This is a genomic window from Vibrio bivalvicida (genome assembly GCF_001399455.2).
GTDB classification, from domain to species: domain Bacteria; phylum Pseudomonadota; class Gammaproteobacteria; order Enterobacterales; family Vibrionaceae; genus Vibrio; species Vibrio bivalvicida.
Genome location: NZ_LLEI02000023.1, coordinates 1 through 57,671 on the forward strand (window position 1 = coordinate 1; position 57,671 = coordinate 57,671).

At 45.7% G+C, this 57,671-nt stretch carries 55 protein-coding genes (1 of these 55 running past the window's edge); 16 read left to right on the plus strand and 39 right to left on the minus strand.

What is annotated here, in order from left to right:
• Positions 1-340: 340 nt before the first annotated feature.
• Genes hemG through APB76_RS08680 form a run of 3 tightly spaced genes read right to left on the minus strand, consistent with a single transcriptional unit; the run spans position 341 to position 3,005 of the window.
• Positions 341-868, minus strand: coding sequence for a menaquinone-dependent protoporphyrinogen IX dehydrogenase (gene hemG, locus APB76_RS08670; protein WP_049844506.1), 528 nt, complete (start codon positions 866-868; stop codon positions 341-343).
• A gap of 9 nt (positions 869-877) precedes the next feature.
• Positions 878-2,335: a TrkH family potassium uptake protein gene (locus APB76_RS08675; RefSeq protein WP_049844507.1), complete on the minus strand. Its 1,458-nt coding sequence runs from the start codon at positions 2,333-2,335 to the stop codon at positions 878-880.
• Positions 2,336-2,375: 40 nt separating this feature from the next.
• Positions 2,376-3,005, minus strand: a complete 630-nt coding sequence (locus APB76_RS08680; protein ID WP_054963289.1) for a YigZ family protein — start codon at positions 3,003-3,005, stop codon at positions 2,376-2,378.
• A 249-nt stretch (positions 3,006-3,254) separates the two neighbouring features.
• Here APB76_RS08680 and fadB point away from each other — a divergent pair, with 249 nt between their 5' ends.
• Together fadB and fadA are read left to right on the plus strand one after the other, a co-directional pair.
• Positions 3,255-5,426, plus strand: coding sequence for a fatty acid oxidation complex subunit alpha FadB (fadB, locus tag APB76_RS08685; RefSeq protein ID WP_054963290.1), 2,172 nt, complete (start codon positions 3,255-3,257; stop codon positions 5,424-5,426).
• Positions 5,427-5,438: 12 nt separating this feature from the next.
• Complete coding sequence (fadA, locus tag APB76_RS08690; RefSeq protein WP_054963291.1) at positions 5,439-6,614, plus strand: acetyl-CoA C-acyltransferase FadA; 1,176 nt, start codon at positions 5,439-5,441, stop codon at positions 6,612-6,614.
• Between the two features lie 44 nt (positions 6,615-6,658).
• Here the strand turns inward: fadA and punR are convergent, their stop codons facing one another.
• Positions 6,659-7,561 (minus strand): DNA-binding transcriptional activator PunR, encoded by a 903-nt coding sequence (gene punR / locus APB76_RS08695; RefSeq protein ID WP_049844511.1) that lies wholly within the window; start codon positions 7,559-7,561, stop codon positions 6,659-6,661.
• A gap of 154 nt (positions 7,562-7,715) precedes the next feature.
• On the opposite strand from punR, the gene punC reads away from it, so the two are divergent.
• The gene (gene punC, locus APB76_RS08700) at positions 7,716-8,915 is read left to right on the plus strand and encodes a purine nucleoside transporter PunC (protein ID WP_054963292.1); all 1,200 of its coding nucleotides are present in this window, start codon (positions 7,716-7,718) and stop codon (positions 8,913-8,915) included.
• 57 nt (positions 8,916-8,972) lie between these two features.
• On the opposite strand, the gene APB76_RS08705 is transcribed toward punC, so the two are convergent.
• The gene (locus tag APB76_RS08705) at positions 8,973-9,749 is read right to left on the minus strand and encodes a transporter substrate-binding domain-containing protein (RefSeq protein WP_054963293.1); all 777 of its coding nucleotides are present in this window, start codon (positions 9,747-9,749) and stop codon (positions 8,973-8,975) included.
• 91 nt (positions 9,750-9,840) lie between these two features.
• Between APB76_RS08705 and APB76_RS08710 the strand changes: the two genes are divergently transcribed.
• Positions 9,841-10,581, plus strand: a complete 741-nt coding sequence (locus APB76_RS08710) for an amino acid ABC transporter permease (RefSeq protein WP_054963294.1) — start codon at positions 9,841-9,843, stop codon at positions 10,579-10,581.
• A gap of 74 nt (positions 10,582-10,655) precedes the next feature.
• Here APB76_RS08710 and glmU read toward each other — a convergent pair whose 3' ends face one another.
• The 23 genes from glmU to APB76_RS08825 form a co-directional block, all read right to left on the minus strand.
• Complete coding sequence (gene glmU / locus APB76_RS08715) at positions 10,656-12,017, minus strand: bifunctional UDP-N-acetylglucosamine diphosphorylase/glucosamine-1-phosphate N-acetyltransferase GlmU (RefSeq protein WP_054963295.1); 1,362 nt, start codon at positions 12,015-12,017, stop codon at positions 10,656-10,658.
• Between the two features lie 151 nt (positions 12,018-12,168).
• A complete protein-coding gene (locus tag APB76_RS08720; RefSeq protein WP_049844516.1) occupies positions 12,169-12,591 on the minus strand; it encodes a F0F1 ATP synthase subunit epsilon in 423 nt (140 codons plus the stop codon).
• Between the two features lie 18 nt (positions 12,592-12,609).
• Entirely contained in the window at positions 12,610-14,013 is a 1,404-nt protein-coding gene (gene atpD, locus APB76_RS08725; protein ID WP_049844517.1) for a F0F1 ATP synthase subunit beta, read from the minus strand.
• Between the two features lie 35 nt (positions 14,014-14,048).
• Complete coding sequence (gene atpG / locus APB76_RS08730) at positions 14,049-14,915, minus strand: F0F1 ATP synthase subunit gamma (protein ID WP_049844518.1); 867 nt, start codon at positions 14,913-14,915, stop codon at positions 14,049-14,051.
• Between the two features lie 42 nt (positions 14,916-14,957).
• Positions 14,958-16,499: a F0F1 ATP synthase subunit alpha gene (atpA, locus tag APB76_RS08735; protein WP_049844519.1), complete on the minus strand. Its 1,542-nt coding sequence runs from the start codon at positions 16,497-16,499 to the stop codon at positions 14,958-14,960.
• 13 nt (positions 16,500-16,512) lie between these two features.
• A complete protein-coding gene (gene atpH, locus APB76_RS08740) occupies positions 16,513-17,046 on the minus strand; it encodes a F0F1 ATP synthase subunit delta (protein WP_054963296.1) in 534 nt (177 codons plus the stop codon).
• A 14-nt stretch (positions 17,047-17,060) separates the two neighbouring features.
• A complete protein-coding gene (gene atpF, locus APB76_RS08745) occupies positions 17,061-17,531 on the minus strand; it encodes a F0F1 ATP synthase subunit B (protein WP_049844521.1) in 471 nt (156 codons plus the stop codon).
• Positions 17,532-17,603: 72 nt separating this feature from the next.
• Positions 17,604-17,858 (minus strand): F0F1 ATP synthase subunit C, encoded by a 255-nt coding sequence (atpE, locus tag APB76_RS08750; protein WP_002540812.1) that lies wholly within the window; start codon positions 17,856-17,858, stop codon positions 17,604-17,606.
• 60 nt (positions 17,859-17,918) lie between these two features.
• Positions 17,919-18,731, minus strand: coding sequence for a F0F1 ATP synthase subunit A (atpB, locus tag APB76_RS08755; protein WP_054963297.1), 813 nt, complete (start codon positions 18,729-18,731; stop codon positions 17,919-17,921).
• Positions 18,732-18,739: 8 nt separating this feature from the next.
• Entirely contained in the window at positions 18,740-19,129 is a 390-nt protein-coding gene (locus APB76_RS08760; protein ID WP_054963298.1) for a F0F1 ATP synthase subunit I, read from the minus strand.
• Positions 19,130-19,316: 187 nt separating this feature from the next.
• The gene (locus APB76_RS08765) at positions 19,317-20,198 is read right to left on the minus strand and encodes a ParB/RepB/Spo0J family partition protein (protein WP_054963299.1); all 882 of its coding nucleotides are present in this window, start codon (positions 20,196-20,198) and stop codon (positions 19,317-19,319) included.
• 24 nt (positions 20,199-20,222) lie between these two features.
• Positions 20,223-20,996: a ParA family protein gene (locus APB76_RS08770; RefSeq protein ID WP_049844525.1), complete on the minus strand. Its 774-nt coding sequence runs from the start codon at positions 20,994-20,996 to the stop codon at positions 20,223-20,225.
• 14 nt (positions 20,997-21,010) lie between these two features.
• Entirely contained in the window at positions 21,011-21,643 is a 633-nt protein-coding gene (gene rsmG / locus APB76_RS08775; protein ID WP_054963300.1) for a 16S rRNA (guanine(527)-N(7))-methyltransferase RsmG, read from the minus strand.
• Entirely contained in the window at positions 21,643-23,538 is a 1,896-nt protein-coding gene (gene mnmG, locus APB76_RS08780) for a tRNA uridine-5-carboxymethylaminomethyl(34) synthesis enzyme MnmG (protein ID WP_054963301.1), read from the minus strand. The genes rsmG and mnmG overlap by 1 nt, the downstream gene beginning before the upstream one ends.
• A gap of 476 nt (positions 23,539-24,014) precedes the next feature.
• A complete protein-coding gene (gene mioC / locus APB76_RS08790; RefSeq protein ID WP_049844529.1) occupies positions 24,015-24,449 on the minus strand; it encodes an FMN-binding protein MioC in 435 nt (144 codons plus the stop codon).
• 53 nt (positions 24,450-24,502) lie between these two features.
• Positions 24,503-25,864 (minus strand): tRNA uridine-5-carboxymethylaminomethyl(34) synthesis GTPase MnmE, encoded by a 1,362-nt coding sequence (mnmE, locus tag APB76_RS08795; RefSeq protein ID WP_054963303.1) that lies wholly within the window; start codon positions 25,862-25,864, stop codon positions 24,503-24,505.
• Between the two features lie 119 nt (positions 25,865-25,983).
• Positions 25,984-27,603, minus strand: coding sequence for a membrane protein insertase YidC (gene yidC / locus APB76_RS08800; protein WP_054963304.1), 1,620 nt, complete (start codon positions 27,601-27,603; stop codon positions 25,984-25,986).
• Between the two features lie 2 nt (positions 27,604-27,605).
• Complete coding sequence (gene yidD / locus APB76_RS22550; RefSeq protein WP_074181700.1) at positions 27,606-27,863, minus strand: membrane protein insertion efficiency factor YidD; 258 nt, start codon at positions 27,861-27,863, stop codon at positions 27,606-27,608.
• A complete protein-coding gene (gene rnpA, locus APB76_RS08805) occupies positions 27,830-28,153 on the minus strand; it encodes a ribonuclease P protein component (protein WP_230300094.1) in 324 nt (107 codons plus the stop codon). Before rnpA ends, yidD begins: the two co-directional genes overlap by 34 nt.
• A gap of 46 nt (positions 28,154-28,199) precedes the next feature.
• Positions 28,200-28,334 carry a 50S ribosomal protein L34 gene (gene rpmH / locus APB76_RS08810; protein WP_004411068.1) on the minus strand — a complete coding sequence of 45 codons (135 nt, stop codon included), beginning with the start codon at positions 28,332-28,334 and terminating at the stop codon, positions 28,200-28,202.
• A 229-nt stretch (positions 28,335-28,563) separates the two neighbouring features.
• Positions 28,564-29,301: an amino acid ABC transporter ATP-binding protein gene (locus tag APB76_RS08815; protein WP_054963305.1), complete on the minus strand. Its 738-nt coding sequence runs from the start codon at positions 29,299-29,301 to the stop codon at positions 28,564-28,566.
• Complete coding sequence (locus tag APB76_RS08820) at positions 29,298-29,969, minus strand: amino acid ABC transporter permease (protein WP_049844533.1); 672 nt, start codon at positions 29,967-29,969, stop codon at positions 29,298-29,300. Before APB76_RS08820 ends, APB76_RS08815 begins: the two co-directional genes overlap by 4 nt.
• 113 nt (positions 29,970-30,082) lie before the next feature.
• Entirely contained in the window at positions 30,083-30,829 is a 747-nt protein-coding gene (locus APB76_RS08825) for an amino acid ABC transporter substrate-binding protein (RefSeq protein WP_049844534.1), read from the minus strand.
• A gap of 403 nt (positions 30,830-31,232) precedes the next feature.
• Here APB76_RS08825 and dnaA point away from each other — a divergent pair, with 403 nt between their 5' ends.
• The 6 genes from dnaA to APB76_RS08855 all read left to right on the plus strand — a co-directional run bounded on the left by dnaA (position 31,233) and on the right by APB76_RS08855 (position 38,711).
• On the plus strand, positions 31,233-32,639 hold the full coding sequence (gene dnaA, locus APB76_RS08830; protein ID WP_049844535.1) for a chromosomal replication initiator protein DnaA: 1,407 nt from the start codon (positions 31,233-31,235) through the stop codon (positions 32,637-32,639).
• A 71-nt stretch (positions 32,640-32,710) separates the two neighbouring features.
• A complete protein-coding gene (gene dnaN / locus APB76_RS08835; RefSeq protein WP_049844536.1) occupies positions 32,711-33,811 on the plus strand; it encodes a DNA polymerase III subunit beta in 1,101 nt (366 codons plus the stop codon).
• Position 33,812: 1 nt separating this feature from the next.
• Complete coding sequence (gene recF, locus APB76_RS08840; RefSeq protein ID WP_054963306.1) at positions 33,813-34,895, plus strand: DNA replication/repair protein RecF; 1,083 nt, start codon at positions 33,813-33,815, stop codon at positions 34,893-34,895.
• A gap of 13 nt (positions 34,896-34,908) precedes the next feature.
• Entirely contained in the window at positions 34,909-37,326 is a 2,418-nt protein-coding gene (gyrB, locus tag APB76_RS08845; protein WP_049844538.1) for a DNA topoisomerase (ATP-hydrolyzing) subunit B, read from the plus strand.
• 439 nt (positions 37,327-37,765) lie between these two features.
• Complete coding sequence (locus APB76_RS08850; RefSeq protein ID WP_054963307.1) at positions 37,766-38,200, plus strand: Hsp20 family protein; 435 nt, start codon at positions 37,766-37,768, stop codon at positions 38,198-38,200.
• Between the two features lie 121 nt (positions 38,201-38,321).
• Complete coding sequence (locus tag APB76_RS08855) at positions 38,322-38,711, plus strand: hypothetical protein (protein WP_054963308.1); 390 nt, start codon at positions 38,322-38,324, stop codon at positions 38,709-38,711.
• 50 nt (positions 38,712-38,761) lie between these two features.
• Here the strand turns inward: APB76_RS08855 and APB76_RS08860 are convergent, their stop codons facing one another.
• The 3 genes from APB76_RS08860 to glyQ form a co-directional block, all read right to left on the minus strand.
• Positions 38,762-40,012, minus strand: a complete 1,251-nt coding sequence (locus tag APB76_RS08860; RefSeq protein ID WP_054963309.1) for a valine--pyruvate transaminase — start codon at positions 40,010-40,012, stop codon at positions 38,762-38,764.
• 210 nt (positions 40,013-40,222) lie between these two features.
• Positions 40,223-42,289, minus strand: a complete 2,067-nt coding sequence (glyS, locus tag APB76_RS08865; RefSeq protein WP_054963310.1) for a glycine--tRNA ligase subunit beta — start codon at positions 42,287-42,289, stop codon at positions 40,223-40,225.
• 2 nt (positions 42,290-42,291) lie between these two features.
• Positions 42,292-43,212 carry a glycine--tRNA ligase subunit alpha gene (glyQ, locus tag APB76_RS08870; RefSeq protein WP_049844543.1) on the minus strand — a complete coding sequence of 307 codons (921 nt, stop codon included), beginning with the start codon at positions 43,210-43,212 and terminating at the stop codon, positions 42,292-42,294.
• Between the two features lie 441 nt (positions 43,213-43,653).
• On the opposite strand from glyQ, the gene APB76_RS08875 reads away from it, so the two are divergent.
• On the plus strand, positions 43,654-44,211 hold the full coding sequence (locus APB76_RS08875) for a TMEM165/GDT1 family protein (protein WP_054963311.1): 558 nt from the start codon (positions 43,654-43,656) through the stop codon (positions 44,209-44,211).
• A 156-nt stretch (positions 44,212-44,367) separates the two neighbouring features.
• The gene (locus APB76_RS08880) at positions 44,368-44,628 is read left to right on the plus strand and encodes a hypothetical protein (RefSeq protein WP_049844545.1); all 261 of its coding nucleotides are present in this window, start codon (positions 44,368-44,370) and stop codon (positions 44,626-44,628) included.
• Positions 44,629-44,676: 48 nt separating this feature from the next.
• On the opposite strand, the gene tusA is transcribed toward APB76_RS08880, so the two are convergent.
• Positions 44,677-44,925 carry a sulfurtransferase TusA gene (tusA, locus tag APB76_RS08885; protein WP_049844546.1) on the minus strand — a complete coding sequence of 83 codons (249 nt, stop codon included), beginning with the start codon at positions 44,923-44,925 and terminating at the stop codon, positions 44,677-44,679.
• A gap of 134 nt (positions 44,926-45,059) precedes the next feature.
• On the opposite strand from tusA, the gene APB76_RS08890 reads away from it, so the two are divergent.
• Together APB76_RS08890 and APB76_RS08895 are read left to right on the plus strand one after the other, a co-directional pair.
• A complete protein-coding gene (locus APB76_RS08890; RefSeq protein ID WP_049844547.1) occupies positions 45,060-45,254 on the plus strand; it encodes a hypothetical protein in 195 nt (64 codons plus the stop codon).
• Positions 45,255-45,407: 153 nt separating this feature from the next.
• The gene (locus APB76_RS08895) at positions 45,408-46,349 is read left to right on the plus strand and encodes a LysR family transcriptional regulator (RefSeq protein ID WP_054963312.1); all 942 of its coding nucleotides are present in this window, start codon (positions 45,408-45,410) and stop codon (positions 46,347-46,349) included.
• 121 nt (positions 46,350-46,470) lie between these two features.
• Here APB76_RS08895 and acuI read toward each other — a convergent pair whose 3' ends face one another.
• The 6 genes from acuI to ilvG all read right to left on the minus strand — a co-directional run bounded on the left by acuI (position 46,471) and on the right by ilvG (position 53,949).
• Positions 46,471-47,451, minus strand: a complete 981-nt coding sequence (acuI, locus tag APB76_RS08900) for an acrylyl-CoA reductase (NADPH) (RefSeq protein WP_054963313.1) — start codon at positions 47,449-47,451, stop codon at positions 46,471-46,473.
• Positions 47,452-47,652: 201 nt separating this feature from the next.
• Positions 47,653-49,182, minus strand: coding sequence for a threonine ammonia-lyase, biosynthetic (gene ilvA / locus APB76_RS08905; protein ID WP_054963314.1), 1,530 nt, complete (start codon positions 49,180-49,182; stop codon positions 47,653-47,655).
• Between the two features lie 3 nt (positions 49,183-49,185).
• Positions 49,186-51,027, minus strand: coding sequence for a dihydroxy-acid dehydratase (gene ilvD / locus APB76_RS08910; protein ID WP_054963315.1), 1,842 nt, complete (start codon positions 51,025-51,027; stop codon positions 49,186-49,188).
• A 30-nt stretch (positions 51,028-51,057) separates the two neighbouring features.
• A complete protein-coding gene (ilvE, locus tag APB76_RS08915; protein ID WP_054963316.1) occupies positions 51,058-52,005 on the minus strand; it encodes a branched-chain-amino-acid transaminase in 948 nt (315 codons plus the stop codon).
• Between the two features lie 11 nt (positions 52,006-52,016).
• Positions 52,017-52,301, minus strand: a complete 285-nt coding sequence (gene ilvM, locus APB76_RS08920; RefSeq protein ID WP_049844553.1) for an acetolactate synthase 2 small subunit — start codon at positions 52,299-52,301, stop codon at positions 52,017-52,019.
• 1 nt (position 52,302) lies between these two features.
• Positions 52,303-53,949, minus strand: coding sequence for an acetolactate synthase 2 catalytic subunit (ilvG, locus tag APB76_RS08925; RefSeq protein WP_054963317.1), 1,647 nt, complete (start codon positions 53,947-53,949; stop codon positions 52,303-52,305).
• Positions 53,950-54,421: 472 nt separating this feature from the next.
• Here ilvG and APB76_RS08930 point away from each other — a divergent pair, with 472 nt between their 5' ends.
• Positions 54,422-55,945 (plus strand): YifB family Mg chelatase-like AAA ATPase, encoded by a 1,524-nt coding sequence (locus APB76_RS08930; RefSeq protein ID WP_054963318.1) that lies wholly within the window; start codon positions 54,422-54,424, stop codon positions 55,943-55,945.
• A 30-nt stretch (positions 55,946-55,975) separates the two neighbouring features.
• On the opposite strand, the gene APB76_RS08935 is transcribed toward APB76_RS08930, so the two are convergent.
• Positions 55,976-56,959 (minus strand): DUF2860 domain-containing protein, encoded by a 984-nt coding sequence (locus tag APB76_RS08935; protein ID WP_054963319.1) that lies wholly within the window; start codon positions 56,957-56,959, stop codon positions 55,976-55,978.
• Positions 56,960-57,140: 181 nt separating this feature from the next.
• Here APB76_RS08935 and APB76_RS08940 point away from each other — a divergent pair, with 181 nt between their 5' ends.
• Positions 57,141-57,671, plus strand: the 5' portion of a protein-coding gene (locus APB76_RS08940; RefSeq protein WP_074181701.1) for an acyltransferase. 354 nt of this gene lie beyond the right edge of the window; 531 of the gene's 885 nt are visible here — the first part of the coding sequence; the start codon lies at positions 57,141-57,143; its stop codon lies beyond the right edge, outside the window.

Consider the following 57,671-nt stretch of genomic DNA (forward strand, 5'->3'; position numbering starts at 1 on the left):
TTTCTAATTGGATTATCATCAACGAGTGCCCACACAGATTGATAGGTTTATATTGTTAAAGAGCTTTCTTCTTTGTGATTCGCATCACTTCGGAAGAGGCGGTCATTTTAGCGAGATAAAGTTTAGTGTCAACCACTTTTTTCAAACTTTTTTCAAGCGTTTCCACTTGGCTAATTGACCTTGCTAACTGGGCTTGCGTTTCTGTTGAAGCGTTGCCGTGTCAGCGAGGGGGCATTATAGAGATCGAAAGATTCTTGGCAAGCCCTTTTTGCAGTTTTTTCTAACTTTTTTATTGTTCGATTAAATTTCGATCTAAAAGCCTTATAAGTAAGCCTTTTCTTTACATATCTTTAAACTTATTGGCGAATAGAGTCACTTTTTCCCAGTTAGTATACTCTACCTCTTTACTTGTATCTGTCTCTCCCCCCGTCATACTCATAATGAATTTAATCATTGTTCTATCAAACCAACCATATCGTGGGTAATAGAGCGCACCGGCAAATACGCCAATCAACTCAGGTTGCCAAGGCGACTTTTTGAGAAATGTCTTTATATAGGCACTACCTTCAGGCGTATCCTTTCCTTGGTCTTCTTTACGTGCCGTCAGATTCACACAGAAGAAAGCAACTTTACTCTGCTGTAATGAAGACAAGTTACGCTCAATAAACTGATAGAGCTTTTTATTAAGGTGGCCATAACGAATAGAGGCACCAATAAGCACTCGCTCATATTGGCTGAAATCGACAGTCTCTATGCGATGCAGGTCGAGCAGCTCACAATCAAATCCCGGCATCTGTTTCTGTATATAGTTAAAAATCTTTTTAGTTTGACCTTCACGGCTTGAATAGAGAAATAGCGCCTTTGCCACATAGTCTCCTTAGCTACGCCAAAATGTCGGCGTCAGTAGTATAAGTAGTGTAAATATTTCCAGTCGTCCAAATAGCATCGAAACAATCAGAACCCATTTCGCCTTGTCATTCACATCCCCAAAGTGAAGTGCCACTTCACCAAGACCCGGACCTAAGTTGTTGAGTGTAGCCGCAACCGCAGAGAAAGCACTTAGCTCATCCATACCAGTGGCAATCAGACCTAACATACAAACAACAAAAACCAGAGCATAGGCAGAGAAGAATCCCCACACCGCATCGACAACCCGCTGAGGAAGAGAGCTGCCCCCGACTTTAATCGTATAGACCGCACGAGGGTGAACTAAACGCTTGAGTTCACGTACCCCCTGCAAGGTCAGTAGTAAGATACGAACCACTTTCATGCCACCACCAGTCGACCCAGCGCATCCACCGATAAAAGAAGAAAAAAGCAGCAACACAGGTAAGAATAGCGGCCATTCTGAAAAGCCTGTTGTGGTAAAGCCCGCTGTAGTGGATATCGAAACGGTTTGGAACAGCGCTTGATCAAAAGCATCATAGACTGAGTTATATGAGTGATGATTTAACAGCACAAGAAAACAAACGACAAACAGCAGCGCTTGAATGAAGATAAAAGCTCTAAATTCTGGGTCTTTCCAATAGTATTTAGGATGCACACCACCAGATGCAAAGGCAGCAAAGTGAAGTGAGTAGTTACATGCTGAAATTAATAGAAACACCACAGTAATCATATTAACCGCGTAACTATCAAAATGCCCCATGCTGGCATCATGAGTAGAGAAGCCACCAATAGCAATCGTTGAGAAACTATGGCTGATCGCATCAAACGGCGTCATACCTGCTAACCAAAAAGCAGCAGCGCAAGCGATAGTTAAACTGAGATAAATATACCAAAGAGCTTTAGCCGTTTCCGCTATCCGTGGCGTCATCTTGGTATCTTTTACTGGTCCTGGGATTTCTGCTCGGTAAAGCTGCATACCACCGATACCTAATACCGGTAAGATCGCAACGGCAAGTACGATGATACCCATACCACCAAACCACTGTAGAAACTGACGATAAAACAATATCGCTTTGGGCAAATCATCTAAGCCAACAATAACGGTGGCTCCAGTCGTGGTTAAAGCAGAAAAAGACTCAAAGAAAGCATCAGTGACGGAAATATTGGGGTTGTCTGCGATCAGAAATGGTAATGAACCCGCGCTACCGAGTACCGTCCAAAATAGAACAACAATCAAAAATCCATCACGGGCTTTTAATTCATGTTTGTAGCGTCGATTCGGAAACCAGCACAAGGTCCCGCAAAACAAGAGTACAAAAAAGGTGGTAACAAAAGGAACACCGGCGCCGTCTCGATAGATAAGCGCCACCAAAGCAGGCGCCAACATTGAGAGACTAAAGAGAGCGAGCAAAAGCCCGACGATACGAATAATGGATCGAAATTGCATGGTTAGATTGATTTATGAAGCGTAGCTTCCGACTTCCTAGTTATCTTTGTTGTATGTCCAATGGGGTAACCTGTACCTTGGCGCCACTCTTATTAATAATGGTTTGTGTAAAATCACCCACTTGACGAAGTTCAATCTCGACAACCATTTTAACCAACTCACTGTACTCAGCGTTCACCTCTTGAACTCCAAACTGAGGAAACAACGATTGTGCAATGGGCATAAACCCATAGTCTAACTCTAGTAGTAACTTAGTGGTTATTTTTTTCTCAATTGTTTGAAGAGATTTGAGTGCTTGCTGCACTCCGCCACCATATGCTTTAACCAAACCACCAGTACCAAGTTTAATTCCACCCGAGTAACGCGTGACCACAGCAGTAATCTCACCAACACCAGAACCGGCCAACTGCGCCAGTATTGGTTTGCCTGCTGTACCTGAAGGCTCACCATCATCACTAAAACCCCACTTCATCGAATCGTCAGGCCTGCCAGCAACAAACCCCCAGCAGTTATGCCGCGCATCAGAATGTTTGTTTTTTATCTGCTCAACGAAAGCTTTAGCTACAGCAATTGATGGAGTATGTGCGAGGTAGGTAATAAAGATGCTTTTCTTTATCTCCTCTTCAAACTGAGTGGGTTGTACAGGGACAAAATACGGCTGGTCATTCATGGTTTAGATTCATCTTTTGTTGTGCTCGCAGTGTAACACGAGAGCGAATTTAACGTCGCCTAAGATCTGTTCGAGCGCACAATGTTAAACAGTTGTTTAAAAAATGTATTGAATTTAACCAGCAGCAAGTCCAAACTAAAACAACTGGTCAAACCAGAATAACTATAACACCACTTTCCTTTACAGCGGTTACTGTTAAACCAGCCGCTGTACACGCAATCCAAAGATTGTATGTCATGGAGATAGACAATGATTTACCAAGCCGAAACCCTACAGGTAAAGGAATTACAAGACGGAATCGCTGAGCTCAGCTTCTGTGCCCCAGCGTCTGTTAACAAGCTCGACCTTGCTACTCTTGAGTCACTGGATAAGGCTCTTAACGCACTCAAAGCTCATAGCTCTCTCAAAGGATTACTGCTCACTTCAGATAAAGATACGTTTATTGTAGGCGCAGATATTACTGAGTTTCTGGGCCTATTTGCCAAACAGGAACAAGAGCTAGATCAATGGCTTCAATTTGCTAACAGCATCTTTAACAAGTTAGAAGACCTACCGGTACCAACACTTTCAGTTTTAAAAGGTCACACTTTAGGTGGCGGCTGTGAGTGTGTACTCGCTACCGACATGCGTATTGGTGATAAAACCACCAGCATTGGCTTGCCAGAGACTAAACTCGGTATCATGCCAGGTTTTGGTGGTTGTGTTCGCTTACCTCGTGTTATCGGTGCCGACAGCGCGATGGAAGTCATTACACAAGGCAAAGCATGCCGAGCGGATGAAGCACTTAAAATCGGCCTACTCGATGCGATTGTCGACACAGACGCCCTGTATGATTCAGCGATCAAAACCCTGACTCAAGCGATCAATGAAAAGCTCGATTGGAAACAGCGCCGTAAACAAAAAACATCGGCACTTTCACTCAGCAAGCTTGAATCAATGATGAGCTTTACCATGGCAAAAGGCTTGGTCGCTCAGAAGGCTGGCCCTCACTACCCTGCCCCTATGACAGCTGTTGTGACTATAGAGGAAGGTGCTCGTTTTGCTCGCAATGAAGCACTTGATATTGAACGCAAGTATTTCGTTAAGCTGGCTAAATCCGAAGAAGCTAAGTCTCTCGTTGGCCTGTTCCTCAACGATCAATATATTAAGGGGCTAGCTAAACAAGCGGCTAAATCTGCGAGTAAAGACACTCAACGTGCAGCGGTATTAGGTGCGGGCATCATGGGGGGCGGAATTGCTTACCAATCGGCTCTTAAAGGTGTCCCTGTCTTAATGAAAGATATCGCACAAGCATCTTTAGACCTCGGTATGACGGAAGCATCTAAACTGCTCAACAAGCGCCTATCTCGCGGTCGTATTGATGGCTTTAAGATGGCGGGTATCCTAGCGTCTATTACTCCAAGCCTTCATTACGCAGGCATCGAAGAGACGGATGTTATCGTTGAAGCTGTGGTTGAAAACCCGAAAGTGAAAGCGGCAGTACTCAGTGAAGTCGAGCAACAAGTGGGTGACGAAACCGTCATTACCTCAAATACATCGACCATCCCGATCAATCTGCTGGCTAAATCACTCAAGCGACCTGAAAACTTCTGTGGTATGCATTTCTTCAACCCAGTACATCGCATGCCTTTAGTAGAGATCATCCGTGGTGAACACTCCTCAGATGAAACCATCAACCGCGTAGTCGCTTACGCAGCGAAAATGGGTAAATCGCCAATCGTAGTAAATGACTGCCCGGGATTCTTCGTCAACCGCGTACTCTTCCCTTACTTTGGTGGCTTCAGCATGTTGCTACGTGACGGCGCTGATTTCACTAAAATAGACAAAGTCATGGAGCGTAAATTTGGCTGGCCAATGGGACCTGCCTATCTGCTAGATGTAGTCGGTATTGATACCGCTCACCATGCCCAAGCGGTAATGGCTCAAGGTTTCCCAGAGCGCATGGGCAAACAGGGTCGTGACGCGATTGATGCCCTGTTTGAAGCAGACAAGTATGGTCAGAAAAATGGCAGCGGCTTCTATAGTTACGCTTTAGACAGAAAAGGTAAACCGAAGAAGACATTCAGTGAAGATATTCTGCCGGTACTCGCCGACGTTTGTGCTGAAAAACAAGAGTTCGATGATCAAACCATCATCCAACGCATGATGATTCCGATGATCAATGAAGTTGTCTTGTGTCTGCAAGAAAACATCATCGCCTCTCCTCAAGAAGCAGATATGGCTTTAGTTTATGGTCTGGGCTTCCCTCCATTCCGAGGTGGCGTTTTCCGTTACTTAGATAGCATAGGTATTGCCGAGTTTGTCGCAATGGCCAACCAATACTCAGATCTAGGCGCTATGTACCAAGTACCACAATTGCTGATTGATATGGCTGAAAAAGGCCAGAGCTTCTATGGTGCTCAGCAACAAGGTTCTATCTAAGGAGATTCCCAAATGACTAATCAAACTAAAAACGTTGTCGTAGTAGATTGCCTACGTACACCGATGGGACGCTCTAAAGGTGGGGCTTTCCGTCATACTCGCGCTGAAGATCTTTCTGCTCACCTAATGAAAGGGATTCTTGCGCGTAACCCACAGGTCAACCCAAGTGAGATCGAAGATATCTACTGGGGCTGTGTACAACAAACTTTAGAACAAGGTTTTAACGTCGCACGTAATGCAGCACTACTAGCAGGCTTACCGATTGAAATTGGTGCGGTAACCGTGAACCGTTTATGTGGTTCGTCAATGCAGGCGTTGCACGATGGTACTCGCGCTATCATGACTGGAGATGCAGAAATCTGTCTCATTGGTGGTGTTGAGCACATGGGACATGTTCCTATGAATCATGGTGTGGATTTCCACCCTGGCATGTCAAAGAATGTGGCAAAAGCTGCGGGTATGATGGGTTTAACCGCAGAAATGCTTGGCAAGCTGCACGGTATCAGCCGCGAGCAGCAAGATGAGTTTGCCGCGCGTTCTCATGCACGTGCTCATGCCGCAACGGTAGAAGGTCGTTTTAAAAATGAAATCCTACCGATTGAAGGGCATGCAGCAGACGGAACCCTATTCACTCTCGATCATGATGAAGTCATCCGTCCGGAAACCTCGGTAGAAGGCCTATCTCAGCTTCGTCCGGTATTTGATCCTGCAAACGGAACAGTCACGGCAGGTACGTCATCAGCTCTTTCAGACGGCGCATCAGCAATGCTGATTATGAGCGAAGACAAAGCCAATGAACTTGGTTTGCCAATTCGTGCACGTATCAAAGGAATGGCGATTGCGGGTTGCGATCCATCCATCATGGGTTACGGCCCTGTACCAGCAACGCAGAAAGCACTCAAGCGCGCAGGCCTTTCTATCGAAGATATGGATGTGGTAGAGCTAAATGAAGCCTTTGCCGCTCAATCTTTACCTTGTGCTAAAGACCTAGGTTTACTGGAAGTGATGGACGAGAAGGTCAACCTTAACGGTGGTGCCATCGCTCTTGGTCACCCGCTAGGTTGTTCTGGGTCGCGCATCTCAACGACGCTTATCAACTTAATGGAAGCCAAAGACGCAAAATATGGCCTGGCCACCATGTGTATCGGTTTAGGTCAGGGGATCGCAACCGTCTTTGAACGCCCTTAAGCGGCTATCAAGTCAAACAACGCCAGCATTATGCTGGCGTTTCTTTAGTGCTTTAACCAGTCGTGATGGAGCTGATTGGAAGAGCCTAAGTAATCTACCATCCACTGAATAAGTTTGTGATTATCATCCTTACGCCAAACTAAACAGCATTGGCTGATCGGCTTTTCATCTGGCAGTGTTTTCTCCACCAGCACCCCATCAAGAATCAACGACATCGCGATGTGTCGAGGCATATAGCCAACCCCAACGCCATTCTTAAGACACTCAATTGCACTATACCAATTGGGCAGCAACAAGCGCCGCTGCTGCGGATAATGCCCAGTGTGACGCTTAGGCAGAACACTGGAAGTATCATCAAGACAGATGGCAGGGAACTGGCTGACAAACTCTTCGCTTAAGTTTTGCTGACGAACACAAGGGTGTGCCGGAGACATAACAAATGCCCAATCCAGTACGCCCATATCTCTGACCTCAAAATCTCCGCCGACTGGAATCGCAGATGTTGCACCGATGACAATATCGGCTCGCTCCTGCGCTATCGCCTCCCAAGATCCATTAAAAACTTCCATGTTTATTTGTAACTCAGCAAACTCAAACTCACGATAAAAGTCTTCAACCAGTGGCTTTAACTTATCGAGCTTCACTACATTATCCAAAGTTAGCTTAAGGGTTGACTGCCAACCATGAGCAGCACGTTTAGTTTGTACCTTAAGTTCTTCCATCTGTCTTAGTAATAGTCGCGCTTCGGCGATAAATAGTTCACCAGCCGGAGTAAGCTCAACTTTCCGTGGCAAACGACGAAACAATATTACGTCCAACTCTTGCTCGACCTGACGTACACCATAGCTGATAGCTGAAGGCACTTTGTGTAGCACCTCTGCTGCCGCAGTAAAACTTCCCAAGCGAGCCACGGTATCTAACATCTCAAGTGACGACTTTGAATACATAATGGACAACCGTTCAATATTTTTGATTGATAACCAACAATTTTAACGTTTTATTTTCTAAAAATCGAAAAATAGAATGGCATGGTAAATAAATCAGGGTTGGCGCCAACTGATACTGAGTAATTAATGATTAAATAATTTGATTGGTTGAATCATGAAAATATCAAAACTACAGCTTGTTTATCTCGCAGCCCTTTCAATGCTCGGCTTTATTGCCACCGATATGTACCTGCCCGCTTTTAAAGCAATGGAAGTTGATTTCGCAACGGGCCCAGAGCAGATAGCCCTTTCATTAACCGTATTTTTGGTTGGTATGGCATTTGGGCAACTTATGTGGGGATTGGCCTCGGATAAGTTTGGTCATCGTAATACCTTAGCGGCAGGCTTGGTAATTTTTACTATCGCCTCTTTTGGCTTAGCCTTTAGTGATCAAGTTTGGCAGCTACTCGCCCTACGCTTTGTGCAAGCAATTGGTGTCTGCGCACCTGCAGTGATCTGGCAAGCGATGGTTATTAAGCGTCACTCAAGCAACAGTCAGCAAATATTCGCTACTATCATGCCACTGGTCGCCCTGTCCCCAGCGCTGGCTCCACAGTTGGGTGTATTACTGGCAGATAGCTTTGGTTGGCACAGCATTTTTGTAGCGCTGACACTAATGGGTGTATTGCTCGTCATCGCAACCATGGCACAGAAAAATGAAAAAGCTGAAGTTAAGCAAACCAGCATGTCGACAGATATTAAGCTGCTACTGGGGTCAAAAACCTACCTTGGCAATGTATTTATGTTTGCCACAGCATCGGCGGCCTTCTTTGCTTACCTGACAGGAATGCCGGAGATCATGTCGCAGCTTGGTTATGAAGCTAAAGACATTGGTTTGAGCTTTATTCCACAAACTATCGCATTTATGGTAGGTGGCTACTTAGGTAAAGTCGGTGTCCGCAAGTATGGTGACGAAAAAGTACTACGCCAACTGATTGGCCTGTTTAGTGTCGCTTCTTTGCTGATCTTTATCGCTTCTCAATGGCAACTAACTTCCATTTGGCCGATCCTAGCACCTTTCTGTTTGATTGCTGTCGCCAACGGTGCACTTTACCCAATCGTTGTCAATCGTGCTCTAGCAAGCGCGCAGCGAAGCCCTGCAACGGCCGCTGGCTTACAAAACAGTGTGCAAATTTGTGTCAGTAGCTTATCGAGCGCTCTAGTGGCTGCAATAGCAAGTCAGGCACAGCTAGTAACAGGCATCGCGATTGTTATTTGTATGGGAGGGCTGTGGATTGGCTATGTTGTTTCGAATCGTGAGCTGTCTCAGCACTTTACTGCGCCTGACAACTCTCGCGTAGTCAATGATGAGTAAATAGTAAAAGAGCCGCAAAGTGCGGCTCTTTGTTAGGGCAGTAAACTTAGTAAATACTTACAAACTCTTCAGAGCCCATTTTTCGGCTGTTTTTTTAAAGAAACCCTGAGTCTTCTTCAATTCTACCCAGTGATTGAGGTAATTAATCCAAACCTGATCATCCTGTGGCAGTAACATCGCGATCGGCGTCGGTTTACGTGGTTCTTTAACTGGCACGATAGCCAGTTGTTTGAACTTCTCCACCAACGTAGCCGCCTCAACGTTTGATGTCACTGAGACATCCGCTCTGCGTGCCAGTAGCTCCTGGAAGTCACGTGCAGGTGCTTCAATAACAACATGCTGTGCTGACGGAAAGAACTCTTTAACCATCTTTTCTTGTACTGTTCCCAGCGTTGCCGCTACTTTGACTTCTGATTTGTCAAAATCACTCCAATCAGAGAACTTGTCTAAGTCCTTTTTCTGCACCACTGGAACAAACGCCAAGTAGAAATATGGCTGACTGTAACCTGCTACTTTAGCGCGCGACATGTTCAGTGAGGCACTACCAGTAACGTCGTACTTATTGGCAGTAATACCATTAACCAATGTTTTCCAGTCTGTCGCGACATATTTGACTTTTACACCAAGATCCTTAGCCAACTCAGTTGTCACATCAATATCAAAACCGCGATAGCTATTGGTTGCAGGATCCTTCATTGTCATCGGATTCCAATCCCCTGTAGTACCAACACGCAGCACCCCTTTATCAAGGATTTGTTGTAAACGACTGGTTTCGGCCATGACCTGACCCACTGACAATAAGCACAATCCAAGTGCTAAAATATACTTGTTCATTATATCTTCCCTAAAGTTATTACGAATTAAGCCCGTTCATTGCTAACATAGCAGCATCAAATGGATTTTTTTAGTCAATACAAGGTGTAATGTGACTTCTCGTTATCTATTGCTTAGTTCACTGCTACTTCTCAGCGGCTGTTCAGATTATCAGTGGGGTTGGTACGTACTTGACCCGACAACCGAGCAAGGCCAAACCAACTTAAGCTTTCTACTCGCAGGGTTTAGCGACACAATTCAAGTCTCTCTGCTGAGCATGCTGTTTGCCATGACACTCGGGTTAATCATCGCGTTACCTGCGCTTTCTCCAGTGAAATATCTGCGTGCCATCAACCGAATCTATGTAGAATGCGTGCGCTCTGTTCCTGTGCTCGTCTTGCTACTTTGGGTCTACTATGGAATGCCAACTTTATTAGACGTCTCACTCGATCATTTTTGGGCGGGGGTGATAGCACTGACCATCGCAGAAAGTGCTTTTATGGCTGAAGTGTTTCGCGGCGGGATTCAAGCCATCAGCCGTGGCCAACATGAAGCTGCGGAGTCACTAGGTTTGAATTACTGGCAGAAGATGCGCTTAGTAATTTTGCCGCAAGCATTTCGACAAATTTTACCGCCATTGGGCAATCAGTTTGTTTATATTCTCAAAATGAGCTCATTAGTCAGTGTGATTGGCTTAAGTGACCTAACCCGCCGTGCCAACGAGTTGGTAGTCAATGAGTACTTACCATTAGAGATTTATACCTTCCTGGTCTTAGAGTATTTAGTGCTGATTATTTTCGTCTCTCAAGCCGTTCGTTGGCTAGAAAAACGCATCGCTATTCCTAGTCATTAATACCAACCAAGTAGAGACAACAAAGCCGCTCATTATGAGCGGCTTTGTAACATTATCATTGGTAGCAAGAGCTATTACTTTTGTTTTACTGGACGCTGCCAACCTGAAATCTTACGCTCTTTAGCACGAGTGATGACTAACTCACCTTCAGCGACATCTTTTGTTAAAGTTGTTCCTGCACCAACTGTCGCGCCATCAGCAATTGTCACTGGAGCTACTAGCTGACTATCAGATCCGACAAACACATCGTTGCCTATTGTGGTTTTAAATTTATTTGCACCATCGTAGTTACACGTAATCACACCCGCGCCAACGTTAGTGCGCTGACCGATCTCTGCGTCACCTAAGTAAGACAGGTGGTTGGCTTTAGAGCCCTCACCAAGGCATGCATTTTTCACTTCAACAAAGTTACCTACGTGCGAATCATTGCGCATCTCAGCACCAGGGCGAAGGCGAGTAAATGGACCGACGGTACACTCTTCACCTACTGTAGCACCTTCAATTACGCTATATGGGCGAACTAATGTATTGTCATCGATTTCACAATCTTTAAGCACACACCCAGTGCCTATAACAACGTTATCACCCAGGGATACTTTGCCTTCGATAATAACATTGGCGTCAATTTCACAATCCATACCGCACTGAAGCTCACCGCGCAGGTCAAAACGCGCAGGATCTCGTAACATAACTCCCTGTTCTAACAGTTTTTGTGCTTGCATCGATTGAAACGCACGCTCTAAGCGCGCCAGTTGTGCACGGTCGTTAACCCCTTCAACTTCGATAGGATTAACTGGGTGAACCGCTTCAACTGCACGGCCTTCGTCGTGAGCTGCAGCAATCACATCTGTCAGGTAGTACTCACCCTGTGCATTTTCATTGTTTAGGCCAGATAACCAACGCTTAAGATCCCCACCAGTCGCAACCATCACGCCCGTATTGATCTCTTTAATTAGCTTTTGCTCTTCTGTGGCATCTTTTTGCTCTACGATAGCCACGACAGGGCCATTTTTACGTACGATACGACCATAGCCTGTTGGGTTATCCAGAACCACGGTGAGCAACGCGATACCACCAGTTGGTTGAGCATCGAGTAAACTTTCAATCGTCTCTTCAGAGATCAATGGCACATCACCGTATAACACTAAGATCTTCTCATCCTCTTCGAACTGAGAAGAAGCTTGATCCACCGCGTGGCCTGTACCTAGCTGCTCCGCTTGCAGAACCCAATTCACAGACTCAGCACTCAGTTCAGCCTGCATTTGATCGCCACCATGGCCATAGACCAAATGTATATTCTGCGCGCCTAAACCGTTACATGTATCGATAACATGTTTAGCCATAGGTTTACCAGCAAGTGTATGCAAAACCTTAGGTTTGTTGGAATACATGCGAGTCCCTTTGCCCGCCGCCAGAATCACTGCGCTAAACTTCATTGCGTTACCCATTAGAACTTGTATTAAAACTGAGAGGTATTCTAGACACTAACTGATGATTAGTTAATTGATTAGGAAAAATTTCCGTTAAAAATTAAGCAAAAAGGCGGTCTTACGACCGCCTTTATCACTTTTAAAACAGTGTCGCGAATTAGCGACGCTGTTTTGTCAGCTCGATAACTCGTAGCTGAGCAATGGCTTTAGCCAGTTCACTGGCCGCTTGAGCGAAGTCCATATCACCGTGCTGATTCTGAATATTCTCCTCAGCGCGACGTTTCGCTTCTTCTGCCTTAGCTGCGTCAAGCTCTTCACCACGGATAGCGGTATCAGCCAGTACAGTCGCTGTACCCGGCTGAACTTCTACCATACCACCAGAAACATAAAGAATTTCTTCGTGGCCGTGCTGCTTAACAATACGCACCATACCAGGCTTGATAGCGGTCAGCAGCGGAGTGTGACCATGGAAAATACCAAGTTCACCTTCGCTACCGGTCACCTGAAACGTTTCTACTAGGCCTGAGAAAATCTTCTTCTCTGCACTAACAACGTCTAGGTGAAAGGTTATTGCTGCCATATCGCCTCCTAGTTAGCCTTATAGCTTCTTCGCATTCTCGATAGCATCGTCAATCGTACCGCAGTACATAAACGCTTGCTCTGGAATGTCATCGTAATCACCAGCTAGTAGACCTTTGAAGCCACGTAGAGTCTCTTTAAGAGGTACGTAAACACCAGGGTCGCCAGTAAATACTTCCGCTACGTGGTAAGGCTGAGTTAGGAAACGCTCAATCTTACGTGCACGAGATACAACTTGCTTATCTTCTTCAGACAGCTCGTCCATACCTAGAATCGCAATGATATCTTTCAGCTCTTTATAACGCTGAAGAGTCTGCTGAACGCCACGAGCGATATCGTAGTGCTCTTGACCAACAACCAATGGATCAAGCATACGAGATGTTGAATCTAGTGGGTCGATCGCAGGGTATAGGCCCATTGCTGCGATGTTACGGTTAAGTACTACCGTTGCATCCAAGTGCGCGAACGTTGTTGCTGGAGACGGGTCAGTCAAGTCATCGGCTGGTACATATACCGCCTGTACAGACGTGATAGAACCAGATTTCGTTGACGTGATACGCTCCTGCAGTACACCCATCTCTTCTGCAAGAGTTGGCTGGTAACCTACTGCTGAAGGCATACGACCTAGCAGAGCTGATACTTCAGTACCAGCAAGCGTGTAACGGTAGATGTTATCAACGAACAGTAGAACGTCACGACCTTCGTCACGGAAACGTTCAGCCATTGTTAGACCAGTCAGTGCAACACGTAGACGGTTACCTGGTGGCTCGTTCATCTGACCGTAAACCATCGCTACTTTTGACTCTTCAGGATTCTCAACGTTTACAACGCCCGCTTCCTGCATTTCAAAGTAGAAATCGTTACCTTCACGAGTACGCTCACCTACACCTGCAAATACAGATAGGCCAGAGTGCTGTAGTGCGATGTTGTTGATAAGTTCCATCATGTTAACGGTCTTACCTACACCTGCACCACCGAATAGACCGATTTTACCACCCTTAGCGAATGGACAAACCAGGTCGATTACTTTAACGCCCGTTTCTAGTAGAGCGATCTCGTTTGATTGCTCTTCGTAGCTTGGTGCTTCACGGTGGATAGAGTAAGTCTCTTCCGCACCGATTTCACCACACTCGTCAATTGCGTCACCTAGAACGTTCATGATACGACCTAGGGTCTTAGTACCTACTGGTACTGAAATTGGAGCGCCAGTGTTTACAACTTCAACTCCACGACGTAAACCATCAGAGCTACCCATTACGATACAACGAACTACGCCACCGCCTAGCTGTTGTTGAACTTCAAGAACTAAGCGTTCTTTTGATTCAGTCACGTCTAGAGCGTCATATACACTAGGTACTTCGCTCTGTGGGAACTCTACGTCGACTACCGCACCGATGATCTGTACGATCTTACCTGTAGCCATCGTTAATCCTCTAAACTATTTCGTTTAACCTAAGCTTAAACCGCAGCAGCACCACCAACGATTTCCGATAGTTCTTGTGTAATCGCAGCCTGACGGGCTTTGTTGTACACAAGTTCTAAATCTTCAATCAAGTTGGTCGCGTTGTCCGTTGCAGCCTTCATCGCAATCATTCGAGCCGCTTGCTCACAAGCAAGATTCTCAACCACACCTTGGTAAACCTGAGACTCTACATAGCGCACTAAAAGTGTATCTAGTAGAGGTTTTGGTTCAGGCTCATAGATGTAGTCCCATGAGTGCTCACGCTGCATCTCTTCGCTGTCTGATTTAGGCAAAGGTAGCAATTGATCGATCGTTGGTTGTTGAACCATAGTGTTCACAAACTTGTTGTACACTACGTATAAACGGTCCAATTCACCTTCATCGTATTTCTTTAGCATTACGCTTACAGAACCGATTAGGTCTTCTAAGCTTGGGCTATCGCCAAGACCAGAAACCTGAGCAGCAACTTTCGCGCCACTGTTATTGAAAAATGCTGTTGCTTTAGAACCAATTACCGCTAGTTCAACTTCAGCACCTTTCTCTTTCCATGCCTGCATATCAGCAACTGCTTTTTTGAACACGTTAATGTTCAAGCCGCCACACAGGCCACGGTCTGTAGAAACGATGATGTAACCAACTCGCTTCGCTTCACGCTCTTCTAAGTACGGATGACGGTACTCTAGATTTGCGTTTGCTACGTGACCGATCACTTTACGCATTGTTTCAGCGTATGGACGAGAAGCTTCTCTTGCATCTTGACTACGACGCATTTTCGAAGCTGCTACCATTTCCATCGCTTTCGTAATTTTCTGCGTGCTTTTAACACTACCGATTTTATTACGTATCTCTTTTGCGCCGGCCATCGTTACTCTCCATTAGTTGGTGACATTACTGCCACCGACCTATTACCAAGTTTGGGTTGCCACGAAGTCATCAGTCAGCTTCTTAAGCTGTGCTTCAACTTCATCGTTGTACGCACCCGTCTTGTCGATCTCAGCTGCAAATTCAGCGTATTGACCGCGAGCATACGATAGTAGTGCCGCTTCAAAATCTAGAATCTTGTTGATTTCAACATCATCTAGGTAGCCGCGTTCAACAGCGAAGATAACTAGTGCTTGATCAAATACAGACATAGGAGCGTACTGCTTCTGCTTCATTAGTTCTGTAACTTTTTGACCATGGCTTAGCTGACGCTTAGTTGCTTCATCAAGGTCTGATGAGAACTGTGCGAATGCTGCTAGTTCACGATAAGCCGCTAGTGCAGTACGGATACCACCTGATAGCTTCTTGATGATTTTCGTCTGTGCTGAACCACCTACACGAGAAACTGAAATACCTGGATCAACGGCTGGGCGTACACCCGCGTTAAAGGCTTCAGACTGTAGGAAGATCTGACCATCGGTAATCGAGATTACGTTCGTAGGTACGAATGCAGAAACGTCACCAGCTTGAGTTTCGATGATAGGAAGAGCAGTCAAAGAACCCGTCTTACCTTTCACTTCACCATTAGTGAAACGTTCTACGTACTCTTCGCTTACACGAGCAGCACGCTCTAGTAGACGAGAGTGTAAGTAGAATACGTCACCTGGGAATGCTTCACGGCCTGGTGGACGTTTTAGTAGTAGAGAGATCTGACGGTAAGCTACCGCTTGCTTAGATAGGTCATCATAAACAATCAGAGCGTCTTCACCACGGTCACGGAAGTACTCACCCATTGCACAACCAGCGTAAGGAGCTAGGTATTGCAGTGCAGCAGATTCAGATGCAGATGCTACAACCACGATAGTGTTTTGTAGTGCACCGTGCTCTTCCAGTTTACGCACAACGTTCGCGATAGTAGAAGCTTTCTGACCAATCGCTACGTAGATAGAGAAGATACCAGAATCTTTCTGGTTGATGATTGCATCGATCGCCATCGCGGTTTTACCGATCTGACGGTCACCGATTATAAGCTCACGCTGACCACGACCGATTGGGATCATTGAGTCAACTGACTTATAACCAGTTTGTACTGGCTGATCAACCGATTTACGGTCGATTACACCAGGTGCAATCACTTCTACTGGTGACGTAAGTTTAGCGTCAATTGGGCCTTTACCATCAATTGGCTCACCTAGCGTGTTTACTACGCGGCCTAATAGTTCAGGACCAACTGGCACTTCAAGAATACGACCAGTACCTGTAACTTTCATGCCTTCCTTAAGGTCAGCATATGGGCCCATTACAACCGCACCAACCGAGTCACGCTCAAGGTTAAGTGCTAGTGCATAACGGCCACCCGGTAATTCAATCATTTCACCTTGCATCACGTCCGCTAGGCCGTGAATGCGAATGATACCATCGCTTACCGATACGATAGTACCTTCATTGCGAGCTTCACTAACAACTTCGAAAGATTCGATACGTTGTTTGATTAGATCGCTTATTTCCGTGGAATTAAGTTGCATGCTCCAATCCCCATTAAGACTGCAATGCATCGCTCAGGCGGTTCAAACGACCACGCGCTGAGTTATCGATGACTAAGTCTCCGGCTCGAATTATAACCCCACCAAGTAGGGTCTCATCTACACTGCAATTCAGCTTTACTTTACGCTCTAGGCGCTGCTCAAGTTTGCTGCTGATATTTGCGAGTTGTTCTTCAGAAAGTTCTGCTGCTGAAGTAACTTCAACATCGATCTCTTTCTCATGCTCTTGTTTAAGAGCAAAGTACTGTTCACAAACATCAGGAAGGGCCGCTAAACGGCCATTCTCAGCCATCACCTTTAATAGGTTTTGGCCGTGCGCATCAACTTGGTCACTACAAACTGCAACAAATATTTCTGCTAGCTTTTCAGCAGAGACAGAGCCTGTTAGAAGCTCTTGAATTTGTTCGTTGTTAGCAACTTCCGCAGCAAAAGACAGCATTTGACCCCATTGGTCTAGTTGGCCTTTATCTACAGCAAAGTCGAAGGCTGCTTTAGCATAGGGGCGTGCGATTGTAGTCAAATCAGACATATGCGCCCCCAGACTTAAAGTTTTGCAGTAATGTTGTCGAGAATATCTTTTTGCGCATCTTTATCGATAGAACGCTCAAGGATTTTCTCAGCACCAGCTACAGCCAGAGTTGCAACTTGTTTGCGCAGTTCATCACGCGCACGGATGCGTTCTGCTTCAAGTTCAGCTTCAGCTTGAGTAAGGATTTTCTGGCGTTCTGCCTGAGCTTCCTCACGTGCTTCATCTAGAATTTGAGCTTTACGCTTATTCGCTTGCTCGATGACCTCAGTTGCTGTGCGCTTCGCTTCTTTCAACTGATCAGAAGCGTTTGCTTGTGCTAGATCCAAGTCTTTAGCAGCACGTTCTGCCGCTTGCAGACCGTCAGCAATTTTCTTCTGACGTTCTTCGATCGCCTGCATGATTGGTGGCCATACATACTTCATGCAGAACCATACAAACATTGCAAACGAGATTGCTTGACCTAGCAGAGTTGCGTTCATATTCACAACAGCTACCCCTTCTATTCGGACTTAGTGTTAATCAATGACAAACCGAAGTTTGCCTAGAGTTAAAAGTGATTAACCTAGTTGACCAACGAATGGGTTTGCGAAAGTGAATAGAAGTGCGATTACGATACCGATCATTGGAACCGCATCAAGTAGACCCGCGATGATGAACATCTTAACTTGTAGCATAGGAGCCATTTCTGGTTGACGTGCAGCACCTTCAAGGAATTTACCACCTAGAAGTGCGAAACCAATCGCTGTACCAAGAGAAGCAAGACCGACGATAATACCTACGGCGATTGCAGAAAAGCTCAGTAAAGTTTCCATTACTATCTCCAATTTATAGTTGTTGGCTAGTTGCCCAAATAAAAAGCTTTAAAAATAAAATTAATGATCACTGTCTTCGTGTGCCATTGACAGGTAAACAATTGTCAACATCATAAACACGAAGGCTTGAATCGTAATAACCAAGATATGGAAGATTGCCCACGGTAGTGAACCCATCCATTGCAAGTACCATGGTAGCATTGCCGCACAAAGAATGAATACAACCTCACCTGCGAACATGTTACCGAATAAACGCATACCAAGTGATAGAGGCTTCGCAAGTAGCGATACCACTTCAATCAATAGGTTAAACGGAATCATCACAGGGTGATTAAATGGATGTAAAGCAAGTTCTTTAGCGAATCCACCTAGACCTTTCACTTTGATGCTGTAGTAAATCATCAGAGCGAATACGCCTAGAGCCATAGCCATGGTGATATTAACATCAGCTGACGGTACAACCTTAAGGTAAGGAATACCAAGCCAATGCTCTGCTGGGTAAGGTAAGAAGTCGATAGGAACTAAGTCCATCACGTTCATCAAGAATACCCAACAAAAGATAGTCAGTGCTAAAGGCGCGATCAGTGGGTTGCGTCCATGGAACGTGTCTTTGACGTTTTCCGCGACAAATTCAACGATCATTTCAACAAAACACTGAAGCTTACCCGGTACACCCGCTGTCGTTTTCTTCGCTACTGAGTAAAATATTCCTAAGAAAATTAAACCAGTAAACCAAGAAAAAAACAGGCTATCGATATGTACGTTCCAGAAACTTGCTTCCTCCGCTACAAGACCTAACTTATACGTCGATAGGTTTGTAAGGTGGTGGGCAATGTATCCGGATGACGTTAGCGCTTCACCTGGCGCAGCCATAACTCATCCTATTTTTTGTTGTTAATGAATAGCACTGGCGCACAGATATTAATACCTAGAGCCAGCAAATAGGTTAGCTTAAGGGGAACAAGTTCCACCTGCATATACATGTAGGCAACGGTGAAAAGAACCACCGTGATGAGGATTTTGAGTGCTTCGCCAGCATAGAAAGAGGCCGTAATTCGCTTTGCAGCACGAGCTCCACTAAACATAAACGCACACAGCGCAAAAACGGCATTGGCAATCACAAAGATGCCACCACCAATCAACGCTGAAAGTCCCCAGTCAGCATTTACGGCGATTGCCATACCTGCTGCCAGAAGTGTAACCGCGCCAAACTGGATCATTAACAATTGCTTAGCAAGCTCTCGTCCTGGTCTAGCTAACGCAGCTACCATGTATTCGTACCTCTAGTAAAATCCACAGCTTTACTACCTCAGGGCTGGGAAATTGGCGAAAATTATACGGTGAGTCGAACTGATTGCAATTAAAACACCGCAAAAAGTTACAATTTTGTTTACAAACCGACAACTTCCGCACAAAAATTCGATTTTTACATATATTGACTGAGATCAATTATCTCATTTAGCTCTCTAGCTTGGCAATTAGCTGCTCCAATTTGTGAGGCTCATCAAGACTAATCGTTACTTTCGACTTGCCATTGTCAGCTCTTACAATTGCCACTTTAGCACCAAGCATTTCACTCAATTTATGTGATATTTGTTGTGCTTCAGTGTCTTCAGCCTCATTTTTTGGTTCAGCTTGAGGTTGAAGACATTTTTTAACTAACTGCTCAGTCTGACGCACTGTCATTTTCTTTTTGGCAACTCGCTGAGCGATCTCAACTTGCTGCTCTCCTTCAAGTGCCAGCAAAGCTCTAGCATGCCCCATATCAAGCTGATTACTAGAGACTAAACCTTTTACGTCAACTTCTAGCTGATTTAGACGCAATAAGTTGCTTACCGCCGCGCGAGACTTGCCGATGACATCGGCAACCTGTTGATGAGTAAGGCTAAACTCTTCTTGTAAACGATCTAACGCGACAGCTTCTTCAATTACATTAAGATCTTCACGCTGAATATTTTCAATCAGCGCCATCGCGATCGCCGCACGATCTTCGACATTTTTCACCACACACGGCACTTGTTTTAATCCGGCCTTACGAGCAGCGCGCCAACGTCGTTCACCGGCAATGATTTCAAACTTGTCACCGTCAACCTGTCTAACGACAATAGGTTGGATAATCCCTTGCGACTCAATTGAAGCCGCTAGTTCTTCAAGCGCCTCTGGTTCCATCTCTTTACGCGGCTGATAAACACCCGGCTTCAAGCTATTGATATTTAAATCGGTTAGATTACCATCCGATGACAGTTCTTGACTGTGCAGCGCACTTTGCTGTTTTTCACGCGCCAATGAACTGGTTGAAAGCAGGGCGTCAAGCCCTTTACCTAAACCACGTTTAGACATGAGACGGAATTCCTTTGGTTATCGTTATGCAGGGACTTCTTCGCGGCGAAGCATCTCACCGGCAAGAGCGAGATAAGCCTTAGCACCAGCAGAGTATTTATCGTAATACATTGCCGGTTTACCATGACTAGGTGCTTCAGCGAGACGAACGTTGCGCGGAATAACTGTGCGGTACACCTTGTTACCAAAGTGCTTTTTAAGTTGATCGGATACTTCATTCGATAATCTGTTACGTGGGTCGTACATGGTGCGCAGCAACCCTTCAATTTTCAGATTTTCATTAACAACAGCGGCTAGCTTGCTGATCGTATCCATCAATGCGGTTAAACCTTCAAGTGCAAAATACTCACACTGCATTGGAACCAAAACCGAATCGGCTGCGGCCATAGCGTTGATTGTAAGAAGGTTTAGAGAAGGAGGACAATCGATAAAGATGAAATCATAGTTATCGCGAACTAATTGTAACGAATTCTTAAGGCGAATTTCGCGTGCGAACACTTCCATCAATTTGATTTCTGCCGCCGTCACATCACCATTAGCAGCAACCAAATCGTAATTGCCCGACGTTTTACGGCACACCACTTCATCAAATGGTACATCCTCAACGAGCAATTCATAGGCCGTCGCATCCACTTGGTATTTATCAACACCACTGGCCATCGTCGCGTTGCCTTGTGGGTCGAGATCTATCACCAGAACCTTACGCTTAGTCGCAGCCATTGATGCAGCTAAGTTAATGCATGTTGTTGTTTTTCCAACCCCGCCTTTCTGGTTGGCGATCGCTACGATTTTTCCCACGTTGAACCTCGCTTTTATTCCTTGCGCGATAAGATTACTAGATGACGCTCACCTTCCAGTTGAGGAACATTCAAAGCTTTGACATCTGTCACAGAACACCACTCAGGTAACTGCTCAATCTCATCCTGTGGCAATTGACCTTTCAAAGCTAAGAAATGACCATCTTGAGATTTGGGCAGATGGTGGCACCACTCAACCATATCAGTCATTGAAGCAAATGCTCGGCTCAATACACCATCAAATTTGTCTTCTGGCTGGTATTGTTCGACTCGACTTTGAACTGGAGTCACATTTTCGATTTTGAGTTCGTGTAGAACCTGTTTGATAAAGCGAATACGTTTGCCCAAACTATCGAGCAAAACAAACGTTTTATCCGGATGCATGATCGATAGTGGTATACCAGGTAACCCTGGGCCTGTACCGACATCAATAAAACGCTCACCTTGTAAGTGAGTGCTAACAATAATGCTATCCATAATATGTTTAACTAGCATTTCTTGAGGATTACGCACCGAGGTTAAGTTGTAAGCTTTATTCCACTTATCCAGCATTTCAACATAACCAACCAGTTGCTCACGTTGGCGAGGAGAAACCTCTAACTCGGTTTGGCTAATCAAATCATCCAGTTGAGTACGGAGTTGAGACATTATGCTTCCTCACCTTTTTTCAATAGACCGTGTTTTTTCAAATGCACAAGTAAAATGGAAATGGCTGCTGGTGTAATACCTGAAATACGTGAAGCGATACCAATAGACTCAGGTTTTGCCTCAGTCAATTTTGCTACCACTTCGTTTGACAAACCGCTTACCTTGGCATAGTCGAGATCAACTGGCAGCTTGGTGTGCTCATGACGTAACGATTTTTCGATCTCGTCTTGCTGACGCTTGATATAGCCTTCGTATTTAACTTGGATCTCGACTTGCTCAGTAGCTTGTTGATCTTCCAATGCCGGCGCAAAGGCAGTTAATTGAGTCAATTGATCGTAAGACATTTCTGGGCGTCGCAGTAGATCTTCACCACTTGCTTCACGCACCATAGGCGTTTTTAACAACGCATTTAACGCTTCAATACCTTCCGATTTTGGATTCATCCAAATATCTTTTAGGCGTTGACGTTCAGTCTCAATATTGTTGATTTTTTCATTAAAGCGCGTCCAACGGACATCATCAACTAAACCAAGTTGGCGAGCTTGCTCTGTTAAGCGCAAGTCAGCATTGTCTTCACGCAGCAACAGACGATACTCCGCACGTGAAGTAAACATACGGTAAGGCTCTTTCGTCCCCATGGTTGACAGATCATCAATCAACACGCCCATGTAAGCCTGATCACGACGTGGGCTCCAGCCCTCTTTGTCCTGACTAAACAAACTTGCGTTGAGACCGGCCATTAACCCTTGCGCAGCAGCCTCTTCATAACCCGTAGTGCCGTTAATTTGGCCAGCAAAGAACAAGCCATTGATAAACTTAGTCTCATAGGTCTGTTTTAAGTCGCGCGGATCGAAAAAGTCATACTCAATCGCATAACCAGGTCGCACAATATGGGCATTTTCGAACCCTTTCATTGAACGAACGATCTGAACTTGAACGTCAAACGGCAAGCTGGTGGAGATACCATTCGGATACAACTCATGTGTATCAAGTCCCTCAGGCTCAATAAAGATCTGGTGACTGTTCTTATCGGCAAAACGCATCACTTTATCTTCAATCGAAGGGCAGTAACGTGGACCAATGCCTTCAATCACACCCGCATACATAGGACTACGATCAAGGTTGTTGCGAATGACATCATGCGTCTTTTCGTTGGTATGGGTAATAAAACACGGAATTTGTCGAGGATGCTGTTTACGAGCGCCAATGAATGAAAATACAGGCGCTGGATTATCACCATGTTGAGCTTCTAGCTCTGAAAAATCGACACTACGAGCATCAATACGTGGCGGTGTACCCGTTTTTAAACGATCGACCCGAAATGGTAATTCTCGCAAACGATCCGCAAGTGCGATCGATGGAGGATCGCCTGCACGGCCGCCTGAAGAGCTTTCCATACCAATATGGATCTTACCACCCAAGAAGGTACCGACTGTAAGTACCACGGCTTGAGCGTAGAAACGTAGCCCCATTTGGGTAACCACACCTAAGACTTGATCCTGTTCGACAATAAGATCATCAACGGATTGTTGGAACAAAGTTAAGTTCGGTGTGTTTTCCAAAACACGACGCACGTAAGCTTTGTATAGTGCTCGGTCAGCTTGAGCACGAGTGGCACGTACTGCTGGGCCTTTTGAAGCGTTCAAAGTTCTAAATTGAATACCAGAATGATCGATTGCTTGGGCCATTAGTCCCCCCATCGCATCGACTTCTTTGACTAGGTGACCTTTACCAATACCGCCGATAGCAGGGTTACACGACATTTGACCTAAGGTGTCAATGTTGTGAGTAAGCAACAAGGTTTTTTGCCCTGTACGAGCAGATGCGAGTGCGGCTTCCGTTCCTGCGTGACCGCCACCTACGACGATGACATCAAATTTTTCGTGATAAAGCATGAACCGACCTCAGGTATTCAATAGAGAGCTGGATAAAGAAAAAGAGCGTTATTCTACCTTCTTTCACGAAGAGAGAAAATGCTTTTGACTCTTTTCATTCAAAGAGCCAAATCCTTATATATATAAGATCTATATATATGATCTTTTATTAGATCTATTATTAGGATCGCCTGTTTCTGTGGATAAGTAGAAAATGATCAACAAGATCATGGATCTTTTCGGGATCATATCATGTGATCTTACCTTGATCAGAATGAGGATTAGCTGGGATCAAAAATGGTACTTATGCACAGGGGGTGAAAAGGATCTAAGTTGTTCTTTGGATAACTATAGGTTAATCACCGGAAAGATCTACTTTTATCCACAAGCGGAATGGTCAAAAAAACAGCAAACAGTTCAGGGGGGCAAGGGAAATGTTATACACAATTAGAGTAAAACAGAGCTAAGTGGTCAACAGAGTGACCACTTGAGGAGAGTTAAAATAGCTCAATATGGTCATTTAGCCATGTTTCAGCTGCATCTTCTGGTACATCGTGGCTGAGGATATCAATTGTAAAACACTCGGTAAGTGCGGTTGCCCCGATATCTGCAAGTAAATTGTGAGCATGTTGGCCGGCTGCGCAAAATGTATCGTAGCTTGAATCACCAATGGCGATGGTGGCGTATTTCACTTGGTTCATCTTAGGGGGAGTATCTTGTAGCGCTCGGATAAAAGGCTGAATGTTATCTGGATAATCGCCAGCACCGTGCGTTGAAGTAATGACAAGCCAAGTGCCACTGTTGTCAACTTCATCTAGGTTGGGATGATTGTGAATAGTAGTCTCAAAGCCTTTTTCAATCAGTAGATCACTTAAGTGGTCTCCCACATACTCTGCACCACCAAGTGTGCTACCTGTAATAATGTGGATCATAGGTATTCCTTTATATACGCGTAAAAAACGCGGCTAAGTTGCCGCGCTAAAGATTATTTTCCGATACAGAAAGAAGAGAAGATGCGTCCGAGAAGGTCATCAGAGCTAAACTCGCCAGTAATTTCACTCAAGTGCTGCTGAGTGATACGTAGCTCTTCTGCTAGGATTTCACCAGCCATATAACCTTCTAGTTGCTGTTGGCCAACGTTTAAATGTTCTGCTGCGCGTTCGAGCGCTTCTAAGTGGCGGCGGCGGGCCATAAAGCCACCTTCGTTGCCTCCAGTAAAGCCCATACACTCCTTCAAATGAGTGCGCAGAGCTTCAACACCATCGCCCGTTTTAGCGGATAGGCGAATTAAAGTTGGATCGTTGACGTGACAAATGCCAAGATCTTCATCGGTTTGATCGGCCTTATTACGGATCACTGTCATACCGATATTGTCAGGTAGACGATCGACAAAGTCAGGCCAGATTTCTATTGGATCGGTGGCATCGGTTGTGGTGCCATCGACCATAAACAGGACGCGATCTGCCTGAGCGATTTCATCCCAAGCGCGTTCTATACCGATTTTCTCGACTTCATCGGCAGCATCACGCAGACCTGCGGTATCAATAATATGCAGCGGCATACCATCAATATGGATGTGCTCGCGCAGTACGTCTCGCGTAGTTCCGGCAATATCCGTCACAATTGCCGATTCTTTACCTGAAAGGGCGTTGAGTAGGCTTGATTTGCCCGCATTTGGACGACCTGCGATGACCACTTTCATCCCTTCACGCATAATAGCGCCTTGTGTCGCTTCTTTACGTACCGCAGCCAAGTTATCTATGATGGTTTGTAGATCGGTCGCCACTTTACCATCGGCTAGAAAATCAATTTCTTCTTCTGGGAAATCAATCGCGGCTTCAACATAGATACGTAAGTGGATGAGTGATTCTACTAGAGTATTGATTCGACCTGAAAATGCCCCTTGCAGCGATTGGAGAGCCGATTTAGCGGCTTCTTCAGAACTGGCATCAATTAAGTCTGCAATAGCCTCCGCTTGAGCGAGATCGAGTTTGTCATTGAGGAACGCTCGTTCAGAGAATTCACCAGGTCTGGCTGTACGGATCCCTGATATTTGTAGGATACGCTTAATCAGCATATCCATTACTACAGGGCCGCCATGGCCTTGCAGTTCAAGTACATCTTCACCAGTGAATGAGTGCGGGTTAGGGAAGTAAAGCGCGATACCTTGGTCGAGTTGTTTTCCGTCTTGTGAGTTAAATGGCAGATACTCAGCATAACGTGGACGCAGTTCCTTGCCTGTTACTTCAAGCGCGACTTGCGCAGCTAAAGGACCGGATACGCGAATAATGCCGACGCCACCACGACCGGGTGCTGTTGCTTGTGCAACAATGGTATCAGTTGTCATAAATGTGCCTGTGTTATCTAAATGCCGAGTTAGGCAAAAAATCTGTTAGCTGAATTGTAATCAGCTCAAATAAAAAAGGCGACCTTTTGGCCGCCTTTCATTGTTATTTCCGCTAAAGGTTACTTGCTGTGCAAACCTTTTTTCTCCAGTGCTTTGTAAATAAGCGTTTGCTGGATTAGCGTTACTACGTTCGATACTAGCCAGTATAGAACCAGACCTGAAGGGAAGAACAGGAAGAAGAAAGTAAACATAACCGGCATAAAGGTCATGATCTTCTGCTGCATAGGGTCAGTGACTGTTGTTGGGCTCATCTTCTGGATCATAAACATAGATGCACCCATCAGTAGTGGCAAGATGTAGTAAGGGTCTTGCGCTGAAAGGTCAGTAATCCAACCGAAGAATGGTGAGTGACGAAGCTCTACCGATTCCATTAGTGCCCAGTATAGTGAGATGAAAATAGGCATCTGTAGAATTAGAGGTAAACAACCACCGAGTGGGTTTACTTTCTCTTTCTTATACAGTTCCATCATTTCTTGGCTCATGCGCTGACGGTCATCGCCAATGCGCTCACGCATCGCTTGCAGTTTAGGCTGAAGCATGCGCATTTTCGCCATCGAAGTGTACTGCGCCTTGGTTAGTGGGTACATCGCACCACGGACAATGAAGGTTAGACAGATGATTGCCACACCCCAGTTGCTGACAAAGCTTTGAATGAACGAAAGTAATGAGTGTAGAGGTTTTGCTATAAACCACAACCAGCCATAGTCAACAACTAAGTCTAGATTTGGTGCTACTTCCGCCATTTGATTTTGAAGTTTTGGACCAACCCATAGTGTTGCTTTGAAGTTAGCGCTATCGCCATCAGCAATCGTTTTGTTTGGCATACGAACGCCAATATCACCCAGGTTGCCAATCACACGAGTGTATAGGTTAGTTCCTGGTTCATCGCGTGGAATCCACGCTGTAGCGAAGTAGTGTTGAATCATCGCCGCCCAGCCCTGACCATTGTTTAGGTTGAGGGACAGGTTGCGATCTTGCATGTCATCGAAGCTGTATTTTTTATAGCGGGTATCTTCAGTAGAGTATGCACCACCGCGGTAAGTCGGCATTGTAATACTGCCACCAGCGTCAAGTAGGTTTTGACGTAAGTGAGCGTACATACCAAATGTCGCGTTGTTACCCGATTTGTTTACCACATCATATTCAACGTCAAGTGCGTAGCTACCACGCTTAACAATGAATGTTTTGGTGTACTCAAGGCCGTTGGCAGTGAATGTCATTGGAATACGCAGTTCATCTTGACCATCCGCTAGAGCAAAGCTATCTGCGCTAACAGAGTAAGCAGGGCGGTTAGTGCTGCTAAGGTCGATACCTTGTGGGCCTACAAGGCCACTTTGAGCAATAAACTGGTGACCTGATTCGTTCTTAAGCAGAACGAATGGGTCAGCTGAGTCTAGTTCGTTTGAGTACTGGTTTAGGTCTGCGTGAATTACATCACCACCCACCGTATCAATCGACAGAGTCAATACATCAGTAGTTACAGTAATCGTTTTAGCAGAAGCTTGCTGCGCAGGAGCTGGGTCTAGCTCGTCGGCAAAAGATGGTGCAGGTAGAGTACTGCTTGATTGAGCCTGCTCAACCGGCTGAGGCGTTGGATTCTTTGCAACTTGCCATTGCTGGAACAATAGGAAAGAAACCAGTGCTAGCGCGATTAACAGAATATTACGTTGAGAATCCATCGTTATTTATCTCTGTCTTGTTTTTGGACTGGTGGAACGGGGTCATACCCCCCTTCATTCAAAGGATGGCATTTTAATAGACGTTTGCTTGATAACCAACACCCTTTTACAAAACCGTGAGCTTTTAACGCTTCTATGGCATAGGTAGAGCAAGTTGGAGTAAAACGACAACGTGGTCCAATAAGTGGACTAATAACACCTTGATAGAGACGGACGAGTCCGATTGCTAACCACGCGAAGGGCGAGACAGGCGCTGCCATAATTTATCAAACAGTTTGAAAATATCTTCATTGCTTAAATCTTGCGCGCTTTTCTTGGCAATAACAACAAAATCTTTGTTAGCAAGCTGATGTTGATTGTTACGAAAACTTTCACGAGCAAGGCGCTTAAAACGGTTACGACCTACAGCGGTTTTGATCTGTTTCTTGGGAACGGCTAAACCTAATCGAGGATGAGATAGGCTATTTTTACGAGCAATGATGGTGAAATGAGGTGAGCCAGCTCGATGAGCTTGCTGGAAGACATTTTGATAATGCTCGGGAGTTAACAAACGTAACTCCCGATTGAACGCGTACGTTTTCAAAATAATCTAGAGATTACTTAGAAAGACGCTTACGGCCTTTTGCACGACGTGCATTAATTGTAGCACGACCGTTCTTAGTAGCCATACGTGCACGGAAACCGTGAGTACGCTTGCGCTTTAGAACTGAAGGTTGAAAAGTGCGTTTCATGATAATTACCTTTACTGATCAGTAGTTTTAGGTCAATGTTAACCCGGCGTGGGCAATAACGTCTTCTTTATATATAAAGAGGACAAACCGACGCCTCTCAACAAAGAGGCGGAATTGTAATCACAGTCACACAAAGTGTCAATCTTTGTGCAAGCGCTAAATTCCGACCGGGCGATTATACGTAGTGTGAGCAAAATCTCAAGGATCGTTCGATCCTATCTGTTGATCTTTATTCAGCACCGACTTGTCGAAGAAACTTTTGCAAGCGAGGATCTTGTGGATTGCCAAAGATATCCTGTGGAGAACCTTGCTCAACAATGTTTCCTTCCGCCATAAAGATCACTCTATCAGCAACCTCTTTGGCAAATTGCATTTCGTGGGTAACCACGAGCATGGTTTGATGTTTTGTTGCTAAGTCTTTCATTAAATTAAGAACTTCTCCTACCCATTCAGGATCAAGCGCTGAAGTGGGTTCATCAAACAGCAGTAATTCTGGTTGCAATGCCATTGCTCGACCAATGCCGACTCGTTGTTGTTGACCACCAGAAAGTGCCGCTGGATAACTTTCTCCTTTATCGCCTAAACCGATATCGTCAAGAATTTCTTGAGCGCGGCGTAAAGCATCGGCTTTTTTCCAACCACGAACGGTTACTAGGCCCTCGGCAATATTTTGTCTGGCAGTCATGTGGGCAAATAAAGCGTAGTTTTGAAATACGAAGCCTGTTTTGCGGCGTAATGCTAATACTTCTGCTTTGGTGTGTTTTTCGCTGTCGACACTGACGTCATCTATGGTTATGACTCCTTGGTCAGCACTTTCAAGAAAATTTACTGTACGCAGCAAGGTCGATTTACCCGTGCCACTTGAGCCAATGATGACGATGATTTCGCCTTGGTTGATTTCAAGGTCAATGCCTTTGAGAACTTCGGTATCGCCAAAGCGCTTATGAATATTGTTAAGTTTGATCATCGTTCATACGCCTTATTCAATTTCGCTTCTGCCCAAATCTGTACTCGAGTCAGGATGACTACCACACCCCAGTAGATTAAGGCTACTGCAAGGAATGCTTCGAAGAAGCGAAAGCTGGATGATGCTTCCATCTGCGCTTTTGCCATGATTTCAGCTACCCCAAGAGTGAAAGCCAGTGAAGTTGATTTGATCATATCAATGAAGTAGTTCATCAATGATGGCAGCGCGACACGGGTTGCTTGTGGCAAAATCACTCGGCGCATTGCCTGAGGTGTGGTCATTCCTACAGAGAGGCTGGCTTCCATTTGGCTGCGATCAATACCAATAATCGCTGCGCGAATACTTTCTGCCATGTAAGCGGCAAAGTGAAGGGTTAAGCCGATCACCGCAGCACCAAATGCATCAAGACCGACTAAAAATGGGAAGATTTGTGGTAAACCATAATAAAGCAGGAACAGTTGAACTAGCAGTGGTGTTCCACGGAAGAAACTGATGTATAGCTGGCTAAGTTGATCGAGAACTGGGACGCGAAAAACACGGATATTCGCCAAAATAACAGATAAAATCAGCGAAAAGAATAAACCCCACGTTGCCATTTCCATGGTTGTGCCAAGATACCTGAGCAGTATCGGCATCAGATCCAGCATGTAATTAAAATCGAATCCCATAACGTGTCCCAAAATAAATCACAAATAAAAAACAAAACCCACTGCAAAGGAAGGAAAGCAGTGGGTTAAAGGCCAGCCGACTCATATAGAGCGGCTAGAAATCGAATCTCAGCTTATTTGGTGATATCAGCACCAAACCACTTCTCAGAGATTTTGGCTAGCGTACCATCAGCACGCATTGCAGCAAGTGCTTGGTTTACTTCAGCTTGCAGCTTTTTACCATTGTCGTTATCAACGAATGGCCATGCATTTTGGATGGTTTCGAAAGGCTGACCTGCTAGTTGTAGTGGTAGACCTGTTTTCTTGATCAGCTCAAGTGCCGAAAGGCGATCCATGACAAATGCGTCAGCGCGACCCAGTGCAACATCGTGCTCAACCCCGGTATCGTACGTCTTGATATTGATTTTGCCATCTTTATCGTAATTACGCAGTAACTGCTCAAAGTTGGAGCCTAGGTTTACTGCAACGGTTTTACCTTCAAGGTCTTCAATACCTTGAATGCTGTCGTTGCCTTTACGAACTGTGATTTGCGCACCGTCTACCACATATGGGTCGGCAAATAGGTATTTTGCCTTACGTGCATCAGTCATAGTGATTTGGTTGGAGATAGTGTCGATACGACCTGTCTCTAACAAGCCAAATAGACCAGAGAAGTTTGCTGTTACGTACTCAACGTTGTAATCGTTGCGTTTGCCGATCTCATCCCATAGGTCGACTTCGAAGCCTTGTAGCTTATCTTGCTGAACGAAAGTAAACGGGAAGTAGCGACCCGACATGCCGACTTTAACTTCAGTTGCCGCTTGAACAGTAGCAGCAGAAAGCGCGATTGCTGCTACTGCAGCTTTAATCCAGTTTTTCATAGTACAACTCCATATAATTATGGGGATAAATACTACTGTCACTGTACTCAATTAGATAAATAACCAAGTGCAATAACCTAGACAGTAGAGTAATAAGGTAGGGTGATTTGCTGATATTCAACCTGTTAGACGAAGCTGGTTGAAAGAAGACGAATTTAGGGTGATGAAAAATTTTCATTCACAGACTTATCACCAGAACAAAGATCTCGTCAAAAATGCCTTAATGTGGATCGATATGTGAGTAAAAATGGGGCAGCATGTGGGGATCTTACGGATAATCTCGAAAATATTGTGAATAACTTAGATCTTATTCACTGGATCGTCGATCATTTGCTGGCGATCTTGGTTATCAACAGGTAAAATTGCCAATCTTTTCCGATCAATTACTTCGAGTGGGGGCACTGTGTCATCTTCGCTTTGGTTGCAATGTTTGCAACAGCTTCAAGAAGAGCTACCAGCAACTGAATTCAGTATGTGGGTTCGTCCGTTACAAGCGGAGCTCAATGACAATACACTCACTCTTTTTGCCCCGAACCGTTTTGTCTTGGACTGGGTACGTGATAAGTACCTCAACAGTATCAATCGTCTGCTGCAAGAATACTGTGGCAATGACATTCCAAGCTTGCGTTTTGAAGTGGGTAGTCGCCGAGTTGCGGCGCCAAAACCAGCACCTAAACGTACGCCAGCGGATGTAGCCGCTGAATCTTCAGCTCCAGCGCAGCTACAAGCGAGAAAGCCGGTTCATAAAACTTGGGATGATGACGCGCAAGCTATTGCCGATATAAACCACCGCTCGAATGTTAACCCTAAGCACAAGTTTAACAACTTTGTTGAGGGTAAATCGAACCAATTAGGATTAGCGGCTGCTCGTCAGGTGTCAGATAACCCAGGCTCTGCATACAATCCACTGTTCTTATACGGTGGTACAGGTTTGGGTAAAACCCACCTTCTGCACGCGGTCGGCAATGCGATTGTGGATAACAAGCCAAATGCGAAAGTGGTCTACATGCACTCTGAGCGTTTTGTGCAAGATATGGTGAAAGCGCTGCAAAATAACGCGATTGAAGAGTTTAAACGCTACTACCGTAGTGTCGATGCACTGCTTATCGATGATATTCAATTTTTTGCCAATAAAGAGCGTTCGCAGGAAGAGTTCTTCCATACTTTCAATGCTCTATTAGAAGGCAACCAACAGATCATCCTGACTTCGGACCGCTATCCAAAAGAGATCAATGGTGTCGAAGATCGTTTGAAGTCTCGTTTTGGTTGGGGTCTAACGGTTGCGATCGAGCCACCAGAGCTGGAAACACGCGTCGCGATCTTGATGAAAAAAGCCGAAGATCACCAAATTCACCTTGCCGATGAAGTGGCGTTCTTTATAGCTAAGCGACTGCGTTCCAATGTTCGTGAGCTAGAAGGCGCACTAAACCGTGTTATCGCTAATGCAAACTTTACTGGTCGCCCGATTACGATTGATTTTGTTCGCGAAGCGCTGCGCGATCTCCTTGCTCTGCAAGAAAAGTTGGTCACGATCGATAATATTCAAAAGACGGTGGCAGAATACTACAAGATTAAAGTGGCCGATCTACTATCGAAACGTCGTTCTCGTTCGGTTGCCCGCCCTCGACAGCTTGCGATGGCACTCGCTAAAGAGCTAACTAACCACAGCTTACCTGAAATTGGTGATGCATTTGGTGGCCGTGACCATACTACGGTTTTGCATGCTTGCCGTAAGATTGAGCAGCTACGTGAAGAGAGCCACGATATTAAAGAAGATTACTCGAACTTGATTCGTACTCTGTCTTCTTAATTCGCACTATTTCTTGATTCACAGTATTCTAAGCATCGAGCAACAATAACGAATTCGGATAAGAGCACCCTATGAAATTTTCCATTGAGCGTAGCCATCTGCTTAAACCACTTCAGCAAGTGTCAGGAGCACTCGGCGGTCGTCCTACTTTGCCAATTCTTGGTAACCTTCTTCTTAAAGTCGAAGACAACGTACTCTCAATGACAGCCACCGATCTTGAGGTCGAGCTGATAAGCCGCGTCACCCTCGAAGGTGAGTTCGAAGCGGGCAGTATTACGGTACCTTCACGCAAGTTTTTAGATATTTGTCGTGGTCTACCCGATGACTCTGTGATTACCTTTGTTTTAGAAGGCGACCGTGTTCAAGTTCGTTCTGGCCGCAGCCGTTTCTCGCTATCGACGCTACCTGCGAATGATTTTCCGAACATTGAAGATTGGCAGAGCGAAGTAGAGGTCTCACTGACTCAAGATGAGTTGCGTGGTTTGGTTGAGAAAACTCAGTTCTCAATGGCGAACCAAGATGTTCGTTATTACCTCAACGGTATGCTATTTGAGATTGATGGCACAACTCTACGCAGCGTTGCGACCGACGGCCACCGTATGGCGGTATCTCAAACTGAACTGGATGCTGACTTTGCGCAAAAGCAAATAATAGTGCCACGTAAAGGTGTGTTAGAGCTAGTGAAACTGCTTGATGCACCAGAGCAACCTGTTGTGTTGCAAATTGGCAGTTCTAATGTGCGTGCTGAAGTAAACAACTATGTGTTTACTTCTAAGCTGGTGGATGGTCGATTCCCTGATTACCGCCGCGTAATGCCACAAACGACAACCAAAACACTTGAAGCGGGCTGTGATGAATTGCGCCAAGCCTTCTCGCGTGCAGCGATTTTGTCTAACGAAAAATTCCGTGGTGTGCGAGTTAATCTTGCAGATACAGACATGCGCATAACGGCCAACAACCCAGAGCAAGAAGAAGCTGAAGAGATGCTTGATGTGAACTTCGAAGGCGAGCCGATTGAGATTGGTTTCAACGTCAGCTATGTATTGGATGTGCTCAACACCCTGCGCTGCGAAAAAGTCAGAATTTCAATGTCAGATGCCAATGCCAGTGCGCTGATTGAGAACTCAGAAGACGACAGCGCAATGTATGTGGTGATGCCAATTCGACTCTAGCATGCCGCTTTCTCGTCTAGTTATTCAGCAATTTCGAAACATTAAAGCCTGTGATATTGAACTATCAGCAGGCTTTAACTTTCTTATTGGACCTAACGGCAGTGGCAAAACCAGTGTATTGGAAGCCATCTATCTGCTTGGGCATGGTCGCTCATTTAAGAGTTCTTTGACCGGAAGAGTGATTCAAAATGAGTGCAATGAGCTGTTTGTTCATGGACGTTTTTTGAACTCGGATCAATTTGAGCTACCAATTGGCATTAATAAGCAGCGTGATGGCTCAACAGAGGTTAAAATAGGCGGTCAGTCTGGGCAAAAGCTGGCACAGCTTGCACAGGTTTTACCCTTGCAGTTAATTCACCCTGAAGGGTTTGATTTGTTGACCGATGGTCCGAAACATCGTCGCTCATTTATTGATTGGGGTGTGTTTCATACCGAGTCAGCTTTTTATGAGGCTTGGGGGCGTTTTAAGCGTCTTAACAAACAACGTAATGCGCTATTGAAAACAGCAACCAGCTATCGAGAGCTGAGTTACTGGGATCAAGAGATGGCACGACTAGCTGAAAGCATCAGCCAGTGGCGAGCTGACTACGTCGAGCAAATGAAGGTCAAAGCGGAGCAGATTTGCAAAGCGTTTTTACCTGAGTTCGACATCCAACTGAAGTATTATCGTGGTTGGGATAAAGACACCCCATATCAGGAAATACTAGAGAAAAATTTCGAGCGTGATCAGGCGTTGGGTTACACCTTTAGTGGGCCTAACAAAGCGGATTTACGCATCAAAGTGAATAGTACACCTGTTGAAGATGTCCTTTCACGAGGCCAGTTAAAATTGATGGTATGTGCATTGCGAGTAGCGCAAGGACAACACCTAACAGAAATGACTGGCAAGCAATGTATCTACTTAATTGATGACTTTGCATCTGAATTAGATAGCCAACGTCGTAAGCGTCTTGCTGACTGCTTAAAAGAGACGGGGGCTCAAGTTTTTGTAAGTTCTATTACTGATAGTCAAATTGCCGATATGCGTGACGAAAACGGCAAGATGTTCCATGTGGAACATGGCACAATAGAGCAAAATATATAGTGGAAGATAACTCATGTCTGAAAATTACGATTCATCGAGTATTAAGGTACTAAAGGGTCTGGACGCAGTTCGTAAGCGTCCTGGTATGTACATCGGCGACACGGATGATGGCACCGGTCTGCACCACATGGTTTTTGAGGTGGTGGATAACTCAATTGATGAAGCGTTAGCGGGTCACTGTACAGACATCGTTGTGACAATTCATGAGGACAATTCAGTATCGGTACGCGATGATGGTCGTGGTATCCCTACCGAAATGCATCCAGAAGAGAACGTATCAGCTGCAGAAGTTATCATGACGGTACTTCACGCTGGTGGTAAGTTCGATGATAACTCATACAAGGTATCAGGTGGTCTGCACGGTGTAGGTGTATCGGTAGTTAACGCACTGTCCAAGCAAGTGACGCTAACCATCCACCGTGGTGGTCAAATTCATACTCAAACTTACCATCACGGTGAGCCTCAAGCGCCACTATCAGTCGTTGGCGAGACTGAGCAAACAGGTACAGAAATTCGTTTCTGGCCAAGTGAGTTGACTTTCTCTAACACAGAATTCCACTACGACATTCTAGCTAAGCGTCTACGTGAGCTCTCTTTCCTTAACTCTGGCGTATCTATCAAGCTACGCGATGAGCGTGAAGAAGATAAGCAAGATCACTTCATGTATGAAGGTGGTATTCAAGCGTTTGTTGATCACCTAAATACCAACAAGACGCCAATCATCGAGAAAGTATTCCATTTTAACTCTGAGCGTGAAGACGGTATCGCGGTGGAAGTTGCAATGCAGTGGAACGATGGTTACCAAGAGAACATCTTCTGTTTTACTAACAACATCCCTCAGCGTGATGGCGGTACTCACCTTGCCGGTTTCCGTGCAGCCCTAACGCGTACTTTGAACTCGTTCATGGACAAAGAAGGCTTCTCAAAGAAAGCGAAGACTGCGACTTCTGGTGATGATGCGCGTGAAGGTCTAACTGCAGTTATTTCAGTTAAGGTTCCTGATCCTAAGTTCTCAAGCCAAACCAAAGACAAACTGGTTTCTTCTGAAGTGAAGTCAGCGGTTGAGCAAGCAATGGGCGAGAAGCTGTCTGAGTTCCTAGTTGAACACCCAGCGGAAGCTAAGACGGTTTGTACTAAGATCATCGATGCAGCTCGTGCTCGTGATGCGGCGCGTAAAGCTCGTGAAATGACTCGTCGTAAAGGCGCGCTAGACCTAGCTGGTCTGCCAGGTAAATTGGCAGACTGTCAGGAAAAAGACCCAGCACTCTCTGAACTCTACATAGTGGAGGGTGACTCGGCAGGCGGCTCCGCAAAACAAGGCCGTAACCGTAAGAACCAAGCGATTCTTCCTCTGAAAGGTAAAATCCTTAACGTTGAGAAAGCGCGTTTCGACAAAATGCTTTCTTCTCAAGAAGTGGCGACACTTATCACAGCGCTTGGTTGTGGTATCGGTCGTGACGAGTACAACCCGGATAAGCTGCGCTACCACAACATCATCATCATGACCGATGCCGATGTCGATGGTTCGCACATCCGTACGCTACTATTGACCTTCTTCTACCGTCAAATGCCAGAGTTGATTGAGCGTGGTTACGTGTACATTGCTCAGCCACCACTTTACAAAGTGAAGAAAGGTAAACAAGAGCAGTACATCAAAGATGAAGAGGCAATGAACCAGTACCAAGTTGCACTGGCTCTTGATAACGCATCTCTGCACGTAAACCCAGAAGCGCCAGCGCTTGCAGGTGAAGCACTTGAGAAGCTTGTTCAGCAGTACAACGCGGGTATTAAACTAGTGGATCGTATGAGCCGTCGTTACCCACGTGCACTTGTTCATGAACTAATTTATACGCCACGTCTAACTGCAGAGCAGTGTCATGATGCAGCAGCAGTAGAAGCTTGGACTAAACAGTTAGTTGAGCAGCTAAACGCGAAAGAAGTGGGTGCAAGTCAATACAGCCACGAAGTAGAACAGCATGCTGAGCTAGGTCTAAACCTACCTAAGATTATTGTTCGTACCCATGGTGTGACTCATGAATTTGCACTAAGCGTTGATCTGTTTAACTCGAAAGAGTATGGCAAGCTAGCTGATCTATCTGAAGCGCTAGATGGCCTGATTGAAGAGGGCGCATACATCAAACGTGGTGAGCGTACTCAGCCAATCGCAAGCTTTGTTGATGCGTTAGAATGGTTGATTAAAGAGTCGCGTCGTGGTCTAAGCCTACAGCGCTACAAAGGTCTAGGTGAGATGAACCCAGATCAGCTTTGGGAAACAACCATGGACCCAGAGACTCGTCGTATGATGCAAGTAACGATTGAAGATGCGGTTGGTGCAGATCAGCTGTTCACTACATTAATGGGTGACCAAGTAGAGCCTCGTCGTAACTTTATCGAAGAAAACGCATTGAAAGTAGCCAACCTCGATGTATAGATTTCTTTAGTAATAAAGAGCTCTAAACGATTAAAAGCACTGTCCATTGGACGGTGCTTTTTTGTGTCAGTAGATATTTTACTTATTTTTCAATTGGCTGGAGCGTCATCCTCAAGAGGGAGGAACGACCGAGTTGGGGATCTTGATAATTTTTTAATCCGATCCCTTGAAACTATTTTGCTTTATCCACATATCTATTTGTGAAGAGGAAGCTGTCTTGCTCAATAGAGAAGAAACAGGCCCTCACTAACCGCTGATAAAGCATCGCTCAGGAGAGGATAGCTTTAGAAGCACACAATTGAATTTGATTCGACACTAGGTCCCAGAGTTATGAGAACCCGAGGAGTAGTGAACGAGTCCCTTAGTCGGCTAGGATCTGTACAAGATAGATCCGCGCAAACTCACGACTAAGACTATTGCTTACTATGAGGATAGCATTATGAGAACTGTAGATTTCACTCCACTTTACCGCAACGCAATTGGCTTCGATCGTCTATTTAACATGATGGAAGCAAACACTGCGAAGAACTCTTCTGGCGGTTACCCTCCATACAACATTGAGCAGCAGGACGAGAATCATTACCGTATTACAATGGCAGTGGCAGGTTTCGCTGAAGAGCAGTTAGATCTGACTCAGAAAGAGAACATGCTAATTGTTAAAGGTGAGCGTAAAAGCGAAGAAGAGAAGCAATATGTATATCAAGGTATCGCAGAACGCGATTTCGAGCGTAAATTCCAACTTGCTGACTATGTTAAAGTCGTGGGTGCAAGCATGGAAAACGGTTTACTGCATATTGACCTAGAGCGTGAGATTCCGGAAGCAATGCAACCACGTAAAATTGCAATCAATGGCAGCAAGCTAATCGAAGGTTAATGGACTATCTCAAAACTGAGAGTAAAGAGTGAAAGAGCGCATATTGGCGCTCTTTTTTATTGTATTCTAATCTGTAAGACAGTACTTTTTGCATCGTAAAAAGATAAACTCGGAAAATAGAATGAAAAAATTATTATTATCGGCGTTAGTTGTTGCTGTCTCTGGCTGTTCTAGTATCGTTGCCCCGCTTGCTACTGATTACACTGCAACAAACGGTGAAAAGATCCGCATTGCTTATGCAAACCCTGAAAAATCAGCTAACTGTGAGATGAAAGGCCAGTCTGCTTACAATCCTAATTCGCAAAGTATTATGGGAATTGTCTCTTTAGGTGATAGCGAAATGGATGCCGAGCACAAAATTAACTCAACATTTGGTGAAGAAGCGGCAGCACTGGGTGCTAACTATGTAAACCGTGGCTTTGGCGGTTCTTCTACATACGGTGGTGTATATCAGCGCTCTTCTACTGTAGAAGCGACTTATTTCTTATGCGAGCAAATTCCTGCTCTATAAATACAAACAGCCCAAAGCTTTACCTTTGGGCTGCTTTAGTCTTGCCGTGCTTAATCTTGTTGATAGGCTTGCTCGACTTCCTCTGCGATAATTGCGATACCTTTCTGCATCATTTCATCATCTTGAACATAGTTCATACGTAAGCACTGATGAGCATGTTCCCAGTCATCTTCTTGGCCAATAAAGAAGTACTCGCCAGGGACAATCAGCACTCCTCGTGCTTTTAGGCGCTGATACAGTTCCATAGTGGTGATCGGCAGCTCATCAAACCAAAGCCAAAGGAAAATAGCCCCCTCTGGTTTGTGAATACGAAAACGTGAGTCAGTAATGGCGGTTTGCAATAGTTCTACTGCTCGTTGTGATTTCTGTTTGTAGAAAGGTTTAATCACTTCTGAGCTCAGCTTTAACAAATCCCCTTTGCCAATTATGTGGTTGGCAATCGCTGGTCCTAAACTGCCCGGAGCGAGACTGATAATGCCATTCATATTGGTCATAGCCTGAGTGATTTCTTCACTGGCAATGACAATGCCACAACGCACACCCGGCAAACCGAGTTTTGATAGGCTCATGCAAAGAATGGTGTTTTCATTCCAGAATGGCTCAACATCTTCAAAAATAATATTTGGAAACGGTAAACCGTAAGCATTATCAATGATCAGTGGGATGTTGTTTTCGCGCGCGAGCTTATCCAATTTATGGATCTCTTCGTCGGTCAGCACGTTGCCAGTCGGGTTGGTAGGGCGGGATGCACAGATAGCGGCGACAGAGTCATCTACCTTTAGCTGCTCAAAATCGACATGGTACTTAAATAGGCCATTATCGAGCATTTCAATCTCTGGGTGGTAAGAGACAAAGATATCTTCATCTATACCGGCATCGCCATAGCCAATGTATTCTGGTGCGAGCGGCAGTAAGATTTTTTTGTGTGAGCCATCAGGCTGCTTGCCGGCTAAAAGGTTAAATAGGTAGAAAAAGCCGCTTTGACTGCCGTTAGTCAAGCTGATGTTCTTTTCTGTGATATTCCAGCCATAAGTATCTTTGAGTAGCTTTGCTAGCGCTTTTACAAATGCATCTTTGCCTTGCGGCCCATCGTAATTGGCCATAGCAGCAACCAACTCTCCGCTCTCTAACAGTTCTTCGCTGGTGAGTCGAAAGTAATCGAGCATGGCAGGAATAGCGGCAGGGTTTCCCCCACCGAGCATGATGGCACCCGGTGTGCGTAGACCATCATTTAAATCATCCATTAACTGGGTAATACCTGAATACTGATTGAACTTTTCACCAAATTTAGAAAACTGCATTACTTTTTGTACCTAATTCATTGTTGTCATTGCTTTAGTCTTTAAACAGCTAGTGCGTGGCTAGCCAATAGAGTAATCCTTGAACATACCTTAATGATAATAGGACGAAAAGCACTAAATCAGTGCATTGGTAAAGAAAAGCCCAACTCCGAGGAGTTGGGCTTTAATACTCTTAACTAAAGTAAGGGCTTAAAATCATAATTTTAAGCGTTACTTTTGTAGTAGAGAAATATCGGCAATTTGTAGGAACAGGTTACGCAGGTTGTTTAGCAGCGTCAGGCGGTTCTTCTTCAAAGCTTCATCATCTGCCATTACCATTACGTTATCAAAGAAGGCATCTACAGGTTCACGTAGATCAGCTAGTTTGCTTAGGGCTTGTTGATAGTTGCCTGTCGCGAATACTGGCTCTAGCGCTTCAGTCATCACTTCAACACTCTCAGCTAGGGCTTTTTCTGCGTCTTCTTGCAGCAGTGCTAGATTGATCTCGTCAGCAAGCTCGCCGTCGAATTTCGCTAGGATGTTACCTACACGCTTATTTGCTGCGGCTAGGGCTTCTGCGGCTTCTAGTTCACGGAAATGCGATACCGCTTTAACGCGTTGGTCAAAGTCAGCGGGCTTGGTCGGGCGACGTGCTAGTACCGCTTGGATAACATCCACGCTGAAGCCTTCGTCTTTGTACCATGCATTGAAACGACCTAGCATGAAGTCGATAACGTCTTGCTCTACGTTGTCGTTAGTTAGCTTAGTACCAAATTGCACCTTGGCTTCACGAATAAGATCAACAAGATCTAAGTTGTAGCTGTTCTCAACGATGATGCGTAGTACACCTAGAGATGCACGGCGAAGTGCGAATGGGTCAGAACCCTTAGGTGCTTGGCCAATACCAAAGATACCAACGATAGTATCTAGCTTATCTGCCATAGCAACTGCAGATGAGATACCAGTGCTTGGTAGTTCGTCACCTGCGAAACGAGGCATGTACTGCTCGTACAGTGCTAGGGCTACTTGTTTGTCTTCACCATCGTGAGTTGCGTAGTGCATACCCATGACACCTTGAGTATCGGTAAATTCGAATACCATAGAGGTCATTAGGTCACATTTAGCCAGTAGGCCTGCACGAGTCGCTTTCTCTACGTCAGCATCAATCTGCTTAGCAATGTAACCAGATAGAGCGGTAATGCGGTCAGTCTTATCTTTGATTGTACCAAGTTGCTTTTGGAAGATAGCCTGCTCGAGTTCTGGCAGGCGGTCGATAAGAGGGCGCTTACGGTCAGTGTTAAAGAAGAATTCTGCATCTGCTAGACGTGGACGTACCACCTTCTCGTTACCTTCGATGACGTGGCGAGGCTCTTTCGATTCAATGTTTGATACGAAGATGAAGTTAGGTAGTAGCTTCTTGTTTTCGTCATACACTGGGAAGTACTTCTGGTCACCTTTCATGGTGTAAACCAGTGCTTCAGAAGGAACCTTCAGAAACTCTTCTTCAAACTTCGCAGTCAGAACAACTGGCCATTCAACTAGAGACGTTACTTCTTCCACTAGGTCGTCTTCTAGGTCCGCTGTACCACCAACCGCTGCTGCTGCTCTTTGCGAGTCAGCAAGGATGATTGCTTTACGCGCTTCGTAATCTGCCATTACTTTACCGCGTTCTTCTAGGATCGCTGGGTATTGCTCTGCAGACTCGATAGTAAACTCTTGCTCACCCATGAAGCGGTGACCACGGATAGTGCGATCTGATGCTACGCCTAAGATCTCACCTTCGATAAGGTCAGAGCCCATTAGCATAGTCAGTGTTTTAACTGGGCGAATGAACTGAGTCGTCTTGTTGCCCCAACGCATTGGTTTAGCGATCGGTAGATTAGCCAGTGCTTTTGCTGCAAGCTCAACAACGATTTCAGACGTTGCTTGGCCTTTGACTTCTTGTTTGAACAATAGCCATTCGCCTTTGTCTGTTACTAGGCGATCAGCTTGCTCAACAGTAATGCCATTACCACGAGCCCAGCCTTGCGCTGCTTTGGTTGCACTGCCGTCAGCATCGAATGCTACAGAAACAGCAGGACCGCGCTTCTCTACTACTTTGTCTGCTTGGCCTTCAGCTAGAGCTGAAACTTTAAGTGCTAGGCGACGAGGCGCTGCGTACCATTTAATACCTTCGTGGCTAAGGTTTGCGCCTTTTAGCTCAGCTTCGAAGTTTGCTGCGAACGCTTCCGCTAGAGTGCGAAGCTGCGTTGGTGGTAGCTCTTCAGTACCCAGTTCAATTAGAAATTCTTTAGCCATGATTACTTCTCCTCGCTCTTCTTACACATAGGGAAGCCAAGAGCTTCACGTGACGCGTAGTACGCTTGTGCAACTGATTTAGTCAGGTTGCGGATACGAAGGATGTAACGTTGGCGCTCTGTAACAGAGATAGCTTTGCGCGCATCAAGAATGTTGAATGCGTGACCAGCTTTAAGAATGCGCTCGTAAGCTGGAAGCGGTAGAGGCTTCTCTAGCTCAAGGAGCTCTTTACACTCTTTCTCGCACTGGTCGAAGAAAGTGAATAGGAAATCTACGTCAGCGTGCTCGAAGTTGTAGGTTGATTGTTCCACTTCGTTTTGGTGGAAGATATCACCATAAGTCACGTTGCTGCCGTCTGGTGCTACGTTCCATACAAGGTCGTAAACTGAGTCTACTTCTTGGATGTACATCGCTAGACGCTCGATACCGTAAGTGATCTCACCGGTTACTGGTTTACACTCAAGGCCACCGACTTGCTGGAAGTAAGTGAACTGCGTCACTTCCATGCCGTTTAGCCATACTTCCCAGCCTAGACCCCATGCGCCTAGCGTTGGGTTTTCCCAGTTGTCTTCTACGAAACGAATATCGTGTACTAGCGGGTCGATACCAAGAACTTCAAGCGAGCCTAGGTACAACTCCTGAATGTTATCTGGAGATGGCTTTAGAGCTACTTGGAACTGATAGTAGTGCTGCAGACGGTTCGGGTTTTCACCGTAACGGCCATCAGTCGGACGACGTGAAGGTTGAACGTAAGCTGTCGACATTGGCTCTGGGCCAAGTGCACGTAGACATGTCATTGGGTGAGAGGTGCCAGCACCTACTTCCATATCTAAAGGCTGTACAATGGTACAACCGTTTTGTGCCCAGTAATCCTGCAGCGCGAGGATCATTCCCTGGAAGGTTTTGATATCGTATTTTTGCATAGTAATTCGCGCGATTCTTGTGTCTAAAATTGAGAAAAAATAACAATCAAGTATACCCAGATATTTAGCATGGGAGTAGAGCTAATCTTGATTAATTCCTAGGCAAAATTCTCCTTTAATGGAATTTTAGTGGCTTATTCGTCCAAATTTTCCTAAAAGGGAGTTATTTGCAGTTTATTGCTTGAGAAACCGCATTTAGGTGGTTAGAATTCCGCCGTCTTTGGGGAGTAGCTTACTTAACTATCAACACTGGGAAGTTAGGTTCGTCCGTCAACATAATTGATGCAAAATCATCATGGCGTTCGAGATGGGTATTGACCACTTTAATCACATCAATGTCGATCCATTTAGCAAGACCTTAGACAAATCATCATGAACCGGGGTGGGGCGTGAGGTTTGTCTTTGGTTAAAATTATAATCCCTACCCCAGAAGAGCATGTCGTGAGCGTTTTAGCTATCTCTATCACTACCGTTGCATTGGCGGAAATTGGTGATAAAACTCAACTTTTATCCCTGCTTTTAGCCAGTCGATACCGCAAGCCTATACCCATCATCATAGCCATATTCTTAGCGACGATTGCTAATCATGCCTTAGCTGCGTGGTTAGGCGTAGTAGTGGCAGACTACCTTTCACCAGAGATTCTCAGGTGGGTGCTGGTGGTAAGCTTTATCGCCATGGCTGGCTGGGTATTGATTCCTGACAAGCTAGATGACGATGAGCAGATTTCTAATCGCGGTCCGTTTGTGGCGAGCTTTATTGCTTTCTTTATTGCTGAGATCGGAGATAAAACTCAAATCGCGACCTCAATTCTTGGCGCGCAATACCCAGATGCCCTTACTTGGGTCATATTCGGTACAACCATTGGAATGTTGCTTGCTAATGTACCTGTGGTGCTGATTGGTAAATTGTCCGCTGATAAGATGCCGTTTGACTTGATTCGAAAAATCACAGCATTGCTGTTTATTGCTTTGGCAACAGCGGCGGCTATCTTTGACTAAATGGTTGAAACTTGGTGTTAAATATCAATAACTAGCACTAAAAAGATCCAGTTCAAACTCTGACTAAAATTCGCTCTGAGTCGTGATCATTGCCATATAAGTGTCATACTTGTCATGGTACTTTAATCATGTGAATGATAGCGAGAGGGCAAGGTTATGCTTACACGTTATATGGGGATGACCCCAAAAAGTCAGAGTTACTTGTTCACCTTTGGATTAGCGCTGTGTTTACTGGCAATGGTTTTGACCGATATGTGGTTACCGATAGTGGCAGGTTCGTTTATTTTGACGGGATTGACCGTTGAAGCATGGATTCGCGTTGAGCATATTATCCCGATGCATGAGGAAATGCGTGCGATGCAAAAACAGCTCAGCAAACTCCAATCTGAAGTCCGTACTTTAGAATACGATGAATAAATTAACGGCAGCCTTTGTGGCTGCCGTCTTCTTTTCTGTTGTGGCGTTTTAAGCCATCCCTTTCTTAATCAAATACTGATATGGCAACTGCTCGGTTTGTGAGCCAATCAGTTGATGATCCATAAAGCGACAAAAGCTTGGGATATCACGAGTGGTCGATGGGTCGTCGGCTTTGACTAACAGCACTTCTCCATCTTGCATGGTACGAATTGTCTTCCTGACCATCATCACTGGCTCTGGGCAGCGTAATCCTTCTGCCTCTAATACCTTGGTTGCCTGCTGCGGATTGAATGTCATGGTCGTATCTTTGGTTGCTCAATTTGGCCTAGATAATACTAGTGAAGAAAAAATATTCAATAACCCCTTGGCAAAGCGATCATTTTGTTTTAACTTAGTTAACAACTTGGTAACATTTAAGCAAGGGAGCAAGTATGTTGACAGCGTTAGATCGTCTGACCATCTATTCAGTGCTGTGCTTTATCTCTTTTTGCGCACTTGTTTTACGTTCACCAGCAGAATCGTCGTCGTTTATGCCTCTACTCGGCATGGGGGCGACGGTGGTAGGGATTTGGCTTGAGATGCATCGCTGGCCGAGTGCATCTGAAGAACACGAAAACGATTTGTAGCGCTTCCAACTACGCTTCGTTTTTTATCACTACGCTCAACTACATTCCGACACTATCCCCAGTTTTCTTGGGCTTCCCCGCTGAAAGGCGGGATTTTTTTTGCCTGAAAAAGGTACAATGAGACTATGCCCATCTAAAGTGCGTGGTTAAAGCGTGGAATTAGAAGATATTTATCGTCGAGATCTTAATCTGTTAGTCGCATTACGCGTACTGATCGAAGAGTGCAGTGTCAGCAAAGCAGCTAAGCGCTTAAATCTCAGTCAATCTGCTATGAGCCGTGTTCTTGGTCGGTTACGAGACATGCTGGGTGACCCGTTATTCACCCGCCAAGGTCAGCATTTGATTCCAACTGAAAAAGCACTCGAAATTGATTGTTGTTTAGGTGAGCCGCTAGAGTCACTGCGTCAGTTATTATCACCTATCGAGTTTGAACCGCACTGCTGCGACCAGACGTTCAATATCGCCACCACCGATTACGCAATGCAAACTATTTTGCCGTTTGCTCTACCGCGTATTTACCAAGAAGCTCCTAATGTGTCGTTCAACTTTTTGCCACTTCAGCATGACAGATTAGCGGATCAACTCACCTCTGAAGGTGCAGATCTGGCGATCTGCCGGCCAATTGGTCCTGTAGAGCCATTACGCAGCGAAATCTTGGGGCGTGTTGGGGTGTTGTGCCTACTATCAAAGCAGCACCCACTGGCAGACAAAGAGTTTAGTTTACAGGACTATCTGAACTACCCTCACGCGATGATCGCCATCAGTGATGGCGTTAAGGCTTTAATCGAAGGGGCACTAGTTGATCAACCTAAGCGCAAGATGGTGCTGCGTGCATACCATCTAGAGGCTGCGTTAGCGATTGTCGATACCATGCCTCTGATCATTACGGTTCCGGCAGACTTGGCTTACTTGGTGGCCGAACGTTATGACTTAGTGATTAAACCGCTGCCTTTCCAATTTACCCCGTTTGATTACTCGATGATTTGGCATCCACGCTGTGAGCATTCGCCTGCACAAGAGTGGTTACGCGGAATAGTAAAGGAAGAATGCAGTCGCTTGATTGCCAAGCGTATTGAAGATATTGGTTTGGATTGATCAAAAGAATTAGAAATGTCATTGCGGAATTGAGGAACGAAATGTCCGGAATCTCTCGCGTTTAGAGATTCCTTACTCGTTCGTTCCTCACTCTAAGGAATGGCACTGTGTCGTTAAGCGATTAAAGTTTGATAACTACTCGGCCTGTTACTTGACCGTTAGTGATGTCTTCCGCGTATTTTGGCGCTTCAGCCAACTCTGCTTCAGTACATGCTTGCTCAAAGTAGCTATCTGGCAGTAGCTCTACCAGTTTCTCCCACGCGGCGATGCGTTTTTCGGTTGGGCAAGAGACTGAATCAATACCTTGTAGGCGAACGTTACGCAGAATGAATGGCATCACTGTGGTTGGTAGGTCAAAACCACCAGCAAGGCCACACGCAGCAACCGCACTGTTGTAATCCATTTGAGCGAGTACTTTCGCTAGCACTTTGCTGCCTACGGTATCTACCGCGCCAGCCCAAACTTGTTTCTCTAGTGGGCGTGCCGGTTGTTCAAACTCAACTCGGTCGATGATGCGGCTAGCACCAAGCTTTTCGAGTAGTGGGCCATTTTGTTCAACACGACCCGTTAGCGCAGCCACTTTATAGCCAAGCTCGGCAAGAAGCGTTACTGCTACAGAGCCAACACCGCCACTTGCACCAGTAACAAGAATTTCGCCATCTTCAGGTTTAATCCCTGCATCAAGTAGTGCTTGGACACATAGCATACCTGTGAAGCCTGCCGTACCAACCATCATGGCTTTCTTGCTGTCTAGCCCTTGTGGTAGTGGAACGAGCCAGTCAGCTTTAAGGCGTGCGCGCTGAGCCATACCACCCCAATGGTTTTCACCGACACCCCAACCAGTCAGGACAACCTTGTCACCGGCTTGGTAACGATTGTCTTCAGAGCTAACCACAGTGCCTGCTAGGTCGATACCTGGAACCATAGGAAAGTTGCGGATGATTTTGCCTTTACCTGTGATTGCTAAACCATCTTTATAGTTTAGTGATGAATAATCAACATCAATCAGTACGTCGCCTTCAGGCAGTTGTGCTTCGTCGATCTGCTCGATAGAAGCAATAGTACGTTTTTCTTCTTGGTTTAGAATCAGTGCGTTGAACATAAGTGGTCTCCACAAATAAGAGCGGCAATTTAAAAACTGGCTATGAGTGTAGATCCAAATTGGATATGACAAAAATGAAACTTTAGCATTGTATCTATGCGCATCACGCATTTTGACTAAAGTATAAGCAAGGGAGATAGATTGAGGGTTACAAATAACAAAAGCCCTTAATCGTGGGGGTTAAGGGCTTAGGTATCTGGATTAAGAAAGGAAGAATTTGTACGACGGGTTGTCGGTTTCATCCTTACACTGGTAACCCAGTTCGCGTAGGTGAGCGGAGAAGCGGGATAAGTCTGATTCATCTAGCTCAAAGCCACACAGCACGCGGCCATAATCCGCGCCATGGTTACGGTAGTTGAACAGGCTGATGTTCCAGTGTGTTCCCAGTGTGCTCAAGAACTTAAGCAGTGCTCCTGGGTATTCTGGGAACTCAAAGCTGTACAAACGTTCTTTAAGTGGCTTCGAGGGTTTGCCACCAATCATGTAGCGCACGTGCAGCTTAGCCATTTCATCGTCAGAAAGATCGACCACAGGGTAGCCACCATCACGCAAGTCATGAATGATGTTCTCCAGCTCTTCTTGACCACCTTGCAAGCGTACACCGACAAAGATGTTGGCTAATGCGTCATCGCTATAACGGTAGTTAAATTCAGTTACTGCTCGGCCACCAATCAGATTACAGAACTCAAAGAATGCCCCTTGTCGCTCAGGAATGGTGACGGCCAGTAGACCTTCACGCTTCTCACCCAGTTCACAGCGTTCCGAAACATAACGTAGTCCGTGGAAGTTGGTGTTAGCACCAGAAAGAACCGTCGCTAGGTTTTTACCTTTCAGTCCATTTTGCTCGGCAAATTTCTTCAAGCCCGCTAAAGCCAGCGCACCGGAAGGTTCGGCAATGGCGCGAGTGTCTTCAAAGATATCTTTTACTGCAGCGCAGATTTCATCGCTTGAGACCGAAATATGGCCATCAATGTATTTCTGACATAAGCGGAACGTCTCTTCACCAATTCGTTTCACCGCCACACCATCGGCGAACATGCTCACCTGATCCAGAACGACTGGTTCTCCGGCATCCAATGCTGCTTTTAAACAAGCGGAGTCTTCAGGCTCTACCGCAATAACTTTAATTTCAGGCATCAGTTGTTTGACTAACACTGCAACTCCAGCCGCTAGACCACCGCCACCAACAGGAACAAAGATGTAATCAAGATGGCCATTTTGCTGCAACATCTCCATACCTATGGTGCCTTGCCCCGCAATCACCAACGGGTGATCAAATGGTGGGACAAAGGTATAGCCGTGTTCAACAGACAGGCGCTCAGCTTCTGCTTTCGCTTCGTCAAAATTACTACCATGCAATACAACGTTGCCACCAAACCCACGAACTGCTTCGACTTTGATGTCTGGAGTAGTTTTAGGCATTACTATGGTGGTCTTGATGTCCAGTTTAGTACCTGATAGCGCCATACCTTGAGCGTGGTTGCCTGCAGAGGCAGCAATAACTCCCGCTGCTTTTTGCTCATCACTTAGGCTTGCGACCATGTTGTAAGCACCGCGCAATTTAAACGAGTGAACCGGTTGGCGGTCTTCACGTTTGATCTGCACATTATTACCAATACGTGCCGCAAGGCGAGGCATTTCCTGAAGTGGTGTTACAGTTGCCACTTCATAGACTGGAGCTCTTAATATCTGGCGCAGATAATCTGCGCCAGTTTGGTTGGTCAGAGTCATAAGCTAGCCCTCTAGCTTAGATTTATCTCGTACTGCACCTTTGTCAGCACTGGTTGCCATACTTGCGTACGCTTTAAGTGCAAATGAAACTTCACGTTGACGGTCAACTGGTTTCCAGCCTAACTCGTCTTGTTTTGCACGGCGCTCAGCAAGTTCCTGTTCTGAAACTTGTAAAGAAATGGAACGGTTTGGAATATCAATCGCGATCATATCGCCCTGTTTAACCAAGCCGATTGCACCGCCGTTGGCTGCCTCTGGAGAAGCGTGGCCAATTGAAAGCCCCGATGTTCCACCAGAGAAACGACCGTCAGTCAGTAGCGCACACTCTTTACCTAGACCCATAGATTTTAGGTAAGTGGTTGGGTAGAGCATTTCTTGCATGCCCGGACCACCTTTAGGACCTTCGTAACGGATAATAACCACATCACCTGCTTTGACTTTACCGCCCAAGATGCCTTCAACCGCATCTTCTTGGCTTTCAAATACTACGGCAGGGCCTGTGAACTTAAGGATGCTTTCATCGACGCCCGCAGTCTTAACAATACAGCCATCTAGCGCGATGTTACCCGACAGTACCGCTAGGCCACCCTCTTGGCTAAAGGCGTTATCTTTAGTTCGAATACAACCCTCGACACGGTCGTCATCAAGGCGGTCCCAGCGACAATCTTGCGAGAAGGCTTTAGTGGTGCGAATTCCTGCAGGGCCTGCGCGGAAGAACTTGAGTACGTCTTCATCTTCAGTTTGAATGATGTCGTATTTGGCGAGCTGCTCCTTCATCGAAACACCAAGCACAGTGCGGGCATCATTGTGTAGTAGGCCAGCGCGATCCAGTTCACCAAGAATCGCCATTACACCGCCCGCGCGGTGCACGTCTTCCATGTGGTACTTCGGAGTTGAAGGGGCTACCTTACATAGGTGTGGAACTTGGCGAGATAGGCGATCAATGTCATCCATATCGAAATCAATGTCGCCTTCTTGCGCTGCGGCTAGTAGGTGCAAAATGGTGTTGGTTGAACCGCCCATTGCGATATCTAGCGCCATGGCGTTTTCGAACGCATCGAAAGTAGCAATATTACGTGGCAGAGCCGATTCATCATCTTGCTCGTAGTAACGACGCGTCAGTTCAACGATACGCTTACCAGCATTGATGAATAGCTCTTCGCGGTCGGCGTGTGTTGCCAGCATTGAACCATTACCTGGTTGAGACAGACCCAGCGCTTCGGTTAGACAATTCATGGAGTTGGCTGTGAACATACCAGAGCAAGAGCCACAAGTAGGACATGCGCTGCGCTCAATCTGCTCGCTTTGCTCATCGGATACTTTCGGGTCAGCACCTTGGATCATTGCATCAACAAGGTCGAGTTTGATCAGTTGGTCAGAAAGCTTGGTTTTACCCGCTTCCATTGGGCCGCCAGAAACGAAGATTACCGGAATGTTGAGGCGCATTGACGCCATTAGCATTCCCGGAGTGATTTTGTCACAGTTTGAGATACACACCATAGCATCGGCACAGTGTGCGTTAACCATGTACTCGACTGAGTCGGCAATCAGTTCGCGTGATGGCAATGAATAAAGCATACCGCCGTGCCCCATCGCGATTCCATCATCTACTGCAATGGTGTTGAACTCTTTAGCGATACCGCCTGCTTTCTCAATTTCACCTGCAACCAACTGACCCATATCTTTTAGGTGTACGTGGCCTGGTACAAATTGAGTAAACGAGTTTACTACGGCAATGATTGGCTTACCGAAGTCTTCATCTTTAACGCCCGTGGCACGCCATAAGGCGCGCGCACCGGCCATATTGCGTCCGTGTGTTGTGGTTGCTGATCTATATTTTGGCATTGTGTTACTTCCTATATTTGCCGGTGCTTTTTAAGCTTTGTCTGCGTCTTGTGGGTAAACGTAATCTAGCCAACCCCATTTATCTTCTGTGGTGCCATTAAATAGGCCGAAGTAAGCTTCTTGGAGCTCTTTGGTGATTGGGCCACGTTTGCCGCTGCCGACTTCAATCTTATCGATAGTTGCAACAGGAACGACCTCTGCTGCAGTACCTGTCATAAAGACTTCGTCTGCTAGGTAAAGCGCTTCACGCGCAATGTTTGCTTCACGCACTTCATAACCGCGATCACGAGCGATAGTCATAATTGAATCGCGAGTGATACCAGGTAGGATTGCGCTGGTTGCTGGTGGCGTAGTGATAACACCATCTTTAATCACGAAGATGTTTTCGCCAGCACCTTCAGATAGGTAACCATCGACACTGAGTGCAATACCTTCATCGTAGCCGTGACGACGAGCTTCACCACCAACAAGTAGTGAAGATAGGTAGTTACCACCGGCTTTTGCCGCTGTAGGGATAGTGTTTGGTGCCGCGCGATTCCAGCTTGAGATCATCGCATCAACACCTTTCTCTAGTGCTTCTTCACCTAGGTAAGAGCCCCAAGGGAAAGCCGCGATGATTAGATCCATCTCAGTGCCAACCGGTGGGCACACACCTAAGCCGACGTTACCGACAAAGCCCAGTGGACGGATATAAGCGCTATCGAGTTTGTTTTGACGCAGCGTTTCGCGTGTCGCTTCCATGATTTCCTCAACAGTGTAAGGAATTGGGAAACGGTAAATCTTTGCTGAATCTTTAAGGCGTTTTGCGTGCTCTGGATGGCGGAAGACAATTGGTCCTTTTGGGGTGTTGTAGCAGCGTACACCTTCAAATACAGAAGTTCCGTAGTGCATTGCATGCGTCAAAACATGCACGTTTGCCTCTGCCCAAGGAACCAATTTACCGTTAAACCAAATGTAGTCTGCTGTTTTTGTAGCCATTATTGTCTTCCTTATGCACAAATCTTTTGTTGTAGGTTGTTATTAGGGAGTTCGTCACTTGCAATCTGCGTGACCTCAACAGTGCGCACGTCCCAAAGCTTCTCTATTTGGTTGGTGAGAAATGAAATAGGGCGATCACTGTCAACGATGATTTCAACGCTGGCGATTTTGCTTGCGTGGTTTTGTGTCCCAGCGACTTGCTTAACCGTAAATCCACGATGACGTACTACGCGAAGAACACGTTCCAACAGTACTGGCTTGTCGTCCGCTTTGATGTCGATTAGATATCTTTCCATGTTAGGTATTCTCCAGCATGTCACTGTTTGATGCACCAGGTGGTACAAGCGGCCATACGTTTTCTTCTTCGTCGATTAGAACATGAAGCAAGTATGATGTTTTACTTTCTAGCATTTCTTTAAGAGCTGGCTCAACTTCTTCTTTCTTGGTGATCGTTTTTCCAGGGATATCAAAGGCTTTAGCTAGCATTACAAAATTAGGGTTGTCATCAAGGATGGTTTCACTATGGCGACCATCAAAGAAAAGTGATTGCCATTGGCGAACCATGCCTAAACGCTGGTTGTTAAGTAGCACCACTTTCACCGGAATTTGACGGCGCTTCAGCGTACCTAGCTCTTGGATGTTCATCATAAATGAACCATCACCTGTGATAAGAATAGACTGATCATCAGGTCGAGCAACCGCAGCCCCCATTGCAGCTGGTAGACCAAAGCCCATCGTACCTAGGCCAGCAGAGGTAATGAAGTTTTGTGGTTCGCGTGGCTGAATGTGCTGAGCTGCCCACATTTGGTGTTGACCAACATCGGTAGAAACAATCGAAGTGTCGGGCATAAGATCAGATAGCTGCTTAAGTAGACCAGGAGCATAGATAAGATCGCCCGGGTGGTCGTAACGCCATTTGAACCCGCTGCGCAGACTCTCACTATGTTTAACCCAAGGTGTTATATCTTGGGTTAGCTCTAACTGAGGAAGAACGGTGGGGATTTCCCCGCGAACAGGTGCATTAGCTTGGCGAAGTTTGTGAATCTCAGCAGCGTCGATATCAATATGGATTACCTTAGCGTTTGGCGCGAAGGTGTCGAGTTTGCCTGTTACTCGGTCATCAAAACGCGCACCAACAGCAATCAGCAAATCACATTCTTGGACTACTAGGTTAGCGGCTTTAGTGCCGTGCATGCCGAGCATACCTAGATAGTGAGCGTCATGACGTTCAATAGTACCTAGGCCTTTAAGGGTACTTACTGAAGGCATCGGATTTAAACGTAAGAATTCTCTAACCGAATCAGTTGCGTGACCAAGCTGTACTCCGCCACCGACATAAAGCACTGGGCGGGTGCTTTGAGAAAGCAGCTCTTGAGCCTTAGCGATATCATCTTGGTTTGCAACTGGCATTGCAGGCGGTGAAACCGGAGGAAGAAGATTTACAGGAGCTTGCCCAAGCTGCACATCTTTTGCGATATCAACAATAACAGGACCTGGGCGACCTGCTTTTGCGACTTCAAATGCTTCGGCTAGGGTTGGTGCCAGTTCATTGATATCTGTAACTAGATAACTGTGTTTAGTACAGGCTAGCGACATACCGATGACATCGATCTCTTGGAAAGCGTCAGTCCCGATGTGAGAACTTGCGACCTGGCCTGTGATTGCAACTAGCGGGACAGAGTCCATAAAGGCATCTGCTAGACCCGTCACTAAATTGGTTGCTCCAGGGCCCGAGGTTGCCATACAAACGGCGACGTCTTGAGTTGAGCGAGCCATACCTATCGCCGCCATTGCTGCGCCTTGCTCATGTCGACATAGAATGTGCTCGACGCCACCATCATAGAGGGCATCGTAAATTGGCATGATGGCACCGCCTGGGTAACCAAATACAGTTTTAATTCCTTGCTGCTTAAGGGCAGCAACGACTAACTCGGCACCTGTCATTGTGAGCCCCCTTTACGCATATTCTTATCTTGTGTTGTGTTGCACGTCATGTGCGCTCCCATTCTTCCTACGGCTCTTGTTTTCTGAGCTTTATTTAATGTCTGCCAATTTTTCAGCGTACTAATTGTAAAAAACCCCCGGACTTTTCAGTGCGGGGGTTTTTTTGAATCTGTGGTTATTTTTCGCCCACTCTACCCCGCGCGGTGTCAATAATGACCACGATAATCAGGACAATCAGTGCGTTAATGCGGGCGTTAAAATTCATTGTTATTTCTTTAGTTATTTATGCCGAATAGGGCACGAAAATGTTTGCGTCTCTAGTGGTAACATACAATTCCGCTGCATGACAAGCAAAAAGTCATTCTTTTTTCACATTCTTTCAGCATCTTGCCACGCTATATAACAACCTTGATAACAAAATAGATGAACTATCAGGGGGATAAATAATGTACAAGCAAATAGTGAGCCTAGTATGGGTTTAGCCATCATTCATAGCCGAGCCTGTGTCGGGGTCGAAGCACCTGAAGTTACGGTTGAAGTGCATATTAGTAACGGCATGCCGGGATTCACTTTGGTTGGACTACCCGAAACCACGGTAAAAGAGTCACGCGATAGGGTGCGTAGTGCCATCATCAACTCACGTTTTGAATTTCCAGCTAAACGTATCACGGTCAACCTCGCCCCGGCCGATTTGCCAAAAGAAGGTGGCCGCTTCGACCTACCTATCGCATTGGGCATTTTGGCAGCTTCTGAGCAAATTCCAGTTAATGAACTTAGCGATCAGGAGTTTGTAGGAGAGCTTGCGTTGTCGGGTGAGTTAAGAAGGGTAAAAGGGGTGTTACCAGCAGCATTGGCGGCTAATCGTGCCCAGCGTAGCCTAGTGGTGCCTCACCATAACGGTGATCAGGCCGCTTTAGTGGGCGCCGAGAGACACAAATCAGCGCAAAGTCTACTCGAAGTATGTGCTGATTTATGTGGTCAGAACAAACTTTCACTCCATCAGACAGCGCAAGTGAGTGCAGAGCCGAGTAGCCAGCGGGATCTGCAAGACATTATTGGTCAGCAACAAGGCAAGCGGGCGTTAGAGATTGCAGCGGCGGGCAATCACAACCTGCTTTTTCTTGGTCCTCCTGGTACAGGCAAAACCATGCTTGCGTCGCGTTTGTGCGACTTATTGCCTGATATGTCGGATAGCGAGGCTCTAGAATCTGCCTCGGTGGCCTCGCTCACTCAACAAGAAATCAATGCCCACAACTGGAAGCTGCGTCCTTTTCGCGCCCCGCATCATTCAAGTTCAATGGCAGCTTTAGTTGGCGGCGGTTCAATACCAAGACCGGGGGAGATCTCACTGGCTCACAATGGGTTATTGTTTCTTGATGAAATGCCCGAATTTGAACGCAAAGTGTTGGATTCACTGCGAGAACCGCTAGAGTCAGGGGAGATCATTATCTCCCGCGCGCAAGGTAAGACTCGTTTTCCTGCAAGGTTTCAATTGGTTGGCGCGCTTAATCCAAGCCCAACAGGTTATTATGAAGGCAACCAATCGCGAGCCAATCCGCAAACTATTCTGCGTTATTTAAGCCGTTTATCTGGTCCATTACTTGATCGTTTTGATATGTCGCTGGAAATTCCAGCGTTACCAAAGGGGACATTAGCTGAAGGTGGTGAAAGGGGAGAGTCTAGCCAGATTGTGCGTAAGAGAGTGCTAGTGGCAAGAGAGAAAATGCTGTCACGGGCGAGTAAAGTTAATGCTTTGCTCGGCAGTCGAGAAATAGAACGTTATTGTCCACTGCATAAGCAAGATGCTCAATTTTTGGAAACCGCATTGCATCGATTAGGTCTATCTATTCGTGCTTACCATCGGATCATTAAGGTTGCGCGTACTATTGCTGACTTAGAGGGGGCAAGCCATATTGAACGTAATCATATTGCGGAAGCATTAGGTTATCGCGCCATGGATAGATTGCTGCGCCAGTTGACCGCGCAGGCAGTATAAAAATAGCCCGCATATTGCGGGCTAGTGAAATTAGAACTTGTAGTTAACACCTACCGAGAAAATCATCTGATCTTCGTCGTAAAAATCGATGTTTGAGTCGCTTTGACTATAGCCAGCAAACGAGATTAATGACCAGTTTTGCCAGCCCATAAACTGTTGATACTCGTATGCGGCGAATAAGCTAAAATCGTCATCTTCACGAACCTTGCTGTAGATAGGGTGTGAAGCATCATAGCTCTTACTGGTGTAGCCTGCAGTAAGTGCGAATTGATGATGATTGATGACTTTAAATAGCGAAAGCTCGCCGCCCCAAGAGGTGAGAGAGTTAGCATCGCCGTCGGCATCAGTTTTAATGTAAGTGAGGGATGGAACTAAGAAGGTAGCGCGATCGAGGTGCAGCTTATAATCACCTTTTACATAAATCGATGTAGCATCTCGTTCGAGTAAGCCTGCTGACGATACATAATCAGAGTCTAATCCAGAGCGCTCATTCTCGATATCTTTTGCCGCGTATGCGGTATCTAGACTAAATCCAGAGTTAGCTATATTGCTAAATTTGACACGATAAGCATTACCTTTTTCGTCGGTGACGCTACGCGCAGAGTTAGTTTGGAATGGATCAGCCCACGTCTCCCCCGACATAATGGTCGGTAGGAAAGAGGCATCAATCACTGTTCCATTGGCCAGTTGTTGCTTATAACCTATTTCTAACGCTAATGTACCGACAGCAATATCTTCACGCGATGTACCAACATAGAACTGTTTGTCGAGTTGGCTACCGAAGGTGTAGGCAAGGCTACCTAAAGGAAACACCATAACATTACTATCACTCTCACCTTTTTGGCTATTGTCGCTAATGGTGGCGTTGGCGTCGGTATTAAAGTTCGACGTCGTTGAGGTATAACCTGAGCTTAGTGAAATCTCACCGCTGAGCCCTGCTGAATCAGAGAGTTGTGCCATAGCAGGCGTTGTGCTCAATACAGCAAAAGCGATAAGGGTTGGTTTTGGTGTCATTATGTGTTCTCCATGGTGTAAACCTAGTGACTGATTGCCTTTAGGTCGAAGAGCGAGTAAACAACTCTGACCATAGTTAGATTAGTTTCAAACTTTCCAATGGCTTGTATAATTACACGCTGTCTTATTATTCATAAATGAATGTTTATAAATTTTTAATTAAGTCTCACTTATAAAGCGTATGTTGGCACATTTACTCCTTGTACTGAATATTAGTTTGGTCATCTTAAACTCAGCATTTTGCTCGATTGCAATTTGTATTGTGGCCATTTTGAAGTTTGTTTTGCCGGGTACTGCACTTAAAGCAAAAGGTACCCAGTTTGCCAATAAGATTATGTGGCTTTGGGCGACGGTAAACTCTACCATTCTCAACGTTTCGAACCGAATTGAGTGGGATATTCAAGGTGGTGATGAACTGCAAAAAGATGGTTGGTACTTAATGATCAGTAACCACCTTAGCTGGACAGATATTGTGGTACTGTGTTGCGTGTTCAAAGATCGTATTCCTATGCCTAAGTTCTTTTTAAAGCAGCAGTTACTGTATGTCCCTTTTATTGGCATGGCTTGTTGGGCACTGGATATGCCCTTTATGCGCCGTTACTCGCGTGAATATCTGATTCGTCATCCAGAAAAACGCGGCCAGGACCTGGCAACTACTCGTCGTTCATGTGCTAAGTTCAAACATACGCCAACCACAGTTGTGAACTATGTT

Excerpts from the sequence above, each read along its gene's own strand:
- APB76_RS08675 (WP_049844507.1), bottom strand. The coding sequence starts at position 2,335 with ATGCAATTTCGATCCATTATTCGTATCGTCGGGCTTTTGCTCGCTCTC.
- APB76_RS08680 (WP_054963289.1), bottom strand. The coding sequence starts at position 3,005 with ATGAATGACCAGCCGTATTTTGTCCCTGTACAACCCACTCAGTTTGAA.
- fadB (WP_054963290.1), top strand. The coding sequence starts at position 3,255 with ATGATTTACCAAGCCGAAACCCTACAGGTAAAGGAATTACAAGACGGA.
- fadA (WP_054963291.1), top strand. The coding sequence starts at position 5,439 with ATGACTAATCAAACTAAAAACGTTGTCGTAGTAGATTGCCTACGTACA.
- punR (WP_049844511.1), bottom strand. The coding sequence starts at position 7,561 with ATGTATTCAAAGTCGTCACTTGAGATGTTAGATACCGTGGCTCGCTTG.
- punC (WP_054963292.1), top strand. The coding sequence starts at position 7,716 with ATGAAAATATCAAAACTACAGCTTGTTTATCTCGCAGCCCTTTCAATG.
- APB76_RS08705 (WP_054963293.1), bottom strand. The coding sequence starts at position 9,749 with ATGAACAAGTATATTTTAGCACTTGGATTGTGCTTATTGTCAGTGGGT.
- glmU (WP_054963295.1), bottom strand. The coding sequence starts at position 12,017 with ATGAAGTTTAGCGCAGTGATTCTGGCGGCGGGCAAAGGGACTCGCATG.
- APB76_RS08720 (WP_049844516.1), bottom strand. The coding sequence starts at position 12,591 with ATGGCAGCAATAACCTTTCACCTAGACGTTGTTAGTGCAGAGAAGAAG.
- atpD (WP_049844517.1), bottom strand. The coding sequence starts at position 14,013 with ATGGCTACAGGTAAGATCGTACAGATCATCGGTGCGGTAGTCGACGTA.
- atpG (WP_049844518.1), bottom strand. The coding sequence starts at position 14,915 with ATGGCCGGCGCAAAAGAGATACGTAATAAAATCGGTAGTGTTAAAAGC.
- atpA (WP_049844519.1), bottom strand. The coding sequence starts at position 16,499 with ATGCAACTTAATTCCACGGAAATAAGCGATCTAATCAAACAACGTATC.
- atpH (WP_054963296.1), bottom strand. The coding sequence starts at position 17,046 with ATGTCTGATTTGACTACAATCGCACGCCCCTATGCTAAAGCAGCCTTC.
- atpE (WP_002540812.1), bottom strand. The coding sequence starts at position 17,858 with ATGGAAACTTTACTGAGCTTTTCTGCAATCGCCGTAGGTATTATCGTC.
- atpB (WP_054963297.1), bottom strand. The coding sequence starts at position 18,731 with ATGGCTGCGCCAGGTGAAGCGCTAACGTCATCCGGATACATTGCCCAC.
- APB76_RS08760 (WP_054963298.1), bottom strand. The coding sequence starts at position 19,129 with ATGGTAGCTGCGTTAGCTAGACCAGGACGAGAGCTTGCTAAGCAATTG.
- APB76_RS08765 (WP_054963299.1), bottom strand. The coding sequence starts at position 20,198 with ATGTCTAAACGTGGTTTAGGTAAAGGGCTTGACGCCCTGCTTTCAACC.
- rsmG (WP_054963300.1), bottom strand. The coding sequence starts at position 21,643 with ATGTCTCAACTCCGTACTCAACTGGATGATTTGATTAGCCAAACCGAG.
- mnmG (WP_054963301.1), bottom strand. The coding sequence starts at position 23,538 with ATGCTTTATCACGAAAAATTTGATGTCATCGTCGTAGGTGGCGGTCAC.
- mioC (WP_049844529.1), bottom strand. The coding sequence starts at position 24,449 with ATGATCCACATTATTACAGGTAGCACACTTGGTGGTGCAGAGTATGTG.
- mnmE (WP_054963303.1), bottom strand. The coding sequence starts at position 25,864 with ATGACAACTGATACCATTGTTGCACAAGCAACAGCACCCGGTCGTGGT.
- yidC (WP_054963304.1), bottom strand. The coding sequence starts at position 27,603 with ATGGATTCTCAACGTAATATTCTGTTAATCGCGCTAGCACTGGTTTCT.
- yidD (WP_074181700.1), bottom strand. The coding sequence starts at position 27,863 with ATGGCAGCGCCTGTCTCGCCCTTCGCGTGGTTAGCAATCGGACTCGTC.
- rpmH (WP_004411068.1), bottom strand. The coding sequence starts at position 28,334 with ATGAAACGCACTTTTCAACCTTCAGTTCTAAAGCGCAAGCGTACTCAC.
- APB76_RS08815 (WP_054963305.1), bottom strand. The coding sequence starts at position 29,301 with ATGATCAAACTTAACAATATTCATAAGCGCTTTGGCGATACCGAAGTT.
- APB76_RS08820 (WP_049844533.1), bottom strand. The coding sequence starts at position 29,969 with ATGGGATTCGATTTTAATTACATGCTGGATCTGATGCCGATACTGCTC.
- APB76_RS08825 (WP_049844534.1), bottom strand. The coding sequence starts at position 30,829 with ATGAAAAACTGGATTAAAGCTGCAGTAGCAGCAATCGCGCTTTCTGCT.
- dnaN (WP_049844536.1), top strand. The coding sequence starts at position 32,711 with ATGAAATTTTCCATTGAGCGTAGCCATCTGCTTAAACCACTTCAGCAA.
- recF (WP_054963306.1), top strand. The coding sequence starts at position 33,813 with ATGCCGCTTTCTCGTCTAGTTATTCAGCAATTTCGAAACATTAAAGCC.
- gyrB (WP_049844538.1), top strand. The coding sequence starts at position 34,909 with ATGTCTGAAAATTACGATTCATCGAGTATTAAGGTACTAAAGGGTCTG.
- APB76_RS08850 (WP_054963307.1), top strand. The coding sequence starts at position 37,766 with ATGAGAACTGTAGATTTCACTCCACTTTACCGCAACGCAATTGGCTTC.
- APB76_RS08855 (WP_054963308.1), top strand. The coding sequence starts at position 38,322 with ATGAAAAAATTATTATTATCGGCGTTAGTTGTTGCTGTCTCTGGCTGT.
- APB76_RS08860 (WP_054963309.1), bottom strand. The coding sequence starts at position 40,012 with ATGCAGTTTTCTAAATTTGGTGAAAAGTTCAATCAGTATTCAGGTATT.
- glyS (WP_054963310.1), bottom strand. The coding sequence starts at position 42,289 with ATGGCTAAAGAATTTCTAATTGAACTGGGTACTGAAGAGCTACCACCA.
- glyQ (WP_049844543.1), bottom strand. The coding sequence starts at position 43,212 with ATGCAAAAATACGATATCAAAACCTTCCAGGGAATGATCCTCGCGCTG.
- APB76_RS08880 (WP_049844545.1), top strand. The coding sequence starts at position 44,368 with ATGCTTACACGTTATATGGGGATGACCCCAAAAAGTCAGAGTTACTTG.
- tusA (WP_049844546.1), bottom strand. The coding sequence starts at position 44,925 with ATGACATTCAATCCGCAGCAGGCAACCAAGGTATTAGAGGCAGAAGGA.
- APB76_RS08890 (WP_049844547.1), top strand. The coding sequence starts at position 45,060 with ATGTTGACAGCGTTAGATCGTCTGACCATCTATTCAGTGCTGTGCTTT.
- acuI (WP_054963313.1), bottom strand. The coding sequence starts at position 47,451 with ATGTTCAACGCACTGATTCTAAACCAAGAAGAAAAACGTACTATTGCT.
- ilvA (WP_054963314.1), bottom strand. The coding sequence starts at position 49,182 with ATGACTCTGACCAACCAAACTGGCGCAGATTATCTGCGCCAGATATTA.
- ilvD (WP_054963315.1), bottom strand. The coding sequence starts at position 51,027 with ATGCCAAAATATAGATCAGCAACCACAACACACGGACGCAATATGGCC.
- ilvE (WP_054963316.1), bottom strand. The coding sequence starts at position 52,005 with ATGGCTACAAAAACAGCAGACTACATTTGGTTTAACGGTAAATTGGTT.
- ilvM (WP_049844553.1), bottom strand. The coding sequence starts at position 52,301 with ATGGAAAGATATCTAATCGACATCAAAGCGGACGACAAGCCAGTACTG.
- ilvG (WP_054963317.1), bottom strand. The coding sequence starts at position 53,949 with ATGACAGGTGCCGAGTTAGTCGTTGCTGCCCTTAAGCAGCAAGGAATT.
- APB76_RS08930 (WP_054963318.1), top strand. The coding sequence starts at position 54,422 with ATGGGTTTAGCCATCATTCATAGCCGAGCCTGTGTCGGGGTCGAAGCA.
- APB76_RS08935 (WP_054963319.1), bottom strand. The coding sequence starts at position 56,959 with ATGACACCAAAACCAACCCTTATCGCTTTTGCTGTATTGAGCACAACG.